Here is a 56,467-nt window from a genome sequence, read left to right on the forward strand (position 1 = left end):
GCTTCTGTCTCACCATTCAGTGCCAGGTTATCAGCCTTGATGGTCATGGCCTGACCGCTGACCAGAGCGCCGCTCTGGCTGACCTCTTTACCCTGAATGTTCAACGCATTGCCGGCACCGATAGTGCCACCCAGCGTCAACGCTTCACCGCTCAGCGTGGCCCCCTGGTTCGCAATCAGTTCGCTGTGTTGACCCGTGGTCAGATGCTGACCCTGCCACTGCAACCCTTCCCGACTGTGCAGCTTGCCGTCACTCTTGGCCTGGTTCACGGCCAGCACCAGCGACTGGGCCTTGAGCAGCCCATCGAACTGCCCTTCCTCGGCCGTGATCTGGACCTTGCCTCCCACCAGCGTCTGACCACTCAGTTGCAACAACCGGCTGCCCAGCTGCAGCTCACCGTCGGTCAGCTGCTGACCCGTCAGCACCAACTCATCCCCGTCGAGGGCAAGCCGTGATACCCCGAGCAGAGTACCTGTACTGCTGAGTTGATGAGCATAAATCGCCACATCCTGGCTGGCGATACGCCCCCCGTTGGTCAGCTTCCCGGCTTCAATTGCCAGGGTGGCCCCACCGGCCAGGGAACCCTCGTTGCTCAGAGAATCCCCCTTGAGCACCAGGTGCTTGTCTCCCTGCAGGCTGCCGCTGTTCTCCAGCTCACGGCCTTGCCAGCTCAGGGTCTCACCGGCCTGCACTTCTCCCTGGTTATGGAGCTTGCCTGCCGTCAACTTGACCTCTTCTCCCCGCACCTTGCCGCCGACGGTCAGGGCTTCGGCATTCACCGCAAGCTGTCGAGCGGCAACCTCACCCTCCAAGGTCGCTCGCCCTGCCTGCAGAGTGGTCTTGGTCCCCGATTCACTTTTGCCCTGTGAGCCTTGCTGCCACTCATCGCCAGCCCGGACTTCCAACGAGCCCGCCGAGCTCAGCACGCCATCATTGCGACCGCTGTCACTCAGCGTGACGGTCAACGCCTGTCCGCTCTTTAGGAGACCTTTATTATCAAGGTGCTGACTCTGTACATTCAGTGTTTGCCCTGCTTTGACCTTTCCATCGTTACGCACATTTTTTCCGGTGAGACTGACACTGTCCCCCTGTAGATCCCCCGCTTGAATGAGCTCGTCTGCCGCCAGGGCAATCCGTTTGGCCGTCATCTCGGCATGCGTATTCATATTCCGGGCGTTGGCGCCGATATCATCGGCTTGCAGCTTGCCCCCCGTGAGGGTCAATCCCTCATTGGCTTGTAGTGCCAGGGCTCCACCACTGGTGAGGTTACTCTGATCGAGCCGCAGCGACTTACCCGCAAGACGAGCGTCTTGCGCGGCCTGAATATCGGCATTCTGCGCACTCAGCGTCCCCGAAGCGCCAATCTGGGCCGAGCCGCCGGCCTGCACCTTGCCGGTCAGGGCAACATCATCACGTCCCTCAACCCACAATGCGCCTGTGGAAGATGAGTCTCTCAGTCGGATCTTGCCGCTGGCGTCCAGAGTCAGATCCCCTTGATTCGCCACCGCATTGGCCAGATTGACCCCTACCCCCTGCTCGGTTGAGACCAGACGGATCTTCCCTGCGTACATGCCACCGAGGGCTGCAGTATCGATGGCAACTTCCGGTGCCGGACCTTCCCCAGCCTGGGCCCGGATCTCCCCGGTCTGGCGGTTGACCTGATTGGCCCCCGCTATCACATTGACCTCTTTACCGTGCAAGGAGCCATTGAGCTGTACGGCGCGCGCGACCAGATCAACGGAGGCCTGGCGGCTGGCATCCAGCCCCTTGCCTCCCACCGTCAGGGTGCCGCGTTTGACATCCAGCATCTGCAACTGTCCTTGGGCATCCAGCACAGGTTTGCCGGTCGACAGGGTCACGGTCGGGGTGTTGATGAAACCGCAGCCATCGCAGGTCAGGCCATTGGGGTTGGCCACCACCACACCCGCCTGCTGGCCCGCGACCTCGAGATAACCTTGCAGTTGGGACGGATTGACCCCGATGACTTCATTGATGATGGCGCTGGCGGCCTGCCCCCCCAGATGCGGGTTATTCTGGATGAGCCCGCCCAGTTGGGTCTGGGTCAACTGCCCGGTGGCATTGTTGAGAATGGCCCCCCCCTGACCGACGTTGAAATCGGTGTAGAGGTTGTGAGAGATCCCGGCGCCATTTGGCGTTGAAATATCCACGATGGGCACACCGTTCCCCGCCTGGTTGAGGGTGGTATTGCCGGTCGCCACCGCGATCCCTTCGGCAAAGGCGGGGTGAGCGGGTTGCAGCGCCATCATCAGACACATTTGGTACACTACGGCGCGGCACACCAGGGAGAGTTGGGGCTGACGAGCAGTCATGGTAGTCATCGACTTATTCCTTAAAACGTGACGCTGGCGCGGTAGTAGAGCACCCAGGGATCGGGATTGAGCCAGCCGGGAGCGCTGACGGGGAACCCTATGCTGATGTTGGCGGTGAAGTGTTGATAGCGTTGCTCCCAACCGGCGGCGGTACCCACCAGGCTGCGCCAGCTATCTTGCTGATTTCCTAGATCAACCCGACCCATATCCAGAGCCAGCCAGGTACGCCATTGGCCGAGCCAGACGGGTGACTGTCCCTGCCAGCTCACTTCGTTACGCAGGTAGCCACCGGTATCCCCACTGATACTCTGTTCCTTGAAACCGCGCACCGAAGCTTCTCCCCCCAGGGAGAGGCGCTCCACGCTGTAGAGCACATCCGGTGACCACTGCAACGAACCGGTCGACAACCAGCCCAGATGCTCTCCCGCCGTGCTGTAACTGCCAAACAGCCCCCATTTTTCAAACTGTGCCTGGGGCAACAGGGGGGAGCGGCCATGATCGCTGTCGGCACCGAACCAGTCGGTACCCAGGGTCAGGGCCGGGCTCAGGGTAAAGAAGTGGCGGTCGACCCGAGTCGCCAGGTTGAGTCCAAGGCGAAGAGAGGAGAGTTCATAGCTGCTGCTCTCCAGCAACTGCTCCATGATGAGGTTGCGGCTCTGACGACGGGTTATCCCGGCTACCGCCGATATCTTGCTTTCCCCATCCCGATAGAGGGTTCGGGTGAGGTTGCCGGTGACGGTGCGCGTATCCCCCCGGCTCTCGAACACAAACCCACGGGATTGCACGTCGTTGCGGTACTCGCTGTACTGATAACCCGCATCCAGCAACCAATAGCCGTAAGGCAGGCTCAGACCGGCCTGCCAGGTCGCCGCATCATGGGCATCGCGCCCATCCGTGCTGCTGGAGGCCCCCAGTGTCCATTGATCGGCCAACGACAGCAGATCATCGGCGCTCAACGACAGCCTCCCCTGCTCTTCTCCCGTACTCTGCTGGCCGCTGTTGTCCAGATCCAGGCTCCCCTGCACGGGGAAGGCTCGGCCTCCCTTGAGGTTGACGATGGAGAGCCCTGCCTGGTGACCGGGTTGAATATCGAGGCGATAGGAGAGAGAACGCAGACGGGAGAGCTGATCCACCCCTTGCTCGAGATCCCTCAGGTTGAGGATCTCCCCCACAAGACCGGGGAACAGGGTTCGGGTCATGGCATCGGGTTGACCATCCACCACTATGGCCTCGATGCGCCCCTCCAGTACCCCCAGGGTCAGAACGCCAGTCGCCAGATCTTGCTCCGGCAGGAAGGCCCGGCTGGTGATATAGCCCTTGGCCAGATACCACTGACTGATGGCACGGATCAGGCCGTTGATATGGGAGAGGCCCATGCAGGTATTCAAATAAGAGTCGGTGAGACTGGATCTGGTCTTGGCATCCAGCACTGTGCTCCCTTCCAGACGGATCTCGGCCACCTGGAAGCAGGGGCCACTCTCATCGGTGTCAGTCGGTACGACTGGGGCGGGTAAAGATTGTTGCCGTGCGACTTCATCGCGTTGCCGGGCCGCCTCTTCGAGCAACGCTCGTTGGCGCTGTTCGACATCGGTTTGATCCAGCGGAGACGACAAGGGCCCAGCAGCAACGCCCTGAGCGAATAGCAAAAACAACGCAACTGCGCCCGTGCACATGCGTGAGATGTAGCAACCCATTGTGATGAATCTTCTAATTGTTTTTAGTGCCACCTTGTCGTGCCCAGAAACTCGAACTGGTTTCTTTATGAACACGAAAAGACCTGAACGGGGCGGAGTATACAGAAGCCAGCATGGGGTGCGACACCTTTTGTCACCCCTCCTGTGATGTCGATCTCGTCAAGAGATAAAGAATACGTTTGTCTTTAACTGCGTCCATCCAGCGCCATCTTGCTGACAAGATCACCAATAAGCCACTGCCCGCCAGTTTCCGGTTTGTCGTTAGGACAAAGCGTTAAGCAGCCATTGCCCTAACCAGTCGAGTTGAGTCCATAGGAACTGAATACTTATCATTTAGATATACTTTCTTGATTTCTCTCAATCTTGTGAAGCCTGGAAGGACTGAGGGCTCGAGTAGAGCCGCTCGATCAGACGGGTCTGAGACGTCAGCTTATCCAATGGCGGCTGGTTTTAAACATCATCAAAAGAAATTCATTCACATGGTTGAGACGCTGCTGAACAACATCAATCGCCTGTTGCACCACGAAGACATGGGCAAGCTGTTATTGCGATTGGCCGTCGGGGGCTTGATGCTGTTTCACGGCCTGCACAAGCTGATCGATGGGGTGGATGGCATCAGCGCCATGCTGATGGCGAAGGGGCTGCCGGGATTTATCGCCTATGGCGTGCTGCTGGGGGAAGTGGTGGCGCCCCTGCTGATCATCCTTGGTATCTTGACCCGGCCGGCAGCGCTGGTGCTGGCCTTTACCATGGTGCTGGCCTGGCTGATGGTGGGCACGGCCAAGACCTGGCAACTGGACGCAGTCGGTGCCTGGGCCATCGAGAGTCTGATCTATTTCTTTATCAGGGCATTGGCGGTGGTGCTGCTCGGGGTCGGACGCTTCTCCTTATGCTGGCAATACCAGCTGGCGATAGTCTATTTAAGTGGAATATTTATCTGCACAATAAAACAAAAATGCCAAATTCAACCCACGAATAATCTATTAAATAGAATTATTACGAGATTAAAGTAGATGGAGCAGCACAGCATCAGGATCGCCATCTCGTCTCTTTGACATAAAAGAGCCCTGCCAGATTGGCAGGGCTTTTTCTATATATCGCATCGGCGGTGAGGGAGTCCCCGCGCGGCTTACTGGTTGTGGCTGGCGCGACGGGGACGACGGGCCTGTGCCGGCTTGCCGGCGCCGCCTTCCGGACGGGCACCGCCCTGGGGCTTGCCACCGTTGCCGCTGCGGTTACCGCCGGCGTTGCCACCGCCATTGCCGGAGCGACCGGCACCCTGACGCTGGCCCTGACCTTGCGGGCGTGGCGCACGGCGCTGCTCGCTCGGATCGCGGGGCTCTTTGCGCAGGGGCGCGCCGATACCGCGGGCGATGTTGTCCAGCGTCTCGCGGGAGGCTTCGAAACCGGCAACCTGCTCGCAGGGGATGTTCTGCTTGGTCAGGCGCTCGATGGCCTTGATGAGTTTGCCTTCGTCGGCCGCCACCAGGGAGATGGCGTGACCGGCGGCACCGGCACGGCCGGTACGGCCGATACGGTGCACATAGTCTTCCGCCACGTTCGGCAGCTCGAAGTTGACCACCTGGGGCAACTTGTCGATGTCCAGGCCGCGGGCGGCGATGTCGGTCGCCACCAGCACCTTGACGCTGCCATCCTTGAAGCCAGCCAGGGCGCGGGTACGGGCACCCTGGCTCTTGTTGCCGTGGATGGCGGCGGCGCTGACACCGTTCTTGTCGAGGGTCTCGGCGACGCGGTTGGCCATGTGCTTGGTGCGGGTGAACACCAGCACCTGTTGCCAGTCGTTGCTGGTGACCAGATGGCTCAAGAGCGCAATCTTGTTGGCCTTGTCGCAGGGGTGCACCAGCTGCTCGATACGCTCGGCGGTGCTGTTGCGCGGGGTCACTTCGATCACCGCCGGGTTGTCCAGGAGGCCGGTGGCCAGCTCGCGGATCTCGTCGGCGAAGGTGGCGGAGAACAGCAGGTTCTGACGCTTCTTCGGCAGCAGGGCCAGGATGCGGCGGATGTCGCGGATAAAGCCCATGTCGAGCATGCGATCCGCTTCGTCCAGCACCAGGATCTCCACCTCGTCGAACTTCACGGCGTTCTGGTTGTAGAGATCCATCAGGCGGCCCGGGCAGGCCACCAGCACGTCCAGACCACGGCGGGTGGCCATCATCTGCGGGTTGATGCTGACGCCGCCGAAGACCACGTGGCTGCGGATCGGCAGGTGCTTGCCGTAGTTGCGCACGCTCTCGCCGACCTGGGCCGCCAGCTCGCGAGTCGGGGTCAGCACCAGGGCGCGGATGCGGTTCGGGGAAACTTTGCGCTTGCTCTCGGTCAAACGCTGCAGCATGGGCAGGGTGAAGCCCGCTGTCTTGCCGGTCCCGGTCTGGGCGGCGGCCATCAGATCACGGCCGGCCAGTACGGCGGGGATCGCTTGCTGCTGGATGGGAGAAGGAGTGTCATAGCCTTGCTCGGCAACGGCACGCAACAAGGGTTCGGCCAGACCGAGGGAAGTAAAACTCATAATTACCTGCTAGGGATAGTGGCGCCGGGACGTTGTGGTGGGGCTCCTCTGCTGAGCCGATGCCATCTCACAGGATCCGGGCCTATGGAGAACACGGGATTTCCCCGGGGAGCAGAGCAAAGGGGAAAGAATAGGGGCGCAGTTTAACGGAGTTGTCACAGTTACACGAGAAAAATGTGACCCCCCTCCTAGCATGGCTGGAAAAGCCGCCGACGACTGGGCATCATGGCGATGATTAAGGCCATTCGAGCCAGTGTTGGTGATCCCCTCCGCGTTCGGGCGGCGGATCCCCGTCTATCAGGGAACAGGGAGGTTCTGCTTGATAACAATGCACGCCCCGGCCGCCATCCGGCGCGCCCTCGGCCTCGGGATCCTGCTCGGCCTGAGCCTGCCCCTTGCTGCCAAGGAGGCGCTGTCGGTAGCCTGGAGCCACTGGCCCCCCTTCAGCCAGCTCGATGGCAGGGGCGAGCTCGGCGGGCTGGACATCACCCTGACCCGCCAGATCCTGCGCGGAGCGGATCTTGAGCCGGCGTTTCGCAACCTCCCCTGGGCCCGGACCCTACACCTGCTCGAGGGCGGTCAGCTGGATGCCGGCATGGGGGCACTCGATACCCCGGAGCGGCGCCAGTTTGCCCGCTTCTCCGCCCCCTATCGTCATGCCAGCTTCGTGCTGCTGAGCCATCAGGGGGCGCCGGGTGCCCCCGACCGCTGGCAGGGGATCCAGCAACTGACCGATCTCTGCCAGCAGACGCGCCTGCGGCTCGGCAAGCTGCGCGGCACCCGCCCCACCCCGCTCACCGAGGCCTGTCCCGCCCTCAAACAGGCCCATGAATACAATTCGGACGACAAGCTGATCGAACTCTTGCTGGCGCGCCGCCTCGACGGAGCCATCCTGGAGTGGCAGCACGCCCAGCACAGACTGACGCAGCTCGGGGCCGAGGGATTTATCCAGTGCCAGTTACTGCTGCATCGCCAACCGGTCAGCCTGATCTTTGCCAAGACAGCCCTCGGCGATGAAGCGCTCGCCCGTATCAATGCCGTCATCGCCAAGCTGCCGGCACCTGCCCCCGCCTTTGCGCCCCCGGTCTGCCGCTTCGACAACACCCGCTTCCCCGGGGCGCCGGCGGCCTGAGCCCCCTTCCCTGGCGGATGCAACACCAATAAAGAAGGCGGCCCAAGGGCCGCCTTCTGGTGAGCGTGGTGATCAGCCGAAGTATCGGCACGGTGATCAGCGCAGTTGGGGAGTCTGGGTGAGCACGCCCAGGTTCTGGGCACGGTGGCGCAGCAGATGATCCATCAACACCAGGGCCAGCATGGCTTCGGCGATGGGCACGGCGCGGATGCCGACGCAGGGGTCGTGACGACCCTTGGTGATCATCTCGGTGGCCTCACCGCTGGTGGTGATGGTCTTGCCCGGCACAGTGATGCTGGAGGTGGGCTTGAGCGCCATGCTCACGACGATGTCCTGCCCCGAGGAGATGCCCCCCAGGATGCCGCCGGCGTGGTTGCTGGCAAAGCCGGTCGGGGTCATCTCGTCGCGATGCTCGGAGCCCTTCTGCTCCACCACGGCGAAACCGTCGCCGATCTCCACCCCTTTGACCGCATTGATCCCCATCATGGCGTGGGCGATGTCCGCATCCAGGCGATCGAACACCGGCTCGCCGAGACCCACAGGCACGTTGCGGGCGATGACCTGCACCTTGGCACCTACGCTGTTGCCCTCTTTTTTCAGGGCACGCATGTACTCATCGAGCGCCTCCAGCTTGCCCGCATCCGGGAAGAAGAAGGGGTTCTGCTCGATCTGCGCCCCATCGAACGCCTCGGCCTTGATGGGGCCGAGCTGGGAGAGGAAGCCCTGGATCTCGATGCCATGCATCTGTTTGAGGTACTTCTTGGCGATGGCTCCCGCCGCGACCCGCATGGCGGTTTCCCGCGCCGAGGAGCGGCCGCCGCCGCGGTAGTCACGCTGACCGTACTTCTGGTGATAGGTGTAATCGGCGTGGCCCGGGCGGAACAGGTCCTTGATGTCGGAGTAGTCCTTGGAGCGCTGATCCTGGTTCTCAATCATCAGACCGATGGAGGTACCGGTAGTCTTGCCCTCGAACACCCCGGCCAGGATCTTCACCTCGTCATCCTCGCGGCGCTGGGTGGTGTAGCGGGAGGTGCCGGGCTTGCGGCGGTCCAGATCGACCTGCAGATCCGCTTCGCTTATCTCGAGACCCGGCGGGCAGCCGTCGACCACGGCGCCGAGCGCCAGGCCGTGGCTCTCGCCGAAGGTGGTGACCCGAAAGAGTTGGCCAAAACTGTTCCCTGCCATGGAAGCTCCTTGCTGCTTAGCTCTTGTAAATCGCGAAATGAGACTGGTATTGCTCGAGCTCTGCCTTGGTCATCACGAAGACACCGTGGCCGCCGTTCTCGAACTCGACCCAAGTGAAAGGCACCTCGGGGAACTGGGCTTCCAGGTGGATCATGCTGTTGCCCACCTCGACCACCAGCACGCCGTCATCCTTGAGGAAATCGGCGGCGTTGGCCAGCAGACGCTTGGTGAGTTTCAGGCCATCGGAGCCGGAGGCGAGCGCCAGTTCCGGCTCGTGGCGGAACTCGTCCGGCAGATCCGACATGTCCTCGGAGTCCACGTAGGGCGGGTTGGAGACGATGAGATCGTACTTGTCACCGGCCGGCAGATCCCGGAACAGATCGGAGCGAATGGGGATCACCTGCTGCTCGAGGCCGTGATCGTTGATGTTACGTTCGGCCACGTTCAGGGCATCGACGCTGATGTCGATGGCATCCACTTCTGCGTGGGGGAATTCGTGAGCCATGATGATGGCGATGCAACCGGAGCCGGTGCAGAGATCCATGATCCGGGTCGGTTCCTCTTTGAGGAAGGGCGCGAAGCGGTTCGCCACCATCTCGGCGATGGGGGAACGCGGGATCAGCACTCGCTCGTCCACGTAGAACTCCCAACCGGCGTACCAGGCCTTGTTGGTCAGGTAGGCGGCAGGCACCCGCTCCTGCACCCGGCGGATGATAAGCTCGGCGATGCGGTGGCGCTCGCTGGTGGTCAGGCGGGAGTGGCGCATGCCCGGATCCACGTCCGGCGGCAGATGTAACGCGGGCAGCACCAGTTGCACGGCCTCATCCCAGGCGTTGTCGGTACCATGTCCGTAGAAGATCCCGGCGTCGTTGAAACGACTCATGGCCCAGCGCAACATGTCCTGGATGGTGTGCATCTCGGCAACCACCTCATCGATAAATATCTTGTCCAAATCCACCTCCAAGTCGAGTAATATCCGGCCCGAGCATTCTTATATAGCGAGCAAGACGAGTACCTGATGAAAAAAACGCCCTCACCCACAGACGAGGAAAGCCTGCTGTTTCGCGATGCGGTCAAAGGTACCCGGAAAATAAAGCAAGATACCATAAGGGCCGACTTGCGCCCGGTCAAGCAGAAACGCGAACTGCGTGAGAGCTGCGAAAAGCTTGGGGTCGACCACTTTTTCAGCGATGAATACCAGCCCCATCTGGATGAGGATGGCCCGACCCGTTTCGTGCGTGACGACGTCTCAAAATTCGAGCTCAAAAAGCTCAAGCGCGGCAGCTATCCACCGGAGATCTATCTCGATCTGCACGGCATGAACCAGCAACAGGCCAAGCAGGAGCTGGCCGCCCTGCTGAGCCTGTGCCAGAAGGAGAACATCCACGTCGCCTCCGTGATGCACGGCATCGGCAAGCACGTCCTCAAGCAGCGCATTCCGAGTTGGCTGGCCCAGCATCCCAATGTGCGTGCCTTTCACCAGGCCCCCCGCGAGTGGGGGGGCGACAGCGCCATCCTGGTGCTGCTGGACGTGGAAGAGTAAGCATACCGAACCGCAGAATGAAAAAGCGCGCCTCAGGGCGCGCTTTCCATATACCGTTTGAAGTTGTCGAGTATGCTCTGCCAGCCGGCTCGCTGCATCTCCTCACTGTGCTCGGATTCGGCGTCGAACGTCTCGTGCACCCAGGTCCCCCCCGCCTCCTCCCTGAACTGCACGCTGACCGCCCGGCCATCGTCCATGACATAGCTCAGACCCGTGTTCTGGTCGGCATTCAACCCCGTCGGTGGCACCACTGAGGTGAAGGTGCCCTCGAAGTCGAAGCCTATGCTGCCATCCCTGGCCGCCATATGATGGCAAAAACGCCCACCGACCCGCAGATCCACCCGGCTGCTGTCGGTGTGCCAATCCTCGGAGGCGGCGTTCCACCCCATGATGCTGGCGGGTGTATTCCAGCCCTGCCACACGGTGGCGAGGGGGCGTTCCACCCAGACGCTGACGCTTATCTTCATCTTGCTCATCCTTTTGTGACCTCACTCGCCTTAGAAGCTAGCGCCCCTTCAGCCAGCTTGCCGCCACTCTGCGCTCGCTTGAAATCGGGGCTAATCCTGCCCCGTGGGACGATGGCAATATGGCCGAGCCGGGTCCAGCTTGGCCACCAGCCTGCCGCCGTTATGGAGTTGCCACTCGAAGAAATCGGCAAAGCCCGCGCCGGTGAGGGCGCGGATCACCTTGGCCACCACACCGTGGGCCACCAGCAAGACCCGTTCCCCCTCATGTTCATGGGCCAGCTCGGTCAATCCCTGTGACACCCTTGCAATCACGGCATCCAAGGACTCACCGCCGGGGGGCGCCTCGCGCCAGCGCCGGGTGATGTTGCGCGCCCACAGCGCGGGGTAGCGTTCCCTCGCCTCCCCTTGGGTCAGCCCCTCGAACAACCCCACGTGCCGCTCACGAAAGGCCGGAATAACCTGCACGGGCAGTGCCAGCGCACGGGAAACCAATTCGGCGCTCTGCCGGGCCCGCAGCAAGGGGGAAGAGAGCAGCCGTGCAAACGGCGCCTCCCGTCCAAGCGCCAGCGCCAGCGCCAACGCGGACATCTGCCTGCCCCCCTCGTCGTTGAGCGGCATATCCAGAGCACCGAGATAGCGTCCCTCCGCATTGGCCCGGGTCTGCCCGTGGCGGATCACCACCAGTTCCATCGACTCTCCTCATTGCTCGGCCGGGCTGTGCGGGGCCCGCTAACCCTGTGCCAGGAAATGAGCCACCAGAGCATTGGCATGGCCGTGGCCCATGCCGTGCTCCTCTTTCAACCAGGTCACCAACGCCATGTGTTTCCGCTCTTCCCGGCACGCCAAGAGCCCCAACCAGTGAGCGATGGGCTGACCATAATTCTGCTCGATGGAGGGGAAATACGAGGCGGGCCCCTTCACCTTGGGTTCTTTATCCATGTCTCTCTCCAGAGTCCGGTTGCATCCCGTGCGTGGCGACGGGCCGACGGCGTATCAGGGTTTGGGGGCGAACTGCTCGAACACCTGCTGACCGGTCAGGGTCGGGGTGTCGTTCTTGAGCTCATAGAAACCCGGCTTCTCGTCGATGAAGATCTGGCTCGCGAGTTCAAACTCCTCCTCCTGGAACAGGCCGGCGGAGAGGATGTATTCGTCCGTCGGCAGCAGGTGATAGAAGAGATGAGTGCCACAGGTCGGACAGAAGCCGCGCTCCGCCCACTCGGACGAGCGATAGGCCACAGGGGTGAGCCCCTTGAAGCTGACCTTGGTGCCGCCATGCACCGCGAACATGGGCCCACCGGACCAGCGCCGGCACATGGCGCAGTGGCACAGGTTTATTTCCTTGTGATCGCCGCTCGAGACGACGATCCCGCCACACAGACAATGACCTTCCATCACTCTCTCCTTGGAAAAAGATGCCGAAGTCTCTTCGGCCATGCTTCCGTTCGACAGGCTGGTCCCTCTGCTCGTCAGACGTCCCCCGACAAGGGCTTAGTGAAGCGAACCTGCCCATCCTCCTGAATACCGTCATCCAACCAGCCGAGATGACGATAAAACCCGTTCGCCCTGACGGCCCTGTCGGCGTCCGTCAGCAGCCATATCTCGCGGCAACCCTGCGCCGCCAGCCAGCATTCGGCCACCTGCATCAATCGGCGCCCCAGTCCCTTGCCCTCATGGCTCTGGTGGACAAACAGGGCAAACAGGGTCGCCTCGCCGGCATCCGCCATGGCAAAGGCCACCACCCTTCCCTCGTCGCAGGCAACCCAGCCGCGCCCGCTGCCACACAGCATATCGGGCAAGCTCTGTGGGGTGATCCCAAGCTCGGCCAGCTCGGCGAGGGACATGTGATTTTCGCGCACCTGAGTGCGCACCTCGAACATCCCGGCGACATCCGCCGGGGTGGCAATACGTATGGTCATGACTTGGGTTCCTGCCTCATGGCGTGAAAGATCAGCCCGCAGCCATCTCCTGCAGGGCGATGCGATTGCCCTCGGTATCCTTAAACTCCGCCACCCGGATGGTCTCGCTCACCCGAGTGACAGGGTAGAGCACCTCAGCCCCCGCCGCGAGGGCGCGGCTCATGGTCAACGCGATATTGTCCACCCTCAGGTAGATGCGGGTACCGTCCTGGCTAGGCACATAACTCTCCCCCCTGGCCAGGGCCCCCGAACAACCGGGCGCCTCATCGTCTAGGGGGAACAGGGCCATCTCGTTGCCATCGATAGTGACCCGCTCGAGTGCGAGTTCAAACACCCGCTCGTAGAAGCGGATGGCACGCTCCAGATCCCGTACCGGAATTTCAAAATGGATGGCGATATTCATGGCTCACTCCTCATGTTGTGGCCTCAAGGCGGCGTGGCCACGGCAATATTTCATCGGTTCAAGACAGGGTGCACCCCGCGGGAAACCCGTTACGGCGCCGATTTGGGCACCTCTTGCCACACCCTAAGGGCACTGGTTTTCAACTGCATATAGAGCATCAGCAGCAAGAGGGGCGCCGCCTTGATACCAAACGCCAGGCTCAACAGATTGCCGTACTCTCGTAACATCACCGTAAAGAAGCCGGCCATCAGCAACCCATAAATCAGCGGAAGGCGGCGCACCTCATACATTTCCAGCCGGGCATGACACTGCTTGCAGTTGAATTTAACTCTGGGGCTGACAAGGATCGCCTTGAACGGAAATAGGCGCCGTTGACAGGCCGGGCAGAGACGCAGGGAATAGAAGATCATATTGAGGTCTGGCTGGATAACGAGCCGTCATCAATAAAGCAGCCGCAGTAATAAATCAACTCCCCATATACTGCTTGTCCGTCCCCATTACAGAAAGGCCACTCGCCTCTCATATGAATGACAGAGCGCCGAGCCTGTATGTCCCCGGCGCTCTGATTATCGTGCTTTTAATACTGCACTTTAGTTATCAAACTTTGGTTATCACATACGGATTAACGCATGCTGGCTATAACACTCTGGTTATTTCAGGATGCCGGTGCCCAGGGGCCACCCTTGGTGGGATCATCTCCTTGCGTCCACCATTTGGCCTGATAGACGATGCCTTTATGGCTCACCTTGTTGCCCGCGGTATATACCTTGCTGGCGACCCAGGCCGGAATATCCCCGACGGGTGGATTGGAAGGATCGACCGGGGCTGGATCCAGCTTGTCGACAATTCTGACCTTGGGCCAACTGGCGTGAGATCCATAGGCGTTGGTCACGCATTTCTCATAATCCCCCGGCACCAGCGCCGAATAGGCGGTCTGGAAGCCCACCAGCTCACATTCGAAGGAATAACCACCGGGTCTGTCGGCGTAATATTTCCAGTTGCCATCCCAGTTGGTGTAAAGCACATCGGTGGCCCCGTTCAAATTCAGGCTGCCATAAGGGGTCTGCTGCCAGCAGGTATTCTTCTCATCCGCCAGCAAGGGGATGCCGTAATGGGCCGCCAGCCCTTCCCAATAGCGGATGCGATTGACCGGCTGCCCCTTGTCTTTATTCTGCTCGCCGCACTCGATGCCGCCGTTGATGACGTTGATAGTGGTGCCAAAGCCATAGCCGATGCCCGCGGCGATCTCACGCTGGGAAGGAACCCAGGTGCGGTCGATCACATGCAGCATGGCAGGCTTGGGGGCCTGCGGGGTCAGGAAGAACCAGATGGCCGAGGCCAGGTTCAACCAGGAGTCGGCGACACGACCGGGATCGTTGAGCAAGACAGTGGCGTTGCCATCAAACATCGCCTCGGAGAAGGCGCCGTAATTGAAGTGATAGGAGAGCTGTTTCGCCCCTCGGCCAAAATAGCCCTGACCGGTGGCGCAGGGCCATTTCTTGTTTTGCCAGTCATTCTGGCCACAGCCAGTGGTATATCCAGTCTGCCCTTCCGACCAACCCATCTCCCGCACATGCACCAGCGCCTGCTGCCACTCTTCCAATCCGAGCGGGTTATCCGAGCTGTTATTTTTGGCGATATGGCCGCCGGTCTCCTGAGCGAAATGGGCGAAGGCGGTCACGATGGATTTCTTGCAGATGGCATCCGCATTGCGCCCATCGGTATATTCACCACAGAATGCGGGGAATTTACCCACGGCGCGCAGGAAGCGCTCATAGGTATATTCTGGCGCCGCCATCTGGGTGAGAAAATCCCAATCCGACTCGGTAAATACCCGCTCGACCCGTTTCACGTTGTCCGGATTACTGGCAAGGCGCGGCACTATGGCATCCACAATGGTATTGGGGCGCGTGGCCAATGCCTTTGACCAGACCCCATACATGGGATTGGCCGTCTTGGATTTTTCAACGGCCGTTATATCGGCGGCAGAAATCACATAACCGCCGCTATTTTGTGGATCGGGTTGGATATTCATGGCGGCCTGCGCCGAGGAGGCGCAAAGCGCCGTCACCAGCCAGGCGCAGAGCTTGGGTTGGAACATGATGGCAATCCTTGTCGTGAAATAATGTGCAGGCCGAGCATAGGCGTTTGAATTACTAAATTCACGACGAGAATTAAGAATCTGACGAATTTGTGAGCCATTTCACTCTGGGCTCCGGCAGCCCCTGCTCATCCAAGCCGGATTATTCCGACGTGGATGGCAAGGAAATAGAGTCAGGGGAGAAGAGCCTGGCCGAAATAGCCGGGCCTGAGTGAACAGGCCTGGCGGCATAATCGCCTATAATCTGCCGTTGCCTAAATGACCGAGGATTGCCTGCCCGGTCGGCTGGCGGGATGGGCAATCAGTCGCGCACCGCCCGGATCAGGATGTTGCGCGGCGTCATCGGCTTGTCGCAGAACTCCCCCACCTCCACCCGATAGCCCCGCTCTTGCAGGAAGAGGGCGCGATCGAGCATGAGCCAGATCTCCAGCGGGCGGCGAAACAGATGGCGCACCAGCTCCATGCGGGCGACATCCCCGTAGCGCTGTTTCCCTCTGGCCAGGAAGGCGGCGTAGTCGACCCCCTCGGGCAGCACCAGTCCCTTGCGCGCGGCGGCCCAGCCACAGAATGCCTCGAAACTGCCGGCGAGCAGGCTCTTCTGCATGTTGGGCACCGGCATGTAGGCATCCACCCCGCGTACCTGGCGCTGCAGGCAATCAAACGCCAGGCGCCACTCCACCTCTTGCTCCCGCAGGCGGGCGATGCGGGCGCCGCCGGTCACCGTCTCCTGTAGCGGCAGTTTGAGGTCACTCTTGCCAAGGTGAAGGCGGCTGGCCTTCGCGGCCTCGGACAGGGGTCTGTAGTGATCGCCGCGGATCAGGTGATAGCAGCAGGGGGAGAGGGTCACCCCCCTCGCCCCCCGCTCGGCGACCCGTTCCAGCAGGTGGGTATGCAGCTCACCGCAGGCGTGCAGCGCCACGGCGTGGTGCTGTTTCGTGATGAGCTGCCCAGCCTCGGGGGCAAAGGCATCGGCCTCCACAAACTGCATACGGGCACCATCGCGCCGAGCCAGCTGACGACCCTCCTCGCAGAGCTGGCCCTGCAGCTCCAGGCTGACGACGCTCGCGCCGCGATGCAGGGAGACCAGGCGCCCCAGATGCCCCTTGCCGGCGCACCACTCCAGATAGGGCCCCTGATGGGGGGGCAGCACACCCACGAAGGCTTCAATCTGGGCCTGCTTGCGCCCCGGCATGTACATGGCCATGGCCTTGCCACATTCAATGGGCTCGGGGAGGAAGGCATCCAGCTCGCTCAGGGCATGCAGCTCGGCCCCCTCCGGGATCCAGGGGGCGAGCAGGGCGCACAGTGCCTCCATGTCCCCGTCGAGGTGCATGATCTCATCCAGGCTCATGGCTTTGAGGCAGTCGGCCAGTGCGGGGGCCTCTCCGGCGAAGGCGAGGCTCAGGTGGTGATAGGGCTGATATTGCCACCAGCGCCGCGTCTGCGTCAGCAAGCCGTCCAGTTGTTGAAAGCGATGAGCCAGCACGGCGAAGTTGTCCTGCAGTCAAAAAGGAGGCTCATTCTAGCGATCTGCCGCCAAAAAGCATCCATGACGCCGGCCTTTGGGTGTGGGCACTGTCGTCAGCTCGCTGGCCATCATCATCGGGGGGATTGGCACCCATCATGGCCAACCCACAGAACCCGACAAGACGCCTGCTCAGTGGCGACAAGCCGCGAGTGCCCAGGGTAGCCTGACAAACAACAGGGATTTGTGCTATATTCCGCGCCTTTGTTAGCGCGGCACGCTCTGGCGGGCCGTTTTCTCCCTATAAACGGAATCTAAACATGACCATCAATGCCATCCTGCAAGCGCGCGCGGGCGCCAAGTGTGAACTCTGTGGAGCAGAACAGGCCCTGACTGCCTTCCCGGTGCCCCACTCCCCCGTCAGCGATGACGATCATAGCGTGGCCCTCTGTGCCACCTGCCGTGGTCAGCTGGAGCAGCCGGAGAGCACTGTGGTCAACCACTGGCGTTGCCTGGGTGACAGCATGTGGAGCCAGGTGCCGGCGGTGCAGGTGATGGCCTGGCGTCAGCTGAAGGCCCTCTCCGCTCGCGGCGAGCTCTGGGCTCAGGACATGCTGGACATGATGTACATGGAAGAAGAGACCAAGGCCTGGGCCGAGGCGGGCATGGCTGCCGCGACCGATGACGACAACGTCCCTACCGTCGATTCCAACGGCGCCGTGCTGGTCGAAGGGGATTCTGTCACCCTGATCAAGGATCTGGACGTCAAGGGCGCCGGCTTCACCGCCAAGCGCGGCACCCTGGTCAAGGGCATTCGCCTGACCAACAACCCCCTGCACATCGAAGGCAAGGTGAACGGCGTGCAGATAGTGCTGGTGGCGGCCTACCTGAAGAAGGCCTGATCCGGCTCTTCACAGTTCCTGCTTGCCACGAAAAAGCGCCCACCGGGCGCTTTTTTATTGCCAACGCCTTGATAAAACAGCCGTTTTTCATCCCCTTCCCCGCCATGAATTTCATCGCAAGAGCGTCATCATTTGACTCTCATCACTGATTTTTTGCTTGCTTTGTGGGCAAATAACACTAGGTTGTAGAGACGCTGTTGACAGGGATAAACGAGCATATCGAGTCCGCCCATCCCCCGGTCAGGCGCCAGAGCGGCCCAAGCACCGCGGCTCGCGACAGGGCGCATCGGCTCGCAGCACCATTCACCCAACCATCAGCCTGCTGTCGATGGATAGACCCTCAAGGGCAGCTTGCCGCCCTTCATTTAAGGAAGACACGCCATGGCCAAAGCCTCAAAGAAAGAGATCAAGAAGCAGATCAAGTCCCGCGAAGCGAAGATCGCCAAGCAGGAGAGCAAGATCAAGAAGCTGAAGAAAGCCCTGAAATAGGATTTCACAGCAATAAAAACCGCCTGACGGCGGTTTTTTTATATCAATGCTTGCCCATCACATCTTGAGCCGCAGACCCTGCTACCCAGGATTAACCTCTCCAGGGCCCGTCGCATGGCCGGACAAGAAGCCGCTGGACGGCCCGTCAAATACGCTGGCATCATGCCTGCTTTGGCGCCAAGGACGAGCTCATGAACCCGAACACCTGGATGTTGTTTTCGCTGGCCTATCTGCTGGCAACCCTGACCCCGGGCCCCAACGTGCTGCTGGTGGTCAAGAACGGCCTGCAGCACGGCTGGCGCGCCGCCCTCATCAGCATTCTCGGCAACCTGGGCTGTCAGGCCATCCTCATCGGCCTGGTCGCCATGGGGGTGGGGGCACTGCTGCAGACCCTGCCGCCCCTCTTTATCGCCCTCAAGCTGGCGGGGGGCGGCTACCTGGTGTATCTCGGCTACAAGGCGCTGCGCGCGGCCAATGCCGGCGCACAGGGGATAGCCCCCTCCCCCGGTCAAGGGCGAGCCAGAACCTCCCTCTCCGTGTTGCGAGAGGCCTGTCTGGTCTCCGCCAGCAATCCCAAGACCATCATCTTCCTCTGTGCCCTGCTGCCCCAGTTTCTCGATCACCAGAGCCCGCTGACGCTGCAGTTCGTCACCATGTATCTCACCATCTGCGCCATCGTCAGCCTGGTACACCTCTGTTATGTCGCCCTGGCCAGACGCGCCGGCCGCTACTTCAAGCCGGGTCGCAGCCAGCGCCTGTTTGGCCGCATCACGGGTGGGCTCTTCATCACACTCGGCGGCGCCATCCTGCTGAGCGGCCGGCCCTGATCCCACGCTCTTCTGCCCTTCTGACATTATCTGCTCCACCGGCGCCGCTTGGGCGCCGCGGATCCCGGCACGGACAACTAGAGTTGTGAATATGTGTCTGTATATGTGCCAGTTGTGGAGCACCATATGTTTTCTTACACCCTCAGCTTTCGCGAAGAATCCGACAAGTTGACCGCCCCCGAACACGAAATCGTCCTGCAAAGTCCCGCCCAGGCGGGGGATTTCATCATCCTCTCCGACGGCAGCCGCCATCAGGTGATGCTGGTCACCCACAGGGCTCACTACAGCAGCCTCTATCTTGACAAGGGAGTGCGAATGCCTCAGAGCTGATCAAGGCTCGGTACGGGTGTGCGTCACCTTGCGTTAACCATTTTCCGATAGCGGAAGATGCCGGGCGTCACTCACGGGCGCCCATACCATCACAGCCATGGTGGCGAGCACCCCGGCCACCCCCCAGCCCACCTGTTGCCAGGGAGCCGATGCCCCCAGCAGCTGATCACAGAGCAACACCAGCACTGGGATGAGGTAGGTGTAGGCCGAGACCTGCTCCGGCTGCAGTGCCACGCTGCCCTGCTGGAACAGGAAGAAGCTCAGCGCCGTGGCAAACAGCGCCAGATAGCCCATGCCGAGCCAGAGCGGCAGGGTGACCCCGTGCCAGTCGATGGCCAGCAGACGGGGCGCCGTCACCAGGGTGAGCAAGACGCTCGCGCAGATCAGGGTCCAGCAGGTGAGATGGACGAAGGACTCCCCCCGGTAGTAGCACTTGACCAGGATGGGGTTGAGGGCCATGGCCACACAGCCGAGCAGATAGAGGCGGTTGCTCGGGGTGAGGCTCAGGCTCGCCACCTCGGCGAGATCCCCCCGAAAGATGATAAGCGCCGCCCCTACCATGCCCCCCAGCAAGGCAGCCCCCATCAGCAGGCCGATGGATCTGCGCATGATCAACATGCTGGCCAGGGCACTGATCAAGGGAACCGTGGTGTAGAGGGCGCTGGCATCGAGCGCGCTGGTCTCTTTCAAGGCCACGAACATGGCGACGAAGTAACAGAGCGCCGGCAGGCAGATCAGGGTATAGCGCCCCAGATCCCGCCAGGAGGGCAACACCAGCTTGCGCTGGCCCGCCAGCAATACCACGAAGCAGAGGGCCGCCAGCAGGTAGCGCACCCAGGTGACCACCAGGGGATCCAGTGCGGCGGTCAGGGCGCTGCCGATGGGGAACGACAGGCTGATGAGCAGGGTGAACAGCAGCACCTTGCCGTGGGCCCTGGCCTGATGAAAACGGGAGTGTGACATGGGATGCACCTGAGTGACGGGCGCCCCGTGCGAGGCGCCGATAAGACAAAAGGGATCAGTAGTTCTCGTGGGAGGCCAGGGCGGCAGGCGCCTGCGATTCTCTGCCGTTCAAGGTTGCCAACAGCTGATTGAGCAGGCTGGAGGCGCCGAAGCGAAAATGCCCTACATCCGCCCAATGCTCGCCAAACTCGCTCGCCGCCATCCCCAGGTAGTCCGCCGCCTCTTGCGCACTTCTCACCCCGCCCGCCGCCTTGAAACCCACCCTGTGCTGGGCGCCCAGCTCGGCGATGGCCGCCAGCATGGCGCGACTGGCCTCCGGGGTGGCATTGACCGCCACCTTGCCGGTGGAGGTCTTGATAAAATCGGCCCCCCTCCTCGATGGCGAGCAGGGAGGCGGCGCGAATGAGTGCGGGTTCCTTCAACTCACCGGATTCGATTATCACCTTGAGCACGCGATCGCCACAGAGCTCCTTGCAACCGCGTACCAGCGCCCGTGCGGGGGCCTGGTCCCCGGCCATCAGCGCGCGCCAGGGGATCACCAGATCAATCTCGTCGACGCCGTCATTGAGGGCGGCACGAGTCTCCGCCAGCACAGTCTCGGGTTCATCTTCCCCGCGGGGGAAATTCACCACGGTCGCGACCCTGATATCCGGCGTGCCCTGAGCGGCCAGGGTGTTGCGAGCCAGGGTCACGAAGCGGGGATAGACGCAGACCGCGGCCGTGTTGCCATGGGGCGTCTTCGCCTGCTGGCAGAGCGCTGTGATGCGCGCATCCGTGTCGTCCTCATTGAGACTGGTGAGATCCATCAGACCGATGGCCCGGATGGCGGCCGGCTTGAGATCCAAGGGGGTGGCAGAAGACATAAGAAAGCTCCGACATGGTTGGGATAGGGGTCATAAACAGGGGCGCCGCAGCGCCCCGTAACAGAGGGATGAGGGTCAGATAGCCAGGGAGAAGAAGACCCCGGCGATGGCGGCGCTCATCAGATTGGAGCAGGTGGCGGCCAGCACGGTGCGCAGGCCATGGCGGGCGATGAAGTCGGTACGGGACGGGCACAGGGTGCCGAGGCCGCCGATCAGGATCCCCATGGAGGCGAGGTTCGCGAAGCCACACAGGGCGAAGCTGATGATCACCTTGGATTTCTCCTCCAGCACCTGCAGTCCGGCGGCGGTTACCGTGCTCGCGTCTTTCAGGTAAGGGGCGAGATCGCTGTAGGCCACGAACTCGTTCACCACCAGCTTCTTGCCGATCATGGCGCCGGCGATGCCGATGTCGGCCACGGGCACCCCGAGCAGGAAGGCCAGCGGTGAGAAGATCCAGCCCAGGATGATCTCAAGGGAGAGCGACATGCCCATCATGTCCCCCACCCCGCCGAGCAAAGTATTGACGAGCGTAACCAGGCCTATCATGGCGATCAGCATGGCGCCGATGGCCGCCGCCAGCTTGAGGCCACTGCTGGCACCTTCCCCGGCCGCGGCCAGCACGTTCTCCGGCTTCTTGCCATCGAACTGCACGCTGTGATCGAACTCATAAGCCGGCTGGCTGGACTCCGGGATGATCAGCTTGGCAAACAGGATACCGCCGGGGGCCGCCATGAAGGAGGCCGCCAACAGGTACTGCATGTCCACCCCCATCATGGCGTAGCCTGCCAGCACGGTGCCGGAGACCGAGGCCATGCCGCCACACATGACGGCGAAGAACTCGGAGTCGCTCATCTTGGGCATATAGGGCTTGACCACCAGGGGCGCCTCGCTCTGGCCGACGAAGACGTTGGCCACCGCCGACATGGACTCGGTCTGCGAGGTGCCGAGCAGGCGCGCCATGGCGCCGCCGATGAAGCGGATCACCAGCTGCATGATGCCGAGATAATAGAGCACGGCGATCAGCGCCGAGAAGAACACCACCAGGGGCAGCACGTTGAGGGCGAACACGAAGCCGATGCCATCCACCGAGAAGTTGACCAGGTTGCCAAACAGGAAATGGATGCCGGCCTTGCCGCTCGCCAGCACGGCGTCGATGCCGTGGGCCATGGCCTCCAGCGCCCGCCGTCCCAGGGGCACATAGAGCACCAGGGCGCCGATGAGCACCTGCAAGGCCAGCGCCAGCCCCACGGTACGCAGGCGAATGGCCCTGCGATTGGTCGAGGCGAGAATGGCGATGAGCACCAGCGCCGCCATGCCGAGAAATCCTGCTACAAACATATGACCTCCTGGTCTTGGAGTGCTTAGAAATGGTGGCGAATGAAGGCGTTGATGAGGCGAATGAAGTCCGCTTCTGCCAGCTTGGCGCACTTGAGGGTCTGCTCGTGAGAGAGCTGCACGTCGCCGAGCCCCTCCGCCATGTTGGTGATGGCGCAGATGGCCAGCACCGGCAGGCCGCAGTGGGCGGCACTGACCACCTCGGGCACCACAGACATGCCCACCACGTCGCCGCCGATGATCTGCATCATGCGGATCTCGGCCGCAGTCTCGAAGCAGGGGCCGCTGTAGGAGACGAAGACCCCCTGATTGACCGCTATCCCCTCGCCTTCGGCCACCGCCAGTGCCTCGCTGCGCAATGCCTTGTCATAGGCATTGGCCAGGCTGAAGAAGCGCGGGCCGTAGGCCTCGTCGTTGGCGCCCGTCATGGGGGTGCCCGGCATGGTGTTGATGTGATCGTTGAAGATGACCAGGGAGCCGACCCCGATCCGCTCCGGGCGCAATGAGCCCGCGGCATTGGTCACCAGCAGCAGCTCGCAACCGAGGCGCTTGAAGGTGCGCACCGGTGTGGTCATCACCTTCATGGTCTCGTGCTCGTAGTAGTGGCCACGCCCCTTCATGCAGATGACGTCCACCCCGTGCAGCTTGCCGAGCACCAGCTCGCCGCTGTGACCCACTACAGTGCTGACCGGGAAGCCATCCAGCTCCTCGTAGGGGATGCAGACCTTCTCCTCCAGCGCATCAGCCAGCACGCCGAGGCCCGAGCCCAGGATCATAGCGGCGCGAGGGGCAAACCCAGGCTTTCTGGCGAGTATGGTGGCGACGGCGTTGATAACGGGATCTTGTGGCATGGAGTGCTGTGGGTTGTGCATGGAGTGCGCCTCATTGAGTGATGGAAGAAACGATGGGCTCACTCTAGGGGAGGTGTTTGGCGAAAAAAATCGTTAAAATCGGCCAAACTATCCTGATTTTCAGCACAATAAAACCCGCTGCAGGCCATTTGAGTGGCTGAAAAGGCAATATAAGGCGCTGATTGACACCTGTTTGTGTCCGAACGGCAGGGTGGCAAGCAGGTTGTGAATGCAAAGGGGGTGCAGAGTGTGAGCCGGATCGTCCCCAACCCCCTCAGCCGGGTCGCTGCGGATGGTGCTGGATGCGCAATCTTTGACGGGGATCTCACCCTCCCTCCATGACACAAGACACATCACAGGAGCTTCCCTTGTCCCTCGACAGCCAGTGGCGCGATCGCGTCACCCTCAAGATGCTGCGCTACTTCCATGAGGTGGCCCGTTACGGTCACTTCAGCCGGGCCGCCGAGCGGTTGAACGTCTCCAAGTCGCCCCTGAGCGCCCAGATCAAGGAGCTGGAAACCGTGCTGGGGCTGACCCTGTTCGAGCGCCACACCCGTCAGGTGCACCTCACCCCCACAGGGCGCCTGCTGATGGACGAATGCACCCTGCTGTTCGACGTGCTGGAGAGCGGCCTCAACAAGGTGGTGCAGGCGGGGCGCATGGAGCGCAACCAGATCCGCATCGGTCTGGTCAGTTCCATCTTCTGGGCGGGCTTTGGCGAGGTGATAAGGCAGTGCCATCGACTGCACCCCGAGTACGAGATCTCCTTCACCGAGCTCTCGCCCGAGAAGCAGAAACAGGCGCTGGCGAGCAAGGAGATCGACATCGGCCTCGCCCGCTTCGCCGACACCTTCAACATCCACCCCCTGCAGGCCGAGAGCGTCTATCGGGAGTCCATGGTGCTGGCGGTATCGGACGAGCACCCGCTGCGGGATCGCAAGCGAGTCTCCCTCACCGAGCTGGCGGGGGAGCGCTTCGTGCTGATGAGCCGGGCCAATTCCGCCTCCACCGATCTCATCATCGACTCCTGCCTGATGGAGGGTTTCTACCCCCAGCTCACTCAGGAGGTGGTCGAGCCCAATACCCTGATGGCGGTGGTGGCGACCAGCCAGCAGGTGGCCCTCGCCCCGGCCAGCTATGCCCACCAGAAGTGGCCCCATGTGCGCTTCGTGCGCCTCGAGCAGGCCATCCCGGCCGATGTGTGCGTGCTCTATGCGCCGCAGACGGCCGGCGCGCCTGTTTCACCGGTGATCCGCGACTTTATCGATACCATGAGCCAGCAGATGAACCAGCCCGACGGCGACTGAACTCGGGCCTGTATCCTGATGAACAGCAGACCAGCAGCCGCTCGAGTGGATCTGCGATGGAGAACAAATCTGTGATAACCCGCATTTTCCCACGGTTGTGTGGCGGACAAGCGGCGCCGCATAATGGGCTGACTAGACGGGCTTGCTGACCGGCCCGGGCGACAGAGGGAGCATGTATGTCCAAAGGATCCTGGTTAGCCGCTTGCACCCTCTTGCTGGCGAGCGGGTTCTGGCCTGTGACGAGCCAGGCCGAGGTGGTGCGGGTGCGCCTGGTCGGCAGCAATCAGACCGGGAATCCCCTGCTGCAGTATCGCCAAACCCTGCTGGAGAGCGCCATTCGCGCCGCCGGCCACACCCCGGATGTGCGCTTCTGCCAACTGCCGAAAGGGGTCACCTCAGACAAGCGCGCGGCCACCGAGGTCAGCCTCGGCAAACGCTGCAACATGCTGGCCACCTCCATCGGCGCCGACTTCGCCAGGGGGCTCTCTCTGGTTCCCGTCCCTATCTATCTGGGAGGCGGCGGTTACCGGGTGCTGCTGCACCCGGCCAGGGACGAGGGGCTGGCCGGCATCAGGGATCTGGAGGGCCTGAAGCGCCTTCGCATCGGCAGCGGTAGAACCTGGGTGGACAGCGACATCTTGCGCGCCAATGGCTTGCAGGTGGTCACCTCCGAATACCCCAACCTCTTCCCCATGCTCAAGGCCGGGCGCTTCGACGTGCTGCCCCGCGCCATCTTCGAGGTGTTGCCCGAGGTGGCACACTTCGGCCCGGGTCTCGCCATCGACAACCGGCTGCTCCTGCACTACCCAAGCGATCTCTTCTTCTACGGCGCCCCCGAGAACAGGCGCACCAATGAGATAGTGGCCGCTGGCCTCGACATCATGTACCACAACGGCAGCTTCCAGGCGCTGCTGCGCAGCCATGACTCGACCCGGCTGGCGTTGCAGCAGCTGGATCTACCATCTCGCACCGTGATTACGCTGGATAACCCCTACCTCAGCGAAGAGCAGCAGGGGATCCTGCGCCGCTATCACCCCGAGTGGCAAGACTCCTTCCCCGAGACCCAGGCTGTGCAGTAGGGCCACGCCTGTCAATCATCATGGCAGAGCAAATCCTCTCGGCGAATAAGCGCAGCAAAGGGATAGACAGCCGGACCGTCCCCTGCGGGTTGACCTTCCCTCAGGGGGAAGAGTCAAGGTGACGGTAACGAGAACCTGACGGAGGATCCTCCCATGAACAGACGTGACTTTTTGATCCGGAGCGCCCTGCTCGGACTCGCCGGCACACTGCCCCTCTCCTATGCCCGCTTTCTGTCTGCCGCCGAGGCGCCCAGCCTGCCCATCCCCCCTCTGCTCGCCCCCGATGCCCAGGGCAATATCGCCCTGACCGCCAAGAGCGGCCTAACAGCCTGGCGCGGCAAGGAGGCGGTGACCTGGGGCTACAACGGTGCCCTGCTCGGTCCGACCCTGAAGCTGCGCACCGATCAGGCCGTCCAGTTGCACACCCTGAACCAGCTGCCGGAGACCACCACAGTACATCTGCACGGGCTGGAGATCCCAGGCGACGCCGACGGCGGCCCCCAGGCCATGATAGGGCCGGGAGAGACCCTCACCAGCCGCTTCACGGTGACCCAGCCCGCCGCCACCTGCTGGTACCATCCCCACGCCCACGGCAAGACCGGGCGCCAGGTGGCCATGGGGCTCGCTGGCCTCATTCTCATCGACGACGAGGAGAGTGCCCGCTGGCCGCTCCCCGCCCGCTGGGGTATCAACGACCTGCCCGTGGTCATTCAGGACAAGCGTCTCGACGACAAGGGGCAGATAGACTATCGACTCGATGAGATGAGCGCCGCCGTGGGCTGGTTCGGCGACCTGCCGCTGGTAAACGGTGCCCTGGCCCCCCAGCATGTGGCGCCTCGCGGCTGGGTACGGCTTCGCGTTCTCAACGGCTGCAACGCCCGCTCCCTGCGCCTGGCCCTCGGCGGCAACCAGCCCTTCTATGTCATCGCCTCCGACGGGGGCTTCCTGCCCGAGCCCGTCAGGCTCACCGAGCTGGAAGTATTGATGGGGGAGCGCTTCGAAGTCATGGTGGAGCTCAAAGACAAGGCCGTCGAGCTGCTCGCCCTGCCCGTCTCCCAGATGGGAATGGCCCTGCCCCCCTTCGATCAGCCCCTGCCTCTGCTCACCCTGCTCCCCTCAACCCAGTCGATCACGGCGAGCCTGCCGGATTCGCTCAGGGCGATCCCGCCCCTGCCACCGAAAGGCGACAACTGGACTCGCCGCCACTTCCAGCTATCCATGGATCCGGCGCTGGACAGGATCGGCATGCAGCGGCTGATGGAGACCTACGGCCAGAAGGCCATGGGCAGCATGAGCATGGAGATGCACGCCGCCGGAGGCGAGGATCCCCACGCCATGCACAAGATGGCGGGCATGAAGTCGATGAAGGGCATGGATCACGGCGCCATGGGGATGGCCGACGCGGAGCGGAGCGGGCTGGGTGATGCCCTCCTGAGTGCGAATCGCATCAACGGCCAGGCGTTCGAGATGGGGGTACCGGCCTTTGCGGCCACACGCGGCCAGCCTGAGCTCTGGACCCTCTCCGGCAAGGGGGACATGATGCTGCACCCCTTCCATATCCACGGCGCCCGCTTTCGCATCCTCAAGGAGAACGGCAGAGCGCCCCTGCTCCATCGCAGCGGCTGGAAGGACATGGTCCGGGTCGAGGGGGACGAGAGCGAGGTGCTGATCCAGTTCGATCACCCCGCCCCCAAAGAGCGTGCCTACATGGCCCATTGCCACCTGCTGGAACACGAGGATACCGGCATGATGCTCTCCTTTACGGTGAGCTAGGCATGGGATCGAACATGAAAGACAGGGGCCTCTCGGCCCCTGTTGTCATTGCGGCGCTGAGGATCTCAAACATAGAGCCCCATCGGATACGCCCTGGCAGGGCTGACGGGGCGGACACCTCTTACGGCTGCTTGGGGGAGTCGAACCAGACGTGGGTCGGTGATAGGGTGTGCACGGCCGCCCAGGGCGCGCCCTCGAAGCTGAAGCGGGCGACGGCGCAGGTCGGCATGCGGGTTATCCCTCGGGATAAGTGGTGGGCCAGCGCGGTGAATTCGGGATCGTGCCCCACCAGCATCACGCACCCCTTGCCCTCATCCAGCCCTGCGATCAGCGTCAGCAGGGTGCGAGCATCGCTGGCGTAGACTCGCTCATCCAGGGCGATCTCACCGCGATAGGCGAGCGCCTCGGCGAGCAGCCTCGCGGTCGACAGGGCGCGGCACGCCGGGCTAGAGATGATCAGATCCGGGCTCACTCCCGCCTTCGCCAGGCGCCTGCCCATCTCGGGGGCGTCGCGCTTGCCGCGCTCGGCCAGGGGGCGCTCCCTGTCCGGCACATCCTCCTCCCAGCTGGACTTGCCGTGACGCACCAGCACCAGGGTTTTCACCGTATTCTTCATCTCGCCCCCTTGATAACCCACCCGGATGACCGGACACTCCAAGCGCCCTCTCATCGGCGAGCGTCAGTCCTGGTATTCACGGTGCTGGCCCCTCACTGGCCAGCCGCCTTCCCAAGGATAGCGATGGGATCAGGGGATCGGCGAGTCAGCCCAAGGCCTGACCATCAGGCAGAGGGGCTCACCTCCTCCAGGAAGATCAGCCGAAGGGGCTCGGCCAGCAGCCCCTCGGCCTCGCGGACAAAGGCCTGAAAATAGTCGGTGGCACAATGCTCGTCCAGGGCGGTCTGACTGACAAAGGCCTCCCGCATATAGAAGGTGCCGGGCTCCTCCTTGAGTTCAAACAGCACGTAGTCCAGGTTGCCCGGTTCCCTGCGCGTCGGCGCAATGAGTCTTTGCAGCGCGCGCCTCAAGTGTTCCCTCATTCCCGCACGGGCCTTGAGCACGGCGATCGATACCAACTTATCCTGACTCGTCTTCATCTTATGGCTCCCATCATTGGTCATTGCTGCCTCTTGCAGGAGTGCAGGGTAAAGGCCGCCAACGGGGGGATAAAGCCGGGAAAATGGACACAGTGTTCACTCATGGGAACAACGGCATCCGATGAGACCTGCGCCAGACAATAAAAAAACGGGAGCCGATGCCCCCGTTTTGTTGAGATGAAATGGACGAGCGCCGCCATCCCCCCTCGCTCAGCCCAGATGCCAAAGCGTTCCTGCCAAATGGCGGATGCGAGGACAACGCCGACTGGAACCACTACAGCAGGAAGCTGCCCTCGATGGTCATGCGCGCCTCACCATACAGCTCCACGCGACCGTCATCCCGCACTATGCAACGCAAGGTGCCCTTGCGTGCGCCCCCTTGCTGGGCAATCAGCTCCCTCTTGCCTGTGCGCTCCGCCCAGAACGGCGCCAGGAAGGTATGCGCGGAGCCGGTCACCGGATCCTCGTTGACCCCCACCTGAGGACCGAACCAGCGGGAGACGAAATCGAAGCGCTCATCGGCCGCCGTCACGATGACACCACGGGTCTCAAACCGCACTAGCGTATTGAAATCCGGGGCCAGCCTGTCGATGATCTGCCGATCATTCACCAGCACGATCAGATCATCTGACTGCCATACCCCGACGACCCCTTCATCTATGCCGAGTGAGGCCAGCAAGCCCGCGGGAGGCGTGATCCGGGTCGCCGCCTTCGCCGGGAAGTCCATGCAGTACTCCTGGCCCGAGCGGGTCACGGTGAGCAGCCCGCTGCGGGTGTGAAACCGAATGCACTCACCGGCGTGATCCAGCTTGTTGAACAGCACCCAGGCGGCGGCCAGGGTCGCGTGCCCGCAGAGATCGACCTCGACCCCAGGGGTAAACCAGCGCAAATTATAGCCATCTGCTACCGGGATAAAGAAGGCCGTCTCTGACAGATTGTTCTCGATGGCGATGGCCTGGAGCACCTCGTCATCCAGCCAGGTCTCCAGGGGGCATACCCCGGCGGGGTTGCCACCAAAGGGCTGGGAGGTGAAGGCATCCACCTGATAGAAGGGAAGCCTAGTCACGCCACTATTTTTCATCACATTTCTCCAGGTAGTTGTAAATCGTGTATCGCGTCACCCCCAACACCCTGGCGACATGGTTGACACTGCCCTTTATCTTGAAAAAACCCATCCCGTGGATGTCTGACACCACGCGCCTTCTGAAATCGATCTTGCTCTCCGCACCTGTCTGCCGATATCGCTGCAGCACCTCGTCCAGCGTCTGGATGGAGATATTGCTCGACTTGCCTTCCGGCTCTTCGTCCATGCCGGCGGGCAGGAAGAGATAATCCAGATCGCGCTTCAGTTGACTGACCGTCTCCGTATCCACATTGATGCAAAATGCCACCAGGGGCACGCCGCCCTCCCCGTAATAGAGGGTCGATGCGCTATTCAGACACTTGCCGGACGCCGTCCTCGAGACATAACCGCTGAATGTGCGGTGCTTGATGTCGGGTGTCGTCTCGAGCAAGCCCAGGAACCCCATGTCATCATCCGGGCCGGCCAACAGGGCATCCCCTTGCTTGCGGCCACTCACATGGCCATTGACGATGGCGATGACCGACTCTTCGGGCCTGGTCAGATCATGCAATACCGCTTCGGTATTGGCGGGAATCGTGGTTCGGAGGGTTTCAAGGGATGCCATCAAGACGGTGATCAGGCTGTCGCGTTCCATATTCACATGCATGCTCTCTATGAGGCTGTCGCCTGGACTTCGATCTCCACATCCAGCCCGAATGCCAGGGTGCTGCTCGTCACCGAGCGGGCCGGGAAGCCGTTCGCAAACCAGGTGCCGTACTCGGCGTTGAATTCGGCGAAGTGTTTCATGTCGCTCAGCCACACCTGCACCCTGACGACCTGCGCCAGACTCGCCCCCGCACGTGTCAATGTCTCCTCGACTGACCCCAGGATCCGCCGTGTCTGCTCCGCCACAGAGCCATGCAGAGGCTCACCGCCGGCCGTCATCGAGACCTGGCCAGAGAGGAAGAGAAAGCCGTTTGCCTTCACCGCATCGGCAAAGGGAAAAGGCTTGCTGGTGGCATATCGTTCAATGGTCATGGCGCTTGCGCTCTCCTGCTGGATCCTGTGACCCCAAGATAGCACCGGCTCTCATATTTTTATACTTTTTTTTAATTATTCAACACTTGATGTTGAATTGATGTCGAGTCAGCCAGCTTGAAGAGCAGCGAACGCTATCAATAGGCGATGGGAGTGACAGCAGGATGGAGAGATGACCAGGAGGCATGGGATGAGGCGAGGTGAAACCCGATAAGCACGGGGCAAAAAGCGGGTAACGATGGAGGGCAGAGCAAGGACAGGGGCTTGAACGGGTCAAACCGCAGGGTAATAAGCACAGGAATGAGGACATGTGTTCATCAGATCCGGCCTATTCCTATCAGGCCCGTCCTGCGACTTTCGGATCTGACTCACCATGAGGGGAGCCTGGGTCCCCTCCTCTGCCCCGGCTAGTTCACCACCTCGAGGTTCACCTTGATAAGACCGGCTCGGGTATTGCCTATGCTGCTGAAGGCTGCCCTGGAGAGATCGATCACCCGCCCTCTGGCGAAGTTGCCTCTGTCGTTGACCCGCACCACCACGCTCTTGCCGTTGGCCACGTTGGTCACCTTCACCAGGGAGCCGAAGGGCAGCGTCATATGGGCCGCGGTGTTGGCGCCATTATTGTATCGCTCGCCGCTCGCCGTCTTCTTGTTGTGATAGCGATCCGCATAGTAGGAGGCCAGCCCGGTCTGGGTATAGCCGCGCCAACTGCCGCTCTTGCTGGCGTCCGGCTGGCTGCTGCAGGCCGCCAGCAGCAGGCTCAGGGAGACCAGCAGCCCCTTTCGTACCTTGCTTCTCATGCACTCTTCCATCGCTACTCTCATCACCACTTTCATACCCAGTCAGGATCCCGCGAACTGGCGCCTACTCTCTCACACTTCCCATAGAAAACGGGAGGCCTCAGCCTCCCGTTTTGCGTATCGTTCCGTCAACCTGTGTCAGGTTAGGCAATCAGCTTGTCATCGGCGAAGCCAAAACCGCGCAGACCCACCACGTGCACGTGCTCGTGCTTGCCCTGCACCTTGCGGATGAGCTTGTAGGTGGTCCCCTTCTCGGGGCTGATGTTCTCGGGCGCGGCGATGAGCAGCTGCATGTCCTGGCGCTCGCACAGCTCGAACAGGGTGGCGATGGATTTGCCATCCAGGCGCGCCGCCTCGTCCAGGAACAGCAGGCGGCAGGGGGCGATATCCTTGCCGCGCAGGCGACGGGACTCCTCCTCCCAGCTGATCAGCACCATCAGAAGTATGGCCTGACCGGTACCTATGGCCTCGCCGGTGGAGAGCGCACCGCTCTCCGCCCGCAGCCAGCCGTCGGCCCCGCGCTGCACCTCGATCTCCAGCTCCAGGTAGTTGCGATAGTCCAGCAAGACATCGCCCATCACCTGATAGCTGCGCTCCCCCTGCTCTATCTGCGGGTTGAGGCGCTGGAACAGCTTGGCCATGGCCTCGGAGAAGCTGAGCTCCTTGTCGGCGAACAGATCGTTGTGCATGGCGCTCTGATCCGCGAGCGCCGTCAGCAGGCGGGTGTGGGCTTCGCGGATATTGACGTTGAGGCGCACCCCGCGTACCAGACCGAAGGCGATGTTCTGCAGCCCCTGGTTCAGCACCCGGATGCGGTTCTGCTCGCGGCGGATGATGTTGGTGATCTTGGCCGCCACCTCGTGAGAGGAGAGGGACAGGTGGGTTTCTCGCTGCTTGAGCTCATCGGCGAGACGGGCCAGCTCGATCTCCATCTCCTCGATGGCCTCCACCGGATCGTCCGAGCGGATGATGTCGTTGCGGATGCGATCCTTGAGGTAACGGTACACCTGCACGTAGAAGGCGACCTTCTGCTCTGTGTTGCGGTTGCCTTCGGACAGACGCAGCGCATCGCGCAGGGCCTCGTCGTGAGCCACGGCGACGCGCAGGGCACCCAATGCCTTGTCCGACATGGAGCGGAGATCGTCGCTGTCGAGGTACGCCAGCTCGCGCTTGTTCAGACGCTTCTCGACGTCTGTGTCGCGCGCCAGACGCACCACCCGCGACCAGCTCGCCTTGTGGCCCACCAGGGATTTACGGGCACCGAAGTAGTCCTTGCCTTCGAGCTTCAGACGACCGCCGAGGGATTCGATCTCGCGCTTGGTCACCTGCAACTGGGCCTCGGCGCTGGTGCGACGGGAGCGGGTGCGGATGAGCAGCTCTTCGATCTCCTTCTTGTGGGCGCGAGACTTCTCTTCCATGTCCTCGGAGAGTTTCAGCCCCATGGCCATCAGCTCCTGCTCGAACTCCTCCAGGGTCTGACCCTTGGCCGAGGCGCTGGAATCGAGCGCGGTGCGCAGTTGCAGTGCCTCGGTGTGGCGCTGGGCGATCTGCTTGTGCTGCTCCCCTGCGGTGCGGGCGGCCAGCTCGGCGGCCTTGAGCTTCTCTTTCAGCCGCTCGCTCATCTCGGAGGCCTTGCCGAGCAGGTCTTGCGCATCCTGATAGGCGAAGTGCGGCAGGCGGGCCACCAGCTGATCGAGCGCATAGCAACGGCGCTTCTGCTCTGCCAGAAGTTCGCTCGCCTCATCGAACGCGGCCTGCAGGGCGGCGAGATCCTGAGGATCCTGACGCAGCACCTGCACTTTGGCCTCGAGCAGCTCCAGCGCCTTGCCGTGTTTGGCGATAAAGGCTTCGGCGGCCTTGAGGCTCTCCACATCGGCGTGGGCGGCCTCGAGGCGCGCGGCCAGCTCGGCCTCGGCAAACAGATGCGCGAACGGCAGCATGGCCTGCACCAGCTGGATGTATCGGGTCAGCTGGGCACCTGTGGCCTTGATTTCCCCAAGCTGCTTGTCGCATTCGCCGATGGCTCCCTGCAACTTGCGCAGCTCGCTCTGCTTGGCTTCCACCTCGGCTTCTGGATCCGCTCTGAACGCGATGTCCAGATGCTGACCGATGAAGTCGCGGAAGTGGCCATAGAGGCGGTGATACTTCTGCTGCTCGAAGGCGGCCTTGGCATAACCCTCGATGAGGTTTTCGCGCTCAAGGTCGAGCTGCTCGATACGCTTCTCGCGGGCGGCGCGGCCAAACAGCGGCAGCTCGGGATAGCGGGAGAAGCGCACCTGGCGTTTGCTGGTGCGCACCAGCACGGCATCGCCGAGCTCGTCCGCCTCCACCAGATCCTCATCGAACGAATCCGGGTTGCCCTGGATGAGGTAGATATCCTCCGGGCAGTCTTCCAGTTTCTTCAGCCGCTCGATGGCGCCCTCCAGATCCAGCACCACCAGGGCGCTGCGGGCCGGGCCGTAGAGCGCTGAATAGTAAGGGGCATCGTCGATGGAGATGTCATCGTAGACGTCGGAGAGCAGCACGCCCCCCACCTGCTCGGCGATACGGGCGAGGCGCGGATCCGCCTCCCCGGCCCCCAGTTGCAGGTTGCGGATCTGCAGCTCCAGGGCCTGTTTCTGGGCCTGGATGCGGTTGCTCTCCTGCTCGAACTCCCGCTCCTTGTCGAGCACGGTCTGCATGCCGGCGGAGAGCGCCTCTGCGCTGGTGAGCGGCAGACCACTCTGTTCGAGCAGTTGCTCGAGCTTCTCGAAGGATTTCAGCCAGCGGGGAGCCAGCGCGGTGAGATCGGCTATGTCACGACCGAGCTGGGTACCCTGGTGCTCCAGGCTGGCACGGCGCTGACCGATTTCGGCCTGCTGCTCGGCGAGCTCCTCCTGGCGGGTACGCTGGGCCTCGAGGAAGAGATCCAGCTCGTCGCTGCTCCCGATCTGCTGACCAGAGGCTTGCGCCAACTCATCGCGCAGGCGCAGCAGGTTCTTCTGGCTCTCGCTCTCTTTTTCCAGACGCGCGAGCGCCGCGCGCAGTCCCTGCCCCTGAGCGATGCGGGCCTTGTCTTCGATATGGCGCTTGAGCAAGGCCTGGGCCGTGGGCCAGGCGGCCTCGCGAGCGGTTTCCGGGGCTATGCTCAGCAGCAGCGTCAGGGCGGCCTGGTGCTCGGCCACAGCCGCCTTCGCCAGGGCCAGCTGCTGCTCGGCACCCAACACCCGGCTGGTGAGGCTCTGTTCGGCGGCGCGAAACTGGTGCAGGCTGTCGCTCGCCTGCTCCGGGGTGAGGTTTGGCAGTTCGCACTGCTCGCGGGCACTTTCCAACGCCTGCACCGCCTGACGGTACTGGATGGCGCGGGTCTGCTGGATATCCAGCGCCTGCTGATAGTCGGCGAGCTGGGTCTTGAGGCTATCCACCTCGGCCTGGGCCAGTTCCCGACGCTCCTCCACCTCCAGCAGCTGGGCGTGGATCTCCTCCACCACCGCCTGCTGCTGCTCCAGCTTGTCGTTGAGTTCGGCGAGATCGGCGCGATAGAGCGCGATCTTCTTCTGCAGGGCCACGGCGGCCAGCACCTTGGCCAGGTGCTCGGCGGCAGACTCCAGCTCGTCGGTCAGGAGCTTCTCGCGGCCGGTGAGCTGATCCACCTCGTCCGCGAGATAGATGGCGCGCTGCTTCTCTTCGGCAAGCAACCGCCGCTTGCCGGCCAGCTCGGCGCGGGCCTTGAGGGCCAGCTCGGAGAGACGGTTCTTCTCGGCGGCGTTACGCACATAGTCCGCCGCCACGTAGTGGGTGGTCTCGGTGATCAGGTTCTTGAACAGATCCCGCTGGCCTTGCGTCTCCTTGATGGCCTCCAGGGTACGGCGGTTCTCGTAGATGGCTGCCTCCATATCCGCAAACGCCTTGCGCACGCCGGAGTTTTCCGGCAGCAGGTATTCGCGCAGCGACCGGCTGATGGAGGAGGAGATGCCGCCGTAGAGGGAGGCTTCGATCAGGCGATAGAACTTGCCGCGATCCTTCTGATCACGCAATTTTTTGGGCGTGATGCCGAACTCGAACATGAAGTTGTGGTAATCGGTCACCGTATTGAACTTGGCGACCTTGATGGCGCCGAGCTCGGCGGCCGCCCCCTTCAGATCGGCGAAGGCACGCACCCGCCCCTTGCCGCCCTCGAGTTTCTCCAGCAGCAGATCCGTGGGGGCCAGCTCCTGAGGCACATCCACCAGGGCGAAGGGGGTGATGTTGACCTTGTTGTCCCGGTTCGCCACCTGCTCCAGGTGCACGCCGACCCAGATCCGCTGCTCGCGGCTGTTCATCACCTCCAGCACCGAGTAGCAGTGGCCGCGCTGCAGCTTGCCGTAGAGCCCCTTGTCACGGGACGCGCTGGATGAGCCCGCCTCCGTGGTGTTGCGAAAATGCAGCAGGGACTGATCCGGAATGAGGGCCGCGATGAAGGCCGCCATGGTGGTGGACTTGCCCGCCCCGTTGCCGCCGGACAGGGTCGTGACCAGCTGGTCGAGATCGAAGGTGCGGGCGAAGAAGCCGTTCCAGTTGACCATGGTCAGGGATTTGAATTTGCCTCTCACGCCGCACTCTCCATCACATCAATCGTCCCCATCTGGGTCAAAAACTTAACGTTGCAGATCATCTTCCACCTCCAGCTCCAGCTGCTCTTCGTCCAGATCCGACTCTATATCGTCGAACAGGGAATCGCTGCTCGGCATCTCGTCGTCGTGGAAGATGGCCTCCCCTTCCTGGATCATCCGCAGTTGCACGGCGCGGGGATCCTCGTCGGAGCGCACGTCGGCGGCGAAGCGGAACACGGACTCGTTGACCCTGAACTTGTCGCCGTTGCCGAGCGCCGTGATCATGCCGAGACGCCGCAGCCGGCGCATGGAGGTGCGGATCTTCTCCAAGAGCTTCTTTTTGTCCAGATCCGTGCCGCCGGAGCGGCTGTTGACCATGCGCAGCAGCTGCTTCTCGTCGGCGAGGCTCAGCACCTCCTCCTGCAGCTCGCTGGTGGCGAACACCCCCTCGGAGGCGAGCCTGTCAGGGCTCAAGTAGAGATAACAGAGCACCTTGCCCACCAGCATGTCGAGCTCTGACAGCACTGTCGTACCGATGTCGGCACTCGGGCGCGGGCGCAGGTAGAAGAAGCCTTCCGGCGCCTTGATGAGTTCGACCTGATAACGGCCGTAGAAGATCTCCAGCTCGCCGTGATACTCCACCAGGGCCGAATGCTGCTCGAAATCGTCCGCACTGATGTGGCGGCCGGAGCGCAAGGCGGTGTCGATGCGCGGAAACAAGGGGTTGGCGATGGCCTCCGCGAGGCGCAGCGGCAGGGGAAACTCAGTATTGATCGATGACATAGGCCTGAACCTTGGATCCTGCTTGGTTGATGGGTTTCCATGCGGGTTGGCGGTGCAGCTCGCGCTCACCGCTGGCATGGCCGAGACGCACCGCCTGATCGATCAGGAGACGCGCCACATCGAAGTGGGCGTGGGCCGGGTAGTCCAGCAGGTATTCCCGCAGCACGTCGGCCAAATCCAGCTGGGAGTCACTCTCGGGGTAGCGGGCGAGGTAGCGCTCGATGCGCTCCGCCAGCTCCTGGTTGATGTCCACCATCTCCAGGTACTCCATCTCGAGGGGCACCTCACCGGTCACCTCCTCGTCGTGGATGGCGATGGTCTCATCCCGCAGCTCCAAGAGCCTCGGCTCCTCGGCCACCCTGAGCTGCCAGTTATGCTGCTCGAAGTTTCGAATGGATTCGCGCAGTCGCTGGCTGAAGGCGCGGTTCTTGTCCATGTCGATGGCGTTGCGGATGAATTTGTGGACGTGCCTGTCATACCGGGACCAGAGCTCGATGCACTGCTGTCCCCAGGAGGTGATGACGTCCAGACGCCCCTGCAAAGCGTGAGTCAGCTCCTCGACGTGGAAGAGATCCTCCCGCCCCTGGGCCGCTTCCTGAATGTTGAGCAGGCCAGCCTGCAGGCGGTGGCCGGCGGCGTCCAGGGTATCCTGCAGCTCGCGCAGGGTCTGGCCGGTTTCACGCAGCAGCTTCTCGCAGCTGTGGATGGCGTCGACCCAGTTCTGGGTCAGTAGGGCCGCGATCTCGCTTTTGACCTGATTCTGCTGCTCATCCATGGCGCGCTGGGTGAGATCGATGCGCCCCAAGGTCTCTTCCAGGGAGAAGCTGAGACGGGGCAGCACTTCCGCGTCCCACTGCTCGCGGGTGTCCAGCTCCAGCGCCGCCTTGCGGGCAGTGTCGAGCTCGGCCGCCAGGTGTTCCAGCAGGATGGAGAGCTTGATGGAGTCGACTTGGCGCTGATCCAAAAAGAAGTCGACGATGCCGACGCCGAGGCGCGACAGGCGATAGAGGCTCTCGCCTGCCACCATGTCGGTGGTGAAGCGCGACAGCAGCTGCTGGCGAATGAGATCGTTGATGGCGTTGTTGGCGCGACCGGAGAGGGTCTCGTCCATCTGGCCGAAGGCGCTGCTCACATAGCCGAAGGCGTCGTGCAGCGCGGCCTCCGAGAGATCGGACTCCTCCTCGGAGAGGGTCTTGATCGCAATCAGAAAGGCCAGCCGATCGGTGGGCAGGCTCAAGGCCAGACCCTCCTGCCTGACCCATCCTACCGTCTCGGGCAGGGTACGGGATGTACTCATCATGACGTTATCATCTCGTTGTTATAACCGGCGGACTGACGCACACCTCATGTGTGCATCGTTCCCGCTCGTTGTGTATCGGCCAGGGCTTAAGGGCGCCCCGGCGGCTAGATCCCGCAAAAAATGATGCCGGTGGCGCGGCACTCAGCCAACCGGTTTCTGGGCCATCACATGGATGTAGCGCCCAAGGGAGACAAAGGGTTCCTGCCGGCAGTACTGCTGCTCCATGGCCAACAGGTCATCGAACTTCTCGTGCTGATCCTGCTTGTGGCGCATGTAGTCGTGGATGACGCGCACTCCGGTCTTGCCGATGATCTTGAGCCCCCCTCGCCCGATCCAGTCATACACCTGCTCCGGCAGCTGCGGATTGGTGGGGGTCAGGGCGGTCTGGCGCTTCTTGTTCAGCCCCTGGCGCACATAGTCGAAATTGCCCACCACCAGGCTCTGGAACAGCAGGCCGTGGCGGTTGTAGAAAAGCAGCGACAGTATGCCCCCTGCATTGACGAAAGGGAACAGACCGAGCAGGGTCTGGCGCGGCTCGGCGAGCCACTCCAGCACGGCGTGGCAGAGCACGAGATCAAAGGTGCCGCTCACATGGGACTTGAGCTCCTGGATGGGGCAATGGATGAGACGAATTCTGTCTTCCAGCCCCTGCTCGGCGATCTGGGTCCGGGCCAGTTCCAGCATCTCTGCCGATAGATCGCACAGCTCCACCATATGGCCCATGGCCGCGAGCTTCTGGGCGAAATAGCCAAAGCCGCCGCCGGCATCCAGGATGCGCAGCGGCCGATTGCCGAGCCGGGCCAGACAGGCCTCGATATCGCTCCACACAACCGTGGTGCGGATGCGCCCCTTGGTGGAGTCATAAATGTTGCGGGCGAACTTGTCGGCCCGCCCGTCGAAACTCTGATCTTGCTTCAAGAGAGCGCTCATCTTCAGCCCCCTGCCACCGACTCGCCATCGGGACGTAGGCAGGGTTGGGCCACAGGAAAAAGGAGGGTATTCTGTCACATCCGGGATTTGCTGAAAACTCAAGGAGAGGGGTTAGATTCTCTATATGGGATTGGAGTTAATCGCTGGCTTGTACACTGTCCCGCTGGCGGCGCGGCTTGATGATATTGACCAGATGAACCACCCTATCTGGACAACTATCCACATCAACGTAACGGCAGCCTTCAGTCATCGAGCAAGTATCCGGCCAGCGTCATGCCGGGCACCACTGGTAGCGCCTCTTTGCCACGGCAGCGGCTGCCGTCGAGAACCCTTCTTCTTTCCTCCTGTATCGCCCCTCCAGAAACGACAAAGCCCGCACGAGGTGGGCCAGAAACGAAAAAGGCCAGGGTCGGTGAGACTCTGGCCATGATGGGTCGATACTGACACTCTAAAGACGAACTCTCAACAACCTCAGGGGACGACACTTACACTCAACAGCGCCGATTATGAAAAACAGACATTTTGTTTATAGCCCCTCTTAAGGCGAAGGCGACAAGCAAGGCAGCCAAGTACGATGCTAGCAACAGCATTGCCCACAGTGGATTATCTCTAAACACATAAAAAACTGCAAAAGAGAAGCATGCTAAGAACGTCACATTCCACTTTAATCCCAAATTAAAAATGCAGCTCAATATTATGCCAACTGGAGCTAGGTACATGCTGAACAACCAAATCGCATAATACAGCTCCCGTCCCCCAGACGTTGGTGTGAAAAATCTCATATAAATAATTCGCCCGACTTCCTCAACCAAGAGGAATGACAAAGCTGATAATACACCAATCAGAAGCATGGCGATATATCTACTTTTTCCATAAACCATACTGTGCAGCCTCAGCCTAGGTAAATTTATCTGCCAGCTTCTTTGGTTTTACTACCGTCATGCTCTCGATTAAACGAGCCACTCTAACGCTGGGACGGCAGCGATTCAACCAGAAGGTGCAGGAGAATCGTGGGGTTGATGCATTACGATGAACTCACGCCATTCTGGCTCAAGTTCCAAAGCAAACTACCTCTCTTGGCTCAATGACAGCCAGAACGGTAACCACAAATTCGTCCACCAGTATTCCATGTCTCCCTGCAGCGCACCCAAGCCTTCAAGATCAATCCATGGGAATGAGTCTGCCGGGAGAGGTGGCTCTAACTTTATCTGCTGGAGAGCGTAAATAACGTCAAGATCATCACTGGCAAACGAGACTATCGTACCAGCAAAGGAAGGATGCAGGAATAACACCATCTTCCTATGCGAAGGATCATCTGCTCGCTCTATGAGCTGCGTATTCAGCCCTGGACATACCAGATATCCTATCTGATAAAGTGCTAGTGTAAGCCTCTCCATACAGCCTTCGGATACCAATATGCGCACTAGGTAAGCCTCTATTCCAGCATCTAGTGGCAGAGAGGCTGGGTACCCACGGTACGCCTGAGCCTGCACTGTAGTGAAACCAGAACCCTTGAAGATTGCCTCCATGTCCAGAGGGTTTGAAACTCCCTTTTTCCCTAGCAATTTATAAAAAATACTCTCCACCAAATTCGCATATATATATGTCATTATCAGACAAGCATTGCGATCACCTCATAATGTTACCCCTCCATTACATCTAGGATCTTACTGCTCTTTTAATAGATGGGTGAAAGGAAGATACTCCACCACTCTTATCTACTGTGCTTATATTCAACTCACCGTTATACTCGTCATCAAAAGCGGAAAAGCTATTCGTATCAGTTGTGATACTCCGCCCCAGGGGATTGGAAAAGGGACATCATTCCATTTCCCATAACATACAAAGGGGGATGATTTCCCTATATAATTGGCATTGGCATTGGCATTGGCATTGGCATTGGCATTGGCATTGGCATTGGCATTGGCATTGGCATTGGCATTATACAAAGCGAAATATATTGGTAATTCCGTAGTCAACAGGCAATATAAACCTATAGAATTAACCGGGTACATATCTCTCAAAAAACCTTGTGTTGTCTATCTTTCGAGACCTAACTAATGAAAGTATTCTTGCCTAAAAAATTCAATGAGGCATGAGCAAGAAGCAACCAGTATGTAACAAAAAACACCGCTAATAACTTAGCTAACTTCTTCATAAATATATGGCTCTCTGATTAGGGAGCGGATGTAACCAAAGTACATCTGAGAACACAAGCTTGCTCAATACACCCCCAAACGACTCCAAATAATAATCAGGCTCATCGAGAGCCTTGGCTATTTTGGGCAGAAGTCACAGGGATTCAACCGTCAATTTATCCAGTTGTTTTTGGATTGTGGTTGTGCAGACGGCAGACATCTCTGGAGAACTAGCGGTGCTCGAGTCCAAGGGAAGGGGCTTGTGATCATTCAGGCACTGGATCTGATAAAGTGCACCAGCGCCTAATGCCAGCTGTCGCATGTTAATAAGATATTGATGGGAGAACACAGTGTTTGAGTTGAACTTGTTTGTGATCAAGAAGTGGCTGGGCCAGTTGTTGATGCCACTGCCCTTCTCCCTCTCCTTATTAGTGCTGGCCCTGCTGCTGCTCTGGTTCACCCGCTTCCAGAGAACCGGCAGGTTGTTGGCGACTCTCTCCTTGGTGATCATCGCTCTGATGGGGATGCGCCCGATAAGCTACGAGCTGGCCCGCTCTCTTGAGCAGACTTACCCGCCTTTCGAGATAGGCCAACACCCGGACATCGAGGCCATCGTCGTGCTCGGCAACGGTCATGTGAGCGATCCGGCCATCCCCGAGCGCGCCTGGCAGAACAACATATCCCTGGCCCGCACCCTGGAGGGGGTTCGTCTGGCCGAGGCTTATCCGCAGGCGGAGCTTATCTTTTCAGGCTATGTATCGGGGGATCCCCTGTCGAATGCCGAGGTCAACGCCCGCATGGCAGCGAGCCTCGGCATAGACAGGGCCCGCATGACGTTGTTTGAAAACAACAAAGACACCCATGACGAGGCGGTCAGCATAGCCCGCTTCCTCAAGGGGAAGCGGGTGGCGCTGGTGAGCTCGGCCACCCACCTGCCGCGAGCCATGGCACTCTATCGCAGTCAGGGCCTCGATGCGGTGCCGGCGCCCACGGATTACACCGCCAAGCAGAGCCAGCAGCCGCAACCCCTCTACACTTACCTGCCCAAGGGGCGTTATCTGATGTATTCCGAGGCTGCCATTCACGAGTGGATTGGGGTATGGTGGGCCCGTCTGCGGGGTCAGGTCAACGAATGAGCGATCGACGATTCCATTTCTGATTTGGATCAGGAAAGCGAAAAAAAATTACGTCATTTGCCGCCGGGTCAGCTATCTTGGGCTCGGTTCAATTCATATAATGTCGCGCAATCAAATGCCTAGGAGATATAGAAGATGAGACAGCACCTGGTAATGGGTAACTGGAAACTGAACGGCACCAAGGCTTCTGTAGAAGCCCTGATCAAAGGACTGACCCCGGCTGCTGCCGCTCATCCTTCGGTACAAGTCGCCGTCTGCCCGCCGGTTATCTTTTTGGGTCTGGTTGAGCAACTGACCGCCGGCAGCAAGATCGCCTACGGTGCCCAGAACGCCGATGTTCACGAGTCCGGCGCCTTCACCGGCGAGAACGCCCCCTCCATGCTCAAGGCCTTCGGTTGCACCTACTCCCTGGTGGGTCACAGCGAGCGTCGTACCCTGCACGCAGAGACCGACGACGTGGTCGCCGCCAAGTACGAAGCCATTCAGAAAGGTGGCCTGATCCCCGTGCTGTGCATCGGTGAGACCCTGGCTCAGTTTGAAGCCGGCACCACCAACACCGTGGTTGAAACCCAGCTGAAAGCCGTGATCGACCGCTGCGGCATCGCCTCCTTCGCCAACGCCGTCGTCGCCTACGAGCCGGTATGGGCCATCGGTACCGGCAAGACCGCGACCCCGGAAATCGCCCAGGCCGTTCACGCCCACATCCGCCAATACCTGGCTGGTTTCGACGCAGCTGTGGCGGCCAAGGTACAGATCCTGTACGGTGGCTCCGTGACCGGCGCGACCGCCGCCGACCTGTTCGGTCAGCCGGACATCGACGGTGGCCTGGTAGGTGGTGCGTCCCTGAAGGTGGACGACTTCTCCCAGATCATCGCTGGCGCTGCCAAGTAAGGCTCGCACGAAGAGGGGCCTGTCCCCTCTTCGTCTATCTCCTTTCCTATGAAGCCGAGTCCCTCATTTTCATAGGAAAGCCGATATAGTAAACACGTGGCTGACTGCATTTTCAGATATTGATTTTCGACAACTTGGATCCAGAGGCACTCATGACCAAACAAATCAAACGTATTGGTGTTTTGACCAGTGGTGGTGACGCACCGGGTATGAACGCAGCCATCCGCGCCGTGGTGCGCGCCGGTCTGCACCATGGCCTGGAAGTTTACGGCATCTATGATGGCTACCTCGGTCTGCATCAAGACAGGATTGTCAAGCTGGAACGCCACAGCGTCTCCGACGTGGTCAACCGTGGCGGTACCTTCCTCGGCTCCGCCCGTTTCCCCGCCTTCAAGGATCCGAAAGTGCGCGCCGAAGCCATCGAGAACCTGAAGAAACACGGCATCGACGCCCTGGTGGTGATCGGCGGTGACGGCTCCTACATGGGTGCCAAGAAGCTGACCGAGGAGGGTTTCCCCTGCATCGGCCTGCCGGGCACCATCGACAACGACATCGCCGGCACCGACTTCACCATCGGCTTCGACACCGCCCTGAACGTGGTGGTTGACGCCATCGACCGCCTGCGCGACACCTGCAGCTCCCACCACCGCATCTCAGTGGTCGAGATCATGGGCCGCCACTGCGGCGATCTAGCCATGTCTGCCGCGGTCGCCGGTGGCGCCGAGTACGTGATCGTGCCGGAAGTAGCCTTCGACAAAGAGAAGCTGCTGCAACAGATCAAGGAAGGAGAAGCCAAAGGCAAGCGTCACGCCATCATCACCATCTGTGAGCATGTCACCGATGTGAACGCCCTGGCCAAAGACATCGAGTCCATGACAGGCCGCGAAACCCGCGCCACCATCCTGGGCCACATCCAGCGCGGTGGTTCCCCCACTGCCCGCGACCGCATTATGTCCAGCCGCATGGGCGCCTTCGCCGTCGAGCAACTGCTGGCGGGTCAGGGTGGTCGCTGCGTCGGTATCCAGGGCAACGAGATGGTGCACCATGACATCATCGACTGCATCGAGAACCTCAAGCGCCCGTTCAATCAGGAGCTGTACGATCTCTCCACCACCCTGTTCTAAGCCCAGCGGTTTTTTACCGGGTCGTCATGAAAAAACCCTCCGTTGGAGGGTTTTTTATATCTTAATCCGGCTAGCGGTTTAATGGCCATTCCCGGTTGCCCAGTCGGGCTGTCTCGACAGTAGTGCAAGCACCTCTTTGCACCATGTCCCTAAAGAGCTGGCCTGCTTGACTGGGCTCTTCCCCCTATCTTTTTTTCTTTCCAACCACTGCGTCTATCATCGTTTAGTCAGGCTCTTGCTGCAGTTATCTCTTGCTAGCTCCTTGTTACCGGCTAACGCAGCTATTTTCCTGCCCTACCTTCTTTGAAGCATCTGATCCATTTTGCAATTTGTGTTGCCCGCTATAGAGGTCTCTCGCCAGCGACTGCAGGCCATGGCGGGGGCGGGGGCGGATTAGCGCAAGACGCGCCCTTCCCTCCCTCTATCACGCGCTGCCACACATCAAGCACGCCTGATATTAAGTGGCGATAGAGCTGGAGTGTCGCTGCCAGGCAAACCGCCCCTTCAATACAAAAGGGATACGTTTTCCCTTTCCCCCACCCCCCTATTTTTTGCCACACAGCCATAGGCCCGGGTCCATCAGGTGCGGGGCATCCAGGCCAGCGGTCGGTCAGAAAGCCTGCTCAGGCGCGACACGGGGCGGCGCGCACCGCCGGACTCCCCTTTTATTGCGGACGGTTTCCCATTAAGTTGATGAATACCACCACTACCCCCATGCCAACCGGCTGTCCGGGCAAGGGTTATGACAATGGCTGGCAGATAACTTGATGAGAGATGGCAAAATACAGCCCGGACACTTGAATACCATCCTGATGACAGTTTGTGACGAGTCAAATGGCCAGATTGCCGGTGAAGATTTTACAGCAATCAAAGTGGCGCCATAAGAAACCACAAAAAAAATCACACAACAAACAAGCAATACATTGTTTTTATTTGAAAAAATAATAACCCATCCCATGAAAGAGTGTCAGCGCTCTCCATTAGTGCAAAAAAAAAGCGTAAAAAACAAAAAACACCAACCTGACAAGCCATGACACCAAAAGCCTACAAAAATAACAATCTTTGTTGTTTTATCGTCCCGATGTGGTATCTTGATCCCACTATTCATCAGCCAAGGGAGACAAAATGATGACTGAGTTCGTTGTTACCGCCGTTTTTACCGTATTTTTCACTCTGGTTGCCGTCTCTCTGCCCTCTCTGGGTCAGCTCTAAGCCGGCCAATACCTAGGTGCAGAGACGCTGTCGACCGCCAGCCTCCATCCGCGCTGGCTAATTGAACAGAAGATCGCACTTTTGATGCTCTGGCGTGAAATATCCACAGAGACCGACATTTACTGATAGTCACTGTGTATTTTTCAGCCTCCAGCATGCTGACCCAAGGGGAGCCATATCGGCTCCCCTTGTTGCATTCCTGTCATCGGGATTTACTCTTGCCCCCCTGCCCTTCACAATGCCCGCTGGACTCGACATGCAGGAATCATCATGACTCAGGATGCTCTGCGCCGCTGGCGCCGTGATCTTCATCGTCACCCCGAAGCGGCCTGGTGTGAATTTCGCACCACCACCCTCATCGCCCGCCACCTCTCTGAACTCGGATTCGACGTCATGCTGGGCGACCAGCTGCTGGCCAGCAACCTCATCATGGGGCGGGAGATCGATGTGCCAGCCCAGAAGGCCCGCGCCCTGCACCAGGGAGCCGATCCCGACTGGCTGGCTCGCATCGAGGAGATCACCGGTGTGATGGGGCTCTGGGACAGCGGTCGTCCCGGCCCCACCCTGGGTTTTCGCTTCGACATCGATGCGGTGGAAGTGGAGGAGCAGCCGGATCCCGGCCATGGTCCGAGTCAGGGGGAGTGGCAATCCTGCAACCCGGGCTGGATGCACGCCTGTGCCCACGACGGTCACACCGCCATCGGGCTGGTGCTGGCCGAGCGGATTGCGGCCCTGGCCGAGGGACTCAATGGCCGGATCAAGCTGTTCTTCCAGCCTGCCGAGGAGGGCTGCCGCGGTGGCAAGGCACTGGCCGCCGGCGGTCAACTCGATGATCTGGATGCCCTGCTGGCGCTGCACATCGGCATTCATGCCGAGAGTGGCGAGCTGGTGATCAATCCCACCGACTTCCTCTGCTCCACCAAGTTCGACGTTGAGCTGATGGGGCGCGCCGCCCACGCAGGGCTCGAACCCAACGCCGGTGCCAATGCGCTCGCGGCCGCCTGCATGGCCACCACCGCCATGCTCGGCATTCCCCGCCATCGAGATGGCATGACCCGCATCAACATCGGCCAGCTCCACGCCGGCAGCGGCCGCAACGTGATCCCGGGTCACGCCCAGTTGCAGGGGGAAACCCGAGGCGCCACCCCTGAGCTCAACGACTACATGTTCACCCAGGTGCAGCAGATAGTGGCGGGAGCCGCCGCCATGCAGGGCGTCACCTACCTCATTCGCAAGCAGGGGGAAGCCATCGGCATCGAAAACAGCCCGGCTCTGCTCGAGGAGATAGTGCCCCTGGCCGAGGGATTGTCATTCAAGACCATCCACAGCCGCCGTTTCGGGGCGAGCGAAGATGCGGGTTTTCTCATCGAGCGGGTGCAGCGCAATGGCGGGCAAGGGGCCTACCTCATCCTCGGCGCCAACCTGGCGGCCCCCCACCATCACCCGGAGTTTGACTTCGACGAGTCGGTGCTGGCCCCTGGGGTCGCCCTGCTGGAGGCCTGGCTGCTGGGCCGTCTCGCTCCCTAGGGCAGAGCATCAGTGCAAAAAGGCAGCCCAGAGGCTGCCTTTTTGCTGTCAGCGCCATGATGGCACCTTGACTGATCCGCTCGTCGTCTCATTGCCCCAGCACGATGGCACCGAGGTGGGCGAAGTGGTGGATCTCGTGGGTCGACTCGCAAGGGGTATCGTGGCGCGCCGGGTTGTACCAGCAGGTGGCGAGACCCTGGGCGGCGGCGCCGGCGATGTCGGTCTTGGGGTTGTCCCCCACCATCAACACCCTGGCGGGATCCGGCCGTCCCATCCGCTCGAGGGCGAGCTGGAAGATGGCGGGAGCGGGTTTGGTCACCCTCACCTCGTCGGAGATCACCAGGGGCTCGAACCAGTGGCTCCAACCCAGTTTGTCGAGGCGACCGCGCTGGGGCAGGCTGAAGCCGTTGGTGATGATCCCCATGCGTACCCGCCCCTGCATCGCCTCGAGGGTCTCGGTGACCCCCTCGAGAGGAGTGCTCAGGGCGATGATCTGCTGCAGGAAGGTGTCGTTCATGGCCATGGGGGCCACCTCCACCTGCTCGGCAAACAGGGAGAAACGGGTCTGCTGCAGGTGGGCCGCGTCTATCTCGCCGCTGTTGTACTGCTGCCAGAGTCTGTGGTTCAGCCCGTGATATTCCGCCATCTTGGCGGGGCTGGGATGAACCCCGTAGATCTGCAGGGTTCGCTCCAGGGCCTCGGTGACCGGGAAATCCAGCAGGGTTTCGTCCAGATCGAACAGCACCCAGTCATAACTTGGTTGTTTCACGCTTGTCCTCAATGCTTGGCTCTTGTGTGGCACTTCGCTTGTTGCTTGGTGCGGCCTCTGCCGCCGGTACCGAGAAGGCCAACGCCCTCCCGGCCCCTGTCAGCACAGCGGGCTGGCGAGCAGATCCAGGGTCAACCGGACACCGAACCCCGTCACCTCGCTGCTGACGACCCCATTGCCCCCCTTGTTGCGAAAACCGCTGAGATCCAGGTGCAGCCAGGGTGTTTCTGCTCCGACGAAGCGGCTCAGGAAGCGGGCGGCGTCGATGTGATCCGGCGAACTGCCGGGGGCACACTGTAGCAGATCCGCCCATTCGCTATCGAGGTTGTCATCGTAATCCTCATCCAGCGGGAAGGGCCAGATCCGCTCGCCGCTCTGCTGCCCCAGGCTTATCAGTTCACCGAGCCAGGCGGGACGATTGGTGAAGGCGCCGCTGTAACGGCTGCCGAGCGCCCGCTTGCAGGCACCGGTCAGGGTGGCGTAGTCGATGAGCAGATCCGGCTTGTCCCCGGCAGCCAGGGCGAGGGTGTCCGCCAGCACCATGCGCCCCTCGGCGTCCGTGTCCACCACCTCGATGGTGGTGCCGTTGATGGCGATCACCACCTCGCCGGGTTTATAGGCCAGGGGGCCTATGTGGTTCTCCGAGATGGCGAGCCAGCAGTGCACCTCATAGGGCAGCCTGGCGCGACGGATCGCGAGCAGGGTGCCCAGTGCCACGGCGCTGCCCCCCATGTCCAGGTGCATGCCATACATGCTGCCGCCGACTTTCAGGTTATAGCCGCCGGAATCGTGGCAGATCCCCTTCCCCACCAGGGCGAGGCGGCGCTGGGCATTGGCCGGACAGTAGCTGAGTTTCACGATGGCGGCCTGGCCGTCCGCGGAGCCCCTGGCCACCGCGAGGAAGGCGCCGGCGCCGAGGCGGGTCAACTCGGCCTCATCATACTCCCGCCACTGCCAGCCTTCTGCCTCGGCGAGCTCCCGGGCCAGGGCACGATAGCTTTTGGGAGTCAGATCCGAGGCGGGCAGCACCGCGAGATGGCGAGCCAGCCCGTTGCCCTCGGCCTCGGCCAGGATCCGGTTCAGATCCAGGTTGCAGGCGGGCGACACGGACAGCTGTTGATAGCTCACCGGGACGTCGGCTCGCTGCTTGTGGGTCGGCAACGCCACGTTGGCCGCGAGCAGGGTGGCGAGCACCAGCTCGGCCAGCTCGGCCCGGTTCTCGTCGTCAAAACCGCAAAGATGCAGTGCCAGCCGCTCTGCCTTGAGAGCCGCCAAGGGCGCCACCCAGTCGCGCACCAGCTTGTAGCGTCTATGATCCCGCGCCTCGGCGGGATCGACGAAGATCACCAGCTGCACACCGCTGTGATCACTCAGGCGATAGGGCGCCTTCTGGCCCAGGGCTATCTGGGCCGCCACGGCGGCAAAGGCGGGTTCGGCCAGCAGGTTCGCCCGCTCGGATCCGGCGATCAGCAGCAGCTTGATGGGGGTCGGACTCGCCATCACCTCCGTCAGGCTGGCGTTCTGGAGCTCTATCTTGGGCGGGAGATAACGAAAGGGTTGCAGCATAGGAAGAGCCTCATCCATGGACAGAAACCAGGATGATACCGAACAAGGGGCGCAAACGACCAGCATCTTGAGGATTAATGTTCAAGATCAGGGAGATAGATAGGGGAAATAGAGGATGAAGAGGCATTGCAAGGAGTTGGTTGCGGGGGCCGGATTTGAACCGACGACCTTCGGGTTATGAGCCCGACGAGCTACCGAGCTGCTCCACCCCGCGTCCGAATTGTTGTCTGTCACCAGACCTTGCACCATCAACTGCCGAGCAGTGGCAGTCGATGTCGTTGCAGCACCCCAGGGTTTGCGCCCTGCCATGCCGGCAAAGAGTTGGTTGCGGGGGCCGGATTTGAACCGACGACCTTCGGGTTATGAGCCCGACGAGCTACCGAGCTGCTCCACCCCGCGTCCGAGGTCGCCCATAATAGGCGCCAACGCTGAGATTGCAAGTAATTATCCTAAAAAAAGTTGATCGGGGGATTAAACCACCAGATGTTGTTGCCTTTTGCAACAAACCGCAGGCTTTTCAGTCAACTAGCGGATCTGCCCCCGACCAGACAATCCTGTTCCCTCACTCTGTTTGACACGCAGTACGCACCGGCGACGCCCTTTTTCCCATAAAAAAGCCCGCACCGGATCGGGTGCGGGCTCTTCTTGTCGCCAGGGTCTGCGCCGAGGAGTCAGGTCAGAGGAGTCAGGTCAGTTGATGCAGCACGCTGGTGGCCGCTATCTCGGCCATCAGCAGACCGCAGAGGGTAACGGACAGCACCACGGGGGCCGTCTCCTGCTGCCGGTAGAGCGGCGTGAACCAGAGCAGCAAGGCGGCGATGAGCAGCGCGGCCTGGGTCAGTACCCAGGGTTGCAAGGCACTTAGGGTAGCGGCCTCGGGCGCCGCCATCAGCAGCTGTGCGACAAACCAGAGCAGGCTGGCGATGGCCGCCGCCAGGCCGGCCACAGGGAGCAGGACATTGAACGCCTGCAAGCGGTGACGGGCCCGCAGCAGCATCAGGTGGGCGAAGGCCGAGCCCAGCAGCACCATCTGCAGCAGGCCGTTCAGCCAACCCTGCAGTTGCAGCAATCCGGCGCCATAGAGGGCCAGCGGCAGGGCCGGCAGCCACAGCAGGGTGGCCGGGATGGCGCGCTTGCCCTCGAGACGGGACTGGACGAGGGAGATCACTATCCCCAGCACCAGGGCGGCGCCCCCGCACCATATGAGCCAGTCGCGCGTCCCGGCTTCGATAGCCAGCATCAGGGAGAGGCCGGTAATGACCCAGATGGAGAAGAGCTGGGTGGTGATCCGCGAACGCTGACCCGGGCAGAGATCCCCCCGCCAGAGCACCAGGGCGAGGGCGATCAGGGCGCCCAGGGCCATCAGGCCGGTCAGGGGAAAGAGCCAGGAAGGAAGTTGGACGAACATAGGGTCTCCAGCAACAGACAGGAAGTGAGCGTGATGCGCGCCCGCTATCGGCGGGCCTCATCGACAGAAGGGGGCGAGTATACCCAAACTCGCCCCCTTCCCCAACGGCGCAAACCTAGCACTGCCTAGCTCTGGCCCCGGGCGAGCGCCACCACCCGCGCGAACATCTGCTTGAGCACGGGGGGAATGCGATCGCTACCGAGTCGCTCCGCCTCCTCCACCACCGCCAGCGCCATGCCTGGCTTGCTGCGATGGTGGATCGCCTTGGTGATGATGCGGGAGGGGCTCATGGTCGAGCGCCCCCCCACCCCGGCCTCCCGCCGGAACACGGGCTCGAAGCCGTTGTGATAGAGGTAGTGTTCGATGTCGGCCGCCGGCAGCTGGGTCACCCTGTCCCGCTCCCGCTCCCCCTTGAGCAGGGCCCGGGCCGAGCTCGCGTACTTGACCCCCGCCTCGTCGCCGTCGGTGAGCAGATGCCACTCGATGCCAAAGTCCCGAGCCACCTTGATGAGGGGAGCCTGGCCGCACTGGGCGAATTCGATGATGCGCACCCCTTCCGCCCGCAGGCTGTAGCCGCAGATCTGGGCGAGCTCGGAGAGCAGCCAGATCTCGGTCTCCCCCTCCACCAGCAGCCAGCAGCGGGCAAACAGGGACATGGGCCTATTGATGCGCACGTGAAACGCTATCTTGCGCAGATCGTCGCTGCTGTAGCGCTCGCCGCCGAGCTGCTGGCAGAGGATGTCCTGCTGGCGGCGCACCAGCCGGCGCACCTGGTTCAGCGGCAGGGAGGAGAGCAGATCCCCGGAGTTGGTGGTGAGCAGCTTCTGGCCGGGTAGCTGCTCCAGCAGCCCCCAGGCCAGCGCCAGCATGGTGGGGTGCAAGCGGCTCTCCGGGTCTTCCAGGATCATGATGGGCCTGGCCCCCTCCTCCAGCTCCCGGTTGCCGCGGGCATTGAGCAGCATGGCCGCCATGCCCGCCATGGCCAGTTGCAGGGCCCGGTTGTCCGCATTGCGCAGCAGCACCTGCAGGTTGCCGGGGTTGCGCAGGGTCATGGGCCTGTTGACTATCTCCCGCTGGCTGCGGGGCTTGTGCTTGATGGGGGCCAGGGCGCTGAAGTAGTGATCCATCAGCTGGCGCACCGCCTGCAGGGCCTCCTTCAACTCGGGTTCGCCGATGCGCTGGGGCTCGTCCGAGAGCTTGCCGGAGAGATCCCCGAGGCGCTGGGCGGAGAGATCCCCCCAGGGCAGGGTCTCGATGCCGTCCCGCGCGGTGCGGGCGTCCCGCAGGCGAAACACAGGGTTCATGGTGATGAGCAGGTGCACCAGCTCATCGTTGTTCTCCATCTCCAGGCTCTTGCCGATGCCGTCGAGAAAGTCGTGGGTGGTCAGCACTGTGCCGTCTTCCTGCAACTCGGCGCTGGCGCGGTAGTGCACCCGGTGGAACTTGTCCTTGTGGGGGATCCAGGCCGCACCGAGGCGGGCCAGGCGGCGGGAGTGCTGGCACATCTGGGGCCGGTATTCGCAAAAGGTGAGCACCAGTTGCAGGGTGCGGGATGGGGCCAGCTCCGGATCTTCCGGCTGATGGAAGTCATCCGCGGTGAATCGGTAGGGCTCGGCGTCCCCCAGCAGGCACCAGAGGGCGCGCAGCAGACTGGACTTGCCCCAGGCGTTCTCGCCGATGAGTACCGTCGTGTGATCCAGCCCGAGCGAGAGCCGGTTTATGCCACGAAAACCTTTAACTTCAATACGTTCCAGAAACATGCAGCCATACCCGGTCCATCCTGATGGGCCCATAGTGGCAAAGTTGCCATTAAAATCCTACCGGGTCGTGGCGATTTTCAGCGGGAACTGTGAGGCACGAGTGGTTCGGGGGCCGCGGGGGGACAGAGGCGGATCTTCGGGCCATTCCAGTGGCTGAACCAGAGATGGCGGGTACGGGTCTGACGCTTTCGATGATTCAATGGGCACTCCATAGGCAACACGGGACGGCCCCATACCGTCCTTGCCCTGCATGGTGCCCCTCAATCGTGACAGCCAGATGACAACTGGCTGCGCCACTGACCCGGGCTCAGGCCGAAGGCCTCCTTGAAGCGATTGCCGAGGTGCCCTTGGGAGGAGAAACCGCACTGGGCGGCGATGCTGGCCAGAGGCTCAGATCCCGCCAGCAGTTGCCTGGCCCGCTTCAGACGCAGCCCCAATAGATAGCGATGGGGCGGGCAACCCAGGCTCTGGCCGAACATGCGGGCGAAGTGGTATTCGCTCAGGCCCGCCTCCCGGGCGAGATCGCTCAAGGTGACGGGATCCGCCAGATGGGCCAGCAGGTACTCCTGCACCCGCCGGATGGTCACGGGTGCCAGCCCGCCTCGTATCTGGGGCAAGGCGGGCGCCTCCTGGGTGTGGTGACGATAGGCGTGCAACATCAGCATCCAGGCGCCGTGGGAGAGCGCCATGCGATCCTCGTCCTGCTGCCAATTCAGCCCCATCAGCTGACGCTGCACCAGGGCAGCCGCCACGGGATCCTCGATGAAGGTCTTGTCCTCCAGCACGAGGTGACGCCCCTCCTTGTCGCAGGCTTCTTCGGCGATGCGGCCGAGGTGGGACGGGCTGAAATAGAGGTGGAAGAAGCGAAACTCTTCGCGCACCAGCCACTCGGATCTGTGGTGATCCGGCATGATGCACACCTTGCCGGCCCCGCCATGGCCGCCGGGACCGTCGAGGCGCTCGGTCTGCTCGCCCCCCTGCAGGTAGACGCTGATGGTGTGATGGCCCGGCTTGTGATAGCGGGTCTGATCGTAACGATTGCACCAGCTGGCGAGGCCTAGCCCGGGCTCTAGCCAGCAGGAATCCTCCAGCCGCGCCCCCGTGCTGACCAGGGCATCGAACACCCCCGCCTCTCTGATTGGTTGCATCATGGGTTGCAATATCTGCTGCGTGGCATCTTGCACCTCGGTCCTCCTCATCGGCTCGCCCTCGCCTTTGCCCTCATCTTATCGTGACCCCTCCTCGCGCGCTGCCCCTGCCCGGAAAAAACCGCAAGATGCTGTAAGCCAGATACAGAGCCTCGGGCCCATGCTGGATATCTGTTTCTCATCCGCGGGATCCTCCATGAACCTCCTACTCTATGTCTCCACCGTCCTTATCTGGGGCAGCACCTGGATTGCCATCGCCTGGCAGCTCGGCCCCATCCCCATCGAGGTGTCAGTGCTCTATCGCTTCGCCCTGGCGGCCCTGGCGCTGTTCGCCCTGCTCACGGTGAGCGGCAAGTTCCCGCGCCTGCCCTGGGCCGGTCAGCGCTACGCCGCCCTGCTCGGCGCCCTGCTGTTCTCCACCAACTTCCTCTGCTTCTACCACGCCACCCTCTATATCCCGAGCGGCCTGTCGGCGGTGATCTTCGCGAGCGCCAGCATCTTCAACGGCCTCAACCTCTGGCTGTTCGAGGGCAAGCGCCCCGGCTTGCGCTGGCTGCAGGGATCCGTGTTGGGATTGCTCGGCACCCTGCTCCTGTTCTGGCCGGTGCTGGCGGATGCGCAGCTCGGGGCCAACGGCTGGAAGGGGCTGCTGCTGGCCTGCGCGGGCACCCTCTGCTTCTCGCTCGGCAACCTGGTGTCGGCCCGGGGCCAGCGCCAGGGCTATCAGGTGTTGCAGATGGTGCCCTGGGGCATGGTCTACGGAGTGGTGCTCCTGCTCGGCTGGGTCGCCCTGCTCGGCCAGTCCCTGACGCTGCCCACCGAGCCCCGTTATGTCGCAGCCATGATCTACCTGGCCATCTTCGGCTCCGTCATCGCCTTCACCGCCTACCTCACCCTGGTGGGGCGCATCGGCGCCAGCAAGGCGGCCTACGCCACCGTGCTCTTCCCCCTAGTGGCGCTGAGCCTCTCCACCCTGTACGAGGGTTTCGTCTGGCAGCCGGTCTCCATCGTCGGGGTGGTGGTCAGCCTCATCGGCAACCTGGTGATCTTCGCGCCCCCCGTCAAGGCGTGGCGCTGGCCGCTTTCGAGGGCTACAAACGGTACTTGCCCCTGATCCCGTCAGCCCCTAAGGTAGCGACTTCCAACCAAGAGGCCGGGAGGCAACATGTTACTGGAAGGGCTGGAGACACTCTGCCTGCTGGCAAGCGAAGGGACCATGGCCAAGGTGGCCAGTCGCCTCTATATCAGCCAGTCGGCGGTGAGCAAGCGCATCAATCAGCTGGAGCTGCGCCTCGGCAAGAAGCTTATCGAGCCGGATGGTCGTCAGATCCGGCTCACCCCCCAGGCCCGCGAACTGCTGGCCCGTGTCGCCCCTAGCCTGGCCGAGATGAAGGGGGTGCTGGCGGACAGCCAGATCCTCACCGATGGCAACCCCCTGCCCGTCGCCTGCTCCGAGACCCTGCTGGCGGGCTATCTCGCCCGCTTCATGCACGACTACCTGCAGTGTGATCCCCACCTTGCCCTCTCCACCCACCACACCCCGGTGATCCTGGCGCGGGTGCGCGGCGGTGACGCCCTGCTCGGCATCTGCGCGGGCCGCCTGCCGCCGGGGCACGGCCTGTGCGCCGAGCTCCTGCTGACGGAGCCCTTCTATCTGGTGGGAGAAGATCAACATGAGGAAGGGGGGCGTGATCAGGGAGGCCAGGACGAGATGCGCAAGATCCTGACCATGGATCTGGAAAACCCCTCCAACCGCTACCTGCGCGAGCCTCTGGCGACCCTGGGATTGGAGCCCGCCATGGAGCTCGACTCCTACCTGGCACTCATCGAGCTGGCCAAGGCGGGCATAGGCCCCGTGCTGCTCCCCGCCGGCCTGCTGACCCTGGTGGGGGAGCAAGGGGCGAGCGCCCGTCCCCTGCCGGGGCTAGGCCGCCCCCTGCACCTGGTCTATCGCCCCAACAGCCTGAAGCGCTCGCGCATCGCCCGCCTGGTGGAGGGGATCAAGGAACACTTCGCCGGGCTTGGCGAAGGGTTGCAGCCCGGTCGCAGATGATGCTCAGTGAAGCCAAGCGAACAGCTCGGGATACTGGCTCCACACCAATTTGGCGGACATCAGCAGGGAGACGGTCACCAGCAGCGGCTTGATAAGCTTCACTCCCTTCTTCAGCACCAACCGGGAGCCGAGCCGGGCGCCGATAAACTGGCCCAGCGCCATGCAGAGCCCCACGCTCCACACCACCTTGCCCCCCAGGGTGAAGAACAGCAGGGAGGCGATGTTGGAGGTAAAGTTCAGCAGCTTGGTGTGGGCCGTGGCCCGCGCCATGCCAAACCCCGCCAGGGCCACGAAGCCGATGGCGAAGAACGACCCCGTTCCCGGCCCGAAGAAGCCGTCGTAGAAGCCGACCCCGCCCCCCACCAGCAGCGCAAACAGCATGGGGCTGAGGCGGCGCTGGCTCTCGGCATCGCTCACCCGGGGGGAGAAGTAGAAGTAGCAGGCGAAGGCCACCAGCAGGAAGGGCAGCAGCCGCTCCAGGATGGCGGCGTCTATGGTCTGCACCGCCAGGGTGCCGAGCGCCGCGCCGATGAAGGTGCAGATCACCGCGGGCCAGATGATGGACCACTCCAGCAGGCCGCGGCGGGCATAGAACCAGGTGGCGGAGAAGGAGCCGAAGCTGCTCTGCAGCTTGTTGGTGCCGAGCACCAGGGCCGGCGGCATGCCGGTGGCG

The 56,467-nt window shown here is 61.7% G+C and carries 50 protein-coding genes, 2 tRNA genes and 2 pseudogenes (1 of these 54 cut by a window edge); 16 read left to right on the forward strand and 38 right to left on the reverse strand.

Annotation, left to right across the window (positions count from 1 at the left end; translation table 11 throughout):
* Both ACRCYW_RS00405 and ACRCYW_RS00410 read right to left on the reverse strand, forming a co-directional pair.
* Positions 1-2,339: two-partner secretion domain-containing protein (locus ACRCYW_RS00405; RefSeq protein WP_438548229.1), on the reverse strand; the 2,339-nt coding region annotated here is incomplete at its 3' end.
* A gap of 11 nt (positions 2,340-2,350) precedes the next feature.
* Entirely contained in the window at positions 2,351-3,943 is a 1,593-nt protein-coding gene (locus ACRCYW_RS00410; protein WP_438548230.1) for a ShlB/FhaC/HecB family hemolysin secretion/activation protein, read from the reverse strand.
* A 518-nt stretch (positions 3,944-4,461) separates the two neighbouring features.
* Between ACRCYW_RS00410 and ACRCYW_RS00415 the strand changes: the two genes are divergently transcribed.
* The gene (locus ACRCYW_RS00415; RefSeq protein ID WP_438548231.1) at positions 4,462-5,037 is read left to right on the forward strand and encodes a DoxX family protein; all 576 of its coding nucleotides are present in this window, start codon (positions 4,462-4,464) and stop codon (positions 5,035-5,037) included.
* A 116-nt stretch (positions 5,038-5,153) separates the two neighbouring features.
* On the opposite strand, the gene ACRCYW_RS00420 is transcribed toward ACRCYW_RS00415, so the two are convergent.
* Positions 5,154-6,551 (reverse strand): DEAD/DEAH box helicase, encoded by a 1,398-nt coding sequence (locus ACRCYW_RS00420; protein ID WP_438548232.1) that lies wholly within the window; start codon positions 6,549-6,551, stop codon positions 5,154-5,156.
* 328 nt (positions 6,552-6,879) lie between these two features.
* On the opposite strand from ACRCYW_RS00420, the gene ACRCYW_RS00425 reads away from it, so the two are divergent.
* Entirely contained in the window at positions 6,880-7,683 is an 804-nt protein-coding gene (locus ACRCYW_RS00425) for a substrate-binding periplasmic protein (protein WP_438548577.1), read from the forward strand.
* 96 nt (positions 7,684-7,779) lie between these two features.
* On the opposite strand, the gene aroC is transcribed toward ACRCYW_RS00425, so the two are convergent.
* Complete coding sequence (aroC, locus tag ACRCYW_RS00430) at positions 7,780-8,868, reverse strand: chorismate synthase (protein WP_438548233.1); 1,089 nt, start codon at positions 8,866-8,868, stop codon at positions 7,780-7,782.
* Positions 8,869-8,884: 16 nt separating this feature from the next.
* A complete protein-coding gene (gene prmB / locus ACRCYW_RS00435; RefSeq protein WP_438548234.1) occupies positions 8,885-9,820 on the reverse strand; it encodes a 50S ribosomal protein L3 N(5)-glutamine methyltransferase in 936 nt (311 codons plus the stop codon).
* A gap of 66 nt (positions 9,821-9,886) precedes the next feature.
* Here prmB and smrB point away from each other — a divergent pair, with 66 nt between their 5' ends.
* Positions 9,887-10,411 carry an endonuclease SmrB gene (gene smrB, locus ACRCYW_RS00440; protein WP_438548235.1) on the forward strand — a complete coding sequence of 175 codons (525 nt, stop codon included), beginning with the start codon at positions 9,887-9,889 and terminating at the stop codon, positions 10,409-10,411.
* Positions 10,412-10,443: 32 nt separating this feature from the next.
* On the opposite strand, the gene ACRCYW_RS00445 is transcribed toward smrB, so the two are convergent.
* The 8 genes from ACRCYW_RS00445 to ACRCYW_RS00480 all read right to left on the reverse strand — a co-directional run bounded on the left by ACRCYW_RS00445 (position 10,444) and on the right by ACRCYW_RS00480 (position 15,298).
* Positions 10,444-10,878 carry an SRPBCC domain-containing protein gene (locus tag ACRCYW_RS00445; RefSeq protein WP_438548236.1) on the reverse strand — a complete coding sequence of 145 codons (435 nt, stop codon included), beginning with the start codon at positions 10,876-10,878 and terminating at the stop codon, positions 10,444-10,446.
* 90 nt (positions 10,879-10,968) lie between these two features.
* On the reverse strand, positions 10,969-11,568 hold the full coding sequence (locus ACRCYW_RS00450) for a histidine phosphatase family protein (RefSeq protein ID WP_438548237.1): 600 nt from the start codon (positions 11,566-11,568) through the stop codon (positions 10,969-10,971).
* Positions 11,569-11,607: 39 nt separating this feature from the next.
* The gene (locus ACRCYW_RS00455) at positions 11,608-11,817 is read right to left on the reverse strand and encodes a DUF4287 domain-containing protein (protein ID WP_438548238.1); all 210 of its coding nucleotides are present in this window, start codon (positions 11,815-11,817) and stop codon (positions 11,608-11,610) included.
* Between the two features lie 54 nt (positions 11,818-11,871).
* Positions 11,872-12,270, reverse strand: coding sequence for a GFA family protein (locus tag ACRCYW_RS00460; protein WP_438548239.1), 399 nt, complete (start codon positions 12,268-12,270; stop codon positions 11,872-11,874).
* A gap of 74 nt (positions 12,271-12,344) precedes the next feature.
* Positions 12,345-12,794, reverse strand: a complete 450-nt coding sequence (locus tag ACRCYW_RS00465; protein WP_438548240.1) for a GNAT family N-acetyltransferase — start codon at positions 12,792-12,794, stop codon at positions 12,345-12,347.
* A 31-nt stretch (positions 12,795-12,825) separates the two neighbouring features.
* Positions 12,826-13,197, reverse strand: a complete 372-nt coding sequence (locus ACRCYW_RS00470; protein WP_438548241.1) for a VOC family protein — start codon at positions 13,195-13,197, stop codon at positions 12,826-12,828.
* An 89-nt stretch (positions 13,198-13,286) separates the two neighbouring features.
* The gene (locus tag ACRCYW_RS00475; RefSeq protein WP_438548242.1) at positions 13,287-13,607 is read right to left on the reverse strand and encodes a hypothetical protein; all 321 of its coding nucleotides are present in this window, start codon (positions 13,605-13,607) and stop codon (positions 13,287-13,289) included.
* Between the two features lie 245 nt (positions 13,608-13,852).
* Positions 13,853-15,298: a chitinase gene (locus tag ACRCYW_RS00480; protein ID WP_438548243.1), complete on the reverse strand. Its 1,446-nt coding sequence runs from the start codon at positions 15,296-15,298 to the stop codon at positions 13,853-13,855.
* Between the two features lie 92 nt (positions 15,299-15,390).
* Here ACRCYW_RS00480 and ACRCYW_RS00485 point away from each other — a divergent pair, with 92 nt between their 5' ends.
* Entirely contained in the window at positions 15,391-15,513 is a 123-nt protein-coding gene (locus ACRCYW_RS00485) for a hypothetical protein (RefSeq protein WP_438548244.1), read from the forward strand.
* An 86-nt stretch (positions 15,514-15,599) separates the two neighbouring features.
* Here ACRCYW_RS00485 and ACRCYW_RS00490 read toward each other — a convergent pair.
* A pseudogene (locus ACRCYW_RS00490) lies at positions 15,600-16,819 on the reverse strand (methyltransferase).
* Positions 16,820-17,083: 264 nt separating this feature from the next.
* Between ACRCYW_RS00490 and ACRCYW_RS00495 the strand changes: the two are divergent.
* The 3 genes from ACRCYW_RS00495 (at position 17,084) to ACRCYW_RS00505 (ending at position 19,311) form a co-directional block, all read left to right on the forward strand.
* A complete protein-coding gene (locus tag ACRCYW_RS00495) occupies positions 17,084-17,665 on the forward strand; it encodes a PhnA domain-containing protein (RefSeq protein WP_438548245.1) in 582 nt (193 codons plus the stop codon).
* 680 nt (positions 17,666-18,345) lie between these two features.
* The gene (locus ACRCYW_RS00500) at positions 18,346-18,981 is read left to right on the forward strand and encodes a LysE family translocator (protein ID WP_438548246.1); all 636 of its coding nucleotides are present in this window, start codon (positions 18,346-18,348) and stop codon (positions 18,979-18,981) included.
* 126 nt (positions 18,982-19,107) lie between these two features.
* A complete protein-coding gene (locus ACRCYW_RS00505) occupies positions 19,108-19,311 on the forward strand; it encodes a hypothetical protein (protein WP_100860518.1) in 204 nt (67 codons plus the stop codon).
* Between the two features lie 33 nt (positions 19,312-19,344).
* Here ACRCYW_RS00505 and ACRCYW_RS00510 read toward each other — a convergent pair whose 3' ends face one another.
* The 4 genes and pseudogenes from ACRCYW_RS00510 to xapA form a co-directional block, all read right to left on the reverse strand.
* The gene (locus tag ACRCYW_RS00510) at positions 19,345-20,274 is read right to left on the reverse strand and encodes a DMT family transporter (protein WP_438548247.1); all 930 of its coding nucleotides are present in this window, start codon (positions 20,272-20,274) and stop codon (positions 19,345-19,347) included.
* 55 nt (positions 20,275-20,329) lie between these two features.
* Positions 20,330-21,137, reverse strand: a pseudogene (deoC, locus tag ACRCYW_RS00515) (deoxyribose-phosphate aldolase).
* 75 nt (positions 21,138-21,212) lie between these two features.
* Positions 21,213-22,475, reverse strand: coding sequence for a NupC/NupG family nucleoside CNT transporter (locus ACRCYW_RS00520; RefSeq protein ID WP_438548248.1), 1,263 nt, complete (start codon positions 22,473-22,475; stop codon positions 21,213-21,215).
* 23 nt (positions 22,476-22,498) lie between these two features.
* Positions 22,499-23,344 (reverse strand): xanthosine phosphorylase, encoded by an 846-nt coding sequence (gene xapA / locus ACRCYW_RS00525; protein ID WP_438548249.1) that lies wholly within the window; start codon positions 23,342-23,344, stop codon positions 22,499-22,501.
* A 347-nt stretch (positions 23,345-23,691) separates the two neighbouring features.
* Between xapA and ACRCYW_RS00530 the strand changes: the two genes are divergently transcribed.
* The 3 genes from ACRCYW_RS00530 (at position 23,692) to cueO (ending at position 27,482) form a co-directional block, all read left to right on the forward strand.
* Complete coding sequence (locus tag ACRCYW_RS00530) at positions 23,692-24,630, forward strand: LysR family transcriptional regulator (RefSeq protein WP_438548250.1); 939 nt, start codon at positions 23,692-23,694, stop codon at positions 24,628-24,630.
* 176 nt (positions 24,631-24,806) lie between these two features.
* Positions 24,807-25,709 (forward strand): hypothetical protein, encoded by a 903-nt coding sequence (locus ACRCYW_RS00535; protein WP_438548251.1) that lies wholly within the window; start codon positions 24,807-24,809, stop codon positions 25,707-25,709.
* A 153-nt stretch (positions 25,710-25,862) separates the two neighbouring features.
* Complete coding sequence (cueO, locus tag ACRCYW_RS00540; protein WP_438548252.1) at positions 25,863-27,482, forward strand: multicopper oxidase CueO; 1,620 nt, start codon at positions 25,863-25,865, stop codon at positions 27,480-27,482.
* A gap of 121 nt (positions 27,483-27,603) precedes the next feature.
* Here the strand turns inward: cueO and ACRCYW_RS00545 are convergent, their stop codons facing one another.
* From ACRCYW_RS00545 to ACRCYW_RS00600, 12 genes are all read right to left on the reverse strand, one after another.
* Positions 27,604-28,152 (reverse strand): SixA phosphatase family protein, encoded by a 549-nt coding sequence (locus tag ACRCYW_RS00545; protein ID WP_438548253.1) that lies wholly within the window; start codon positions 28,150-28,152, stop codon positions 27,604-27,606.
* Between the two features lie 110 nt (positions 28,153-28,262).
* Positions 28,263-28,577, reverse strand: a complete 315-nt coding sequence (locus ACRCYW_RS00550) for a putative quinol monooxygenase (protein WP_438548254.1) — start codon at positions 28,575-28,577, stop codon at positions 28,263-28,265.
* A 274-nt stretch (positions 28,578-28,851) separates the two neighbouring features.
* Positions 28,852-29,658: a PhzF family phenazine biosynthesis protein gene (locus ACRCYW_RS00555; protein WP_438548255.1), complete on the reverse strand. Its 807-nt coding sequence runs from the start codon at positions 29,656-29,658 to the stop codon at positions 28,852-28,854.
* Entirely contained in the window at positions 29,648-30,295 is a 648-nt protein-coding gene (locus ACRCYW_RS00560) for a helix-turn-helix transcriptional regulator (protein ID WP_438548578.1), read from the reverse strand. The genes ACRCYW_RS00555 and ACRCYW_RS00560 overlap by 11 nt, the downstream gene beginning before the upstream one ends.
* 17 nt (positions 30,296-30,312) lie before the next feature.
* The gene (locus tag ACRCYW_RS00565; RefSeq protein ID WP_438548256.1) at positions 30,313-30,678 is read right to left on the reverse strand and encodes a RidA family protein; all 366 of its coding nucleotides are present in this window, start codon (positions 30,676-30,678) and stop codon (positions 30,313-30,315) included.
* A 407-nt stretch (positions 30,679-31,085) separates the two neighbouring features.
* Positions 31,086-31,478: a septal ring lytic transglycosylase RlpA family protein gene (locus tag ACRCYW_RS00570; protein WP_438548257.1), complete on the reverse strand. Its 393-nt coding sequence runs from the start codon at positions 31,476-31,478 to the stop codon at positions 31,086-31,088.
* Between the two features lie 143 nt (positions 31,479-31,621).
* On the reverse strand, positions 31,622-36,049 hold the full coding sequence (gene mukB / locus ACRCYW_RS00575; RefSeq protein ID WP_438548258.1) for a chromosome partition protein MukB: 4,428 nt from the start codon (positions 36,047-36,049) through the stop codon (positions 31,622-31,624).
* A 45-nt stretch (positions 36,050-36,094) separates the two neighbouring features.
* Entirely contained in the window at positions 36,095-36,832 is a 738-nt protein-coding gene (gene mukE / locus ACRCYW_RS00580) for a chromosome partition protein MukE (RefSeq protein WP_438548259.1), read from the reverse strand.
* Positions 36,813-38,132, reverse strand: coding sequence for a chromosome partition protein MukF (mukF, locus tag ACRCYW_RS00585; RefSeq protein WP_438548260.1), 1,320 nt, complete (start codon positions 38,130-38,132; stop codon positions 36,813-36,815). Before mukF ends, mukE begins: the two co-directional genes overlap by 20 nt.
* A 141-nt stretch (positions 38,133-38,273) precedes the next feature.
* Positions 38,274-39,050 carry a tRNA uridine 5-oxyacetic acid(34) methyltransferase CmoM gene (gene cmoM / locus ACRCYW_RS00590; RefSeq protein ID WP_438548579.1) on the reverse strand — a complete coding sequence of 259 codons (777 nt, stop codon included), beginning with the start codon at positions 39,048-39,050 and terminating at the stop codon, positions 38,274-38,276.
* A 1,079-nt stretch (positions 39,051-40,129) separates the two neighbouring features.
* A complete protein-coding gene (locus ACRCYW_RS00595; protein WP_438548261.1) occupies positions 40,130-40,672 on the reverse strand; it encodes a hypothetical protein in 543 nt (180 codons plus the stop codon).
* Between the two features lie 123 nt (positions 40,673-40,795).
* Complete coding sequence (locus tag ACRCYW_RS00600; protein WP_438548262.1) at positions 40,796-41,077, reverse strand: hypothetical protein; 282 nt, start codon at positions 41,075-41,077, stop codon at positions 40,796-40,798.
* A 488-nt stretch (positions 41,078-41,565) separates the two neighbouring features.
* Here ACRCYW_RS00600 and elyC point away from each other — a divergent pair, with 488 nt between their 5' ends.
* From elyC to ACRCYW_RS00620, 4 genes are all read left to right on the forward strand, one after another.
* Positions 41,566-42,336 (forward strand): envelope biogenesis factor ElyC, encoded by a 771-nt coding sequence (gene elyC, locus ACRCYW_RS00605; protein ID WP_438548580.1) that lies wholly within the window; start codon positions 41,566-41,568, stop codon positions 42,334-42,336.
* A 135-nt stretch (positions 42,337-42,471) separates the two neighbouring features.
* Positions 42,472-43,227 carry a triose-phosphate isomerase gene (gene tpiA, locus ACRCYW_RS00610; RefSeq protein ID WP_349922182.1) on the forward strand — a complete coding sequence of 252 codons (756 nt, stop codon included), beginning with the start codon at positions 42,472-42,474 and terminating at the stop codon, positions 43,225-43,227.
* Positions 43,228-43,379: 152 nt separating this feature from the next.
* A complete protein-coding gene (gene pfkA, locus ACRCYW_RS00615) occupies positions 43,380-44,351 on the forward strand; it encodes a 6-phosphofructokinase (RefSeq protein WP_323970637.1) in 972 nt (323 codons plus the stop codon).
* Positions 44,352-45,833: 1,482 nt separating this feature from the next.
* Positions 45,834-47,090 carry an amidohydrolase gene (locus ACRCYW_RS00620; protein WP_438548263.1) on the forward strand — a complete coding sequence of 419 codons (1,257 nt, stop codon included), beginning with the start codon at positions 45,834-45,836 and terminating at the stop codon, positions 47,088-47,090.
* 88 nt (positions 47,091-47,178) lie between these two features.
* Here ACRCYW_RS00620 and yjjG read toward each other — a convergent pair whose 3' ends face one another.
* The 7 genes from yjjG to ACRCYW_RS00655 all read right to left on the reverse strand — a co-directional run bounded on the left by yjjG (position 47,179) and on the right by ACRCYW_RS00655 (position 53,741).
* Positions 47,179-47,859, reverse strand: coding sequence for a pyrimidine 5'-nucleotidase (gene yjjG, locus ACRCYW_RS00625; RefSeq protein ID WP_438548264.1), 681 nt, complete (start codon positions 47,857-47,859; stop codon positions 47,179-47,181).
* 99 nt (positions 47,860-47,958) lie between these two features.
* Positions 47,959-49,425, reverse strand: a complete 1,467-nt coding sequence (locus tag ACRCYW_RS00630; protein ID WP_438548265.1) for a M17 family metallopeptidase — start codon at positions 49,423-49,425, stop codon at positions 47,959-47,961.
* 137 nt (positions 49,426-49,562) lie between these two features.
* A tRNA-Met gene (locus ACRCYW_RS00635) sits at positions 49,563-49,639 on the reverse strand.
* A gap of 108 nt (positions 49,640-49,747) precedes the next feature.
* A tRNA-Met gene (locus tag ACRCYW_RS00640) sits at positions 49,748-49,824 on the reverse strand.
* A 286-nt stretch (positions 49,825-50,110) separates the two neighbouring features.
* The gene (locus tag ACRCYW_RS00645) at positions 50,111-50,833 is read right to left on the reverse strand and encodes a hypothetical protein (protein WP_438548266.1); all 723 of its coding nucleotides are present in this window, start codon (positions 50,831-50,833) and stop codon (positions 50,111-50,113) included.
* 125 nt (positions 50,834-50,958) lie between these two features.
* Positions 50,959-52,593, reverse strand: a complete 1,635-nt coding sequence (locus ACRCYW_RS00650) for an ATP-dependent endonuclease (protein ID WP_438548267.1) — start codon at positions 52,591-52,593, stop codon at positions 50,959-50,961.
* A gap of 260 nt (positions 52,594-52,853) precedes the next feature.
* Positions 52,854-53,741 carry a helix-turn-helix domain-containing protein gene (locus ACRCYW_RS00655; RefSeq protein WP_438548581.1) on the reverse strand — a complete coding sequence of 296 codons (888 nt, stop codon included), beginning with the start codon at positions 53,739-53,741 and terminating at the stop codon, positions 52,854-52,856.
* A 196-nt stretch (positions 53,742-53,937) separates the two neighbouring features.
* On the opposite strand from ACRCYW_RS00655, the gene ACRCYW_RS00660 reads away from it, so the two are divergent.
* Positions 53,938-54,855 carry a DMT family transporter gene (locus ACRCYW_RS00660; protein ID WP_438548268.1) on the forward strand — a complete coding sequence of 306 codons (918 nt, stop codon included), beginning with the start codon at positions 53,938-53,940 and terminating at the stop codon, positions 54,853-54,855.
* Positions 54,856-54,906: 51 nt separating this feature from the next.
* Positions 54,907-55,794: a LysR family transcriptional regulator gene (locus ACRCYW_RS00665; RefSeq protein WP_438548269.1), complete on the forward strand. Its 888-nt coding sequence runs from the start codon at positions 54,907-54,909 to the stop codon at positions 55,792-55,794.
* Between the two features lie 3 nt (positions 55,795-55,797).
* Here the strand turns inward: ACRCYW_RS00665 and ACRCYW_RS00670 are convergent, their stop codons facing one another.
* Positions 55,798-56,467, reverse strand: partial view of a TSUP family transporter gene (locus ACRCYW_RS00670; protein ID WP_438548270.1) — the 3' portion only. Its footprint extends 110 nt past the window's final position; only the last 670 of its 780 coding nucleotides appear in the window; its start codon lies off the right edge, out of view; its stop codon occupies positions 55,798-55,800.

Source organism: Aeromonas sp. (assembly GCF_051657805.1).
GTDB lineage: Bacteria > Pseudomonadota > Gammaproteobacteria > Enterobacterales > Aeromonadaceae > Aeromonas.

What these genes read in the sequence shown, in the direction of transcription:
- ACRCYW_RS00415 (WP_438548231.1), top strand. Translation starts at nt 4,462, where the DNA reads ATGGCGGCTGGTTTTAAACATCATCAAAAGAAATTCATTCACATGGTT.
- ACRCYW_RS00420 (WP_438548232.1), bottom strand. Translation starts at nt 6,551, where the DNA reads ATGAGTTTTACTTCCCTCGGTCTGGCCGAACCCTTGTTGCGTGCCGTT.
- ACRCYW_RS00425 (WP_438548577.1), top strand. Translation starts at nt 6,880, where the DNA reads ATGCACGCCCCGGCCGCCATCCGGCGCGCCCTCGGCCTCGGGATCCTG.
- aroC (WP_438548233.1), bottom strand. Translation starts at nt 8,868, where the DNA reads ATGGCAGGGAACAGTTTTGGCCAACTCTTTCGGGTCACCACCTTCGGC.
- smrB (WP_438548235.1), top strand. Translation starts at nt 9,887, where the DNA reads ATGAAAAAAACGCCCTCACCCACAGACGAGGAAAGCCTGCTGTTTCGC.
- ACRCYW_RS00445 (WP_438548236.1), bottom strand. Translation starts at nt 10,878, where the DNA reads ATGAAGATAAGCGTCAGCGTCTGGGTGGAACGCCCCCTCGCCACCGTG.
- ACRCYW_RS00450 (WP_438548237.1), bottom strand. Translation starts at nt 11,568, where the DNA reads ATGGAACTGGTGGTGATCCGCCACGGGCAGACCCGGGCCAATGCGGAG.
- ACRCYW_RS00455 (WP_438548238.1), bottom strand. Translation starts at nt 11,817, where the DNA reads ATGGATAAAGAACCCAAGGTGAAGGGGCCCGCCTCGTATTTCCCCTCC.
- ACRCYW_RS00460 (WP_438548239.1), bottom strand. Translation starts at nt 12,270, where the DNA reads ATGGAAGGTCATTGTCTGTGTGGCGGGATCGTCGTCTCGAGCGGCGAT.
- ACRCYW_RS00465 (WP_438548240.1), bottom strand. Translation starts at nt 12,794, where the DNA reads ATGACCATACGTATTGCCACCCCGGCGGATGTCGCCGGGATGTTCGAG.
- ACRCYW_RS00470 (WP_438548241.1), bottom strand. Translation starts at nt 13,197, where the DNA reads ATGAATATCGCCATCCATTTTGAAATTCCGGTACGGGATCTGGAGCGT.
- ACRCYW_RS00475 (WP_438548242.1), bottom strand. Translation starts at nt 13,607, where the DNA reads ATGATCTTCTATTCCCTGCGTCTCTGCCCGGCCTGTCAACGGCGCCTA.
- ACRCYW_RS00480 (WP_438548243.1), bottom strand. Translation starts at nt 15,298, where the DNA reads ATGTTCCAACCCAAGCTCTGCGCCTGGCTGGTGACGGCGCTTTGCGCC.
- ACRCYW_RS00495 (WP_438548245.1), top strand. Translation starts at nt 17,084, where the DNA reads ATGACCATCAATGCCATCCTGCAAGCGCGCGCGGGCGCCAAGTGTGAA.
- ACRCYW_RS00500 (WP_438548246.1), top strand. Translation starts at nt 18,346, where the DNA reads ATGAACCCGAACACCTGGATGTTGTTTTCGCTGGCCTATCTGCTGGCA.
- ACRCYW_RS00505 (WP_100860518.1), top strand. Translation starts at nt 19,108, where the DNA reads ATGTTTTCTTACACCCTCAGCTTTCGCGAAGAATCCGACAAGTTGACC.
- ACRCYW_RS00510 (WP_438548247.1), bottom strand. Translation starts at nt 20,274, where the DNA reads ATGTCACACTCCCGTTTTCATCAGGCCAGGGCCCACGGCAAGGTGCTG.
- ACRCYW_RS00520 (WP_438548248.1), bottom strand. Translation starts at nt 22,475, where the DNA reads ATGTTTGTAGCAGGATTTCTCGGCATGGCGGCGCTGGTGCTCATCGCC.
- xapA (WP_438548249.1), bottom strand. Translation starts at nt 23,344, where the DNA reads ATGCACAACCCACAGCACTCCATGCCACAAGATCCCGTTATCAACGCC.
- ACRCYW_RS00535 (WP_438548251.1), top strand. Translation starts at nt 24,807, where the DNA reads ATGTCCAAAGGATCCTGGTTAGCCGCTTGCACCCTCTTGCTGGCGAGC.
- cueO (WP_438548252.1), top strand. Translation starts at nt 25,863, where the DNA reads ATGAACAGACGTGACTTTTTGATCCGGAGCGCCCTGCTCGGACTCGCC.
- ACRCYW_RS00545 (WP_438548253.1), bottom strand. Translation starts at nt 28,152, where the DNA reads ATGAGAGGGCGCTTGGAGTGTCCGGTCATCCGGGTGGGTTATCAAGGG.
- ACRCYW_RS00550 (WP_438548254.1), bottom strand. Translation starts at nt 28,577, where the DNA reads ATGAAGACGAGTCAGGATAAGTTGGTATCGATCGCCGTGCTCAAGGCC.
- ACRCYW_RS00555 (WP_438548255.1), bottom strand. Translation starts at nt 29,658, where the DNA reads ATGAAAAATAGTGGCGTGACTAGGCTTCCCTTCTATCAGGTGGATGCC.
- ACRCYW_RS00560 (WP_438548578.1), bottom strand. Translation starts at nt 30,295, where the DNA reads ATGGAACGCGACAGCCTGATCACCGTCTTGATGGCATCCCTTGAAACC.
- ACRCYW_RS00565 (WP_438548256.1), bottom strand. Translation starts at nt 30,678, where the DNA reads ATGACCATTGAACGATATGCCACCAGCAAGCCTTTTCCCTTTGCCGAT.
- ACRCYW_RS00570 (WP_438548257.1), bottom strand. Translation starts at nt 31,478, where the DNA reads ATGAGAAGCAAGGTACGAAAGGGGCTGCTGGTCTCCCTGAGCCTGCTG.
- mukE (WP_438548259.1), bottom strand. Translation starts at nt 36,832, where the DNA reads ATGTCATCGATCAATACTGAGTTTCCCCTGCCGCTGCGCCTCGCGGAG.
- mukF (WP_438548260.1), bottom strand. Translation starts at nt 38,132, where the DNA reads ATGATGAGTACATCCCGTACCCTGCCCGAGACGGTAGGATGGGTCAGG.
- ACRCYW_RS00595 (WP_438548261.1), bottom strand. Translation starts at nt 40,672, where the DNA reads ATGACATATATATATGCGAATTTGGTGGAGAGTATTTTTTATAAATTG.
- ACRCYW_RS00600 (WP_438548262.1), bottom strand. Translation starts at nt 41,077, where the DNA reads ATGTACCCGGTTAATTCTATAGGTTTATATTGCCTGTTGACTACGGAA.
- tpiA (WP_349922182.1), top strand. Translation starts at nt 42,472, where the DNA reads ATGAGACAGCACCTGGTAATGGGTAACTGGAAACTGAACGGCACCAAG.
- pfkA (WP_323970637.1), top strand. Translation starts at nt 43,380, where the DNA reads ATGACCAAACAAATCAAACGTATTGGTGTTTTGACCAGTGGTGGTGAC.
- ACRCYW_RS00620 (WP_438548263.1), top strand. Translation starts at nt 45,834, where the DNA reads ATGACTCAGGATGCTCTGCGCCGCTGGCGCCGTGATCTTCATCGTCAC.
- ACRCYW_RS00630 (WP_438548265.1), bottom strand. Translation starts at nt 49,425, where the DNA reads ATGCTGCAACCCTTTCGTTATCTCCCGCCCAAGATAGAGCTCCAGAAC.
- ACRCYW_RS00645 (WP_438548266.1), bottom strand. Translation starts at nt 50,833, where the DNA reads ATGTTCGTCCAACTTCCTTCCTGGCTCTTTCCCCTGACCGGCCTGATG.
- ACRCYW_RS00650 (WP_438548267.1), bottom strand. Translation starts at nt 52,593, where the DNA reads ATGTTTCTGGAACGTATTGAAGTTAAAGGTTTTCGTGGCATAAACCGG.
- ACRCYW_RS00655 (WP_438548581.1), bottom strand. Translation starts at nt 53,741, where the DNA reads ATGCAACCAATCAGAGAGGCGGGGGTGTTCGATGCCCTGGTCAGCACG.
- ACRCYW_RS00660 (WP_438548268.1), top strand. Translation starts at nt 53,938, where the DNA reads ATGAACCTCCTACTCTATGTCTCCACCGTCCTTATCTGGGGCAGCACC.
- ACRCYW_RS00665 (WP_438548269.1), top strand. Translation starts at nt 54,907, where the DNA reads ATGTTACTGGAAGGGCTGGAGACACTCTGCCTGCTGGCAAGCGAAGGG.